The sequence below is a fragment of the Caballeronia sp. dw_276 genome, assembly GCF_018449635.1.
GTDB lineage: Bacteria > Pseudomonadota > Gammaproteobacteria > Burkholderiales > Burkholderiaceae > Caballeronia.
The window spans coordinates 1-56,178 of record NZ_JAAVUV010000004.1 but is presented as its reverse complement, the minus strand read 5'-3'; the positions used below and the strand labels follow the sequence as shown (position 1 = coordinate 56,178).

The following is a 56,178-nucleotide window of genomic DNA, read 5'->3' as shown; positions in this document are numbered from 1 at the left end:
ACATGGTCTCCGGCATGAAGCAGTTTGGAGAGTCGGCTGACGAAGCCAAGGTGTTTGATTTCATCGACATCCTGGTGACGCGCATGCCGAACAAGGCAAATGCGTCGATCGTAAGAGACTGGGTCATCACCACCTACGGAGAACGCGTTCTTCCGGTGGAGATTCCGGAAACGGATCTTGCACGTACGACCACGAACGATTTTTCCACGGTCTACGACTTCCCGAACTATGACGGAAACGCGGCGACACTGCGGCGCATCCGGGTGCCGTACGACCAAGTTGTGGATTTGATCGACAGCAAGGTCTGTTACCTCTGGGACAAGGAGTAAGCATGTCTACAGCAGCGAAACAAAAGGCGAAGGCTGCGGGTATTCGTCTCGACGACGACTCCGCCGATACACCTTCAGAACCGCTTGCGCCGCGAACTGCGCCGGGGCAACTAATCGGCTTGCAGGGTCGCGTCCACAGTCAGCAAGCCGAGATCGAAAAGCTAAAACGTGCGCTTGAACAGCGCGCGCCAGGCAAAATTCCGCTCGACAAGCTTCATGAAATACCAGGTCGCCGGCGCCGGCTTACGGCCGCGGAATACGCTGAGCTCAAAGCCAACCTGACGGCTTACCCGCTCGCGCAGCCCATTACGGTTCGTGAACGGCCCGATGGTGAATACGACATCGTGGCCGGTCATAACCGCGCTTCGGTTTATCGGGAATTGGGACGAACGGAAATCGACGGCATCGTCCTTGACATCGATGTGTCGATGGTCGAGTACGCCGCATTCTTCTCGAACCTTCTTTCGCCGACGCTATCGGATTTTGAGAAATTTTGGGGATTCAAATCTCTCCAGGATTCCACCGGAATTACAAAGGAGGAACTGGCAAGAGCGGCTGGCATCAGCGATTCGCACGTTGGCCGGATCATGAAGTTCGATCTTCTGCCCGACGAAAGTAAGGACTTGTTGGCGACCCGCCCCGAGCGCCTCGGAAGTAACGCTGCCGAACAACTGGCGAAAGCGGTCGCGGAAGGTCGTGAAGATAAAGTCAAGGCCGCTATCGAACGCTTGATAAGCGACGATGCCTTCACGCAAGCGCAAGCAGTCGCCGCCACTAAAGCCGACCGGGCGCCTCGCGAACGCAACGAGCCGTTGATAGTTCGTCGCGGCAGCAAAAAGGTATGCCAGATTTCGGCGCGCAATGGCGTGGTCGGCGTGTCGTTTTCAGGCAGCGCTGCAAACGAAGCCGATCAGTGGGCCGAAAAAATTCGGACATTTATCGAATCTGAACTCGAGAAACAATGATCCCTAGTAGGGAACTCATTGAAATCAACAACTTAGATTTGAAGATGGCATACCCCTAGAGTATTCGAGCGGAAACTCAAATACTCCCTACTAGGGAAGCCTTATAAATCATGGGTTTATCTCACCAACCGAGAACAATGATGAACTGATCCGACGCAGAAAGACAAAAGCCTTCGGCGGGAACCGAAGGCTTTTGATTTAACCGGGCTTCGCTGTCGCTTGCCCACTGCTGCACTTCTCCGACGGGAATCGGATAAAGGCCCAACACCTCGAAGTGTAGCGGATAGCGATCGGCAGTCAAGCGTTTCCCTTCCATTTTTCAGAAATGGACGTGTGACATGCTTATCGCGCAACATTCCGTTGCTGGCGAGGGGGAATTGCACCCTCTTCCACTTCACGACGAGTCCGTCGATATCGATCAAACCGCAATGGATCATTTCCTCGCGGGTCAATCGAATTTGCCCTGGGTCGTATTCCGGGCAGCACATCGCGCGGCAAATTTTCCGACGCTTCCAGCACGAGCACGAGCCGTATTGGCTGCGCTCGCACGCACCGTTGATGCCAAGAATCCCTACGCTTCCATATTCGCCCGACGCGAGCTTCTCACCGGTCGCGCCATGCAATCGATGCGTACCTTCTACAGAAGTCTCGACGACCTTGAAGCGGCTGGCCTGATCGAGCGCGCTCCCCAAAAACGTTACGGTACCGCCGGATTGTTTGGACGCGCCTATCTCCACTTAACAGAGCGCTCGGCAATGGTCTTGGGATATATCGATACGGATGACGCGCAAGAACTGAACGAGGCTGTCCAATCGAGCGATATCGGTCATAGCGCCGTAGATCCAACTTTTGACACTCCGTGTGCCAGCGTGGCAGACGGAGCTATATATAAGGATCTATCCCCTAAGAATCAAAAGAGACAACCGGGACGCCTCCCTGCCGACCTCGAGCGCTTGCTGAGTCTGGGTTTTCGTGATTTTTTGATTTTCAAACTCATGCGTGAAGCGAAGGCACATGCGAAGTTGCTTTCCGATGTGGTTGAAGCAACCTGGGAGCACCTGAGACAGGCCAAGCGTCCGATAAGTTACTTGCGCGCACTGCTACGTTCGCCTGTCGATTTTGGTCATCAGATTCGCGCGAAGCGTACCGCGCATGAACGCGAGGCACGCGAGGTCGCGCGTCTTGCGCAGATCGAGACCACCGCACGAGAATGCGTTGGTCAAACCTTTATCGATATCGACGAAACCAGACTCATTGCCGTATCGAGCGATGGGCAATCAATTTCCATTCAAAACTATCAGGAAATATCGCCGCGTATCGCGGCAGGGCAGTGGGCAGAACCGTTCGTAGCCGCACTCAAAGCGAAAACGTTAGGGCGGGCAACCCAACAACAGATCGACGACTTCCGCGACAAATGCGCGAAGCACGTAGTTCGCCCTACCGTTGGACATGCCGAGAAACCCACGTTGAACCAACCACGGACGCGGACACCCGATATCGGAAGCCGACTTAGCGAGATGAAACGTACCCTAAGGGCGGCGTGCGCCGGGGTCTCGCGCGTGAGCAAAACAGCAAATGCGGATGATGGTTCATCGCAAGATTGCGCTCCATCGTACTCAATCCGATGATCACCGACTTCAGCGATGAGTCACGCAAACAAATCCGAACGCTCCCTGAACTCAAGCTTGACCGCCAGTTCGCCGAGGTCGTTCACCGGTTCGTGACAAGCGGGAATGCAAAGGAGATTGAAGCCCCGCAATACGCGATTCGAGCGCGATGCGAGATTCTGCATAGCTCAATGAGGTTTCCGCTAAAAGGACAATAGAAAGCACGAGAGAACAGCCGCCACACAAACCTCATCGCAACTAACGGTCTCACAACCTCAATCCTCGGAAGCCCACGCTCAGCACACGTGTCGAATCCTGAAAGCGGCATCAAGAGACCCTTGCCGACCGATGGAAAACCCGGACCAGCAAATGCTTGACTGATTGTATGACAGTCATATAATCCTAAGCATCGGAACTGGGCAGGCAACCGCCTTCGACACCGCAAAGCAGGGCAACCGGAGAACAACGTGGATCCCCGCCGACGCCGACGCGGACCGGTCAAGCAAAATTACGAACGCACTTGACGCTCGGAGACTCGACCGCGAGAACGCATCAGCGCTCGACGTCCTGATCACGATGCTCCCCAATTCCGACATTGTTGAGGCAGTCTTTCTAGGTTCGCACGGCGATGGCCAGACCAACGGTTGGGTTGCCGCGCTCGCGAAAAGTGCAGTTGTCATCGACATGAGTTCCTCCGAACCCGCTCGTTCTCGTGCTTTGGCAACGACCCTGGAAAGCAAGAACTCAAATACCTCGACGCCCCAGTTTCCGGCGGCGTAAAACGTGCGAAAGACGGCACACTTGCAATTCTTGTTGGCGGAAACGAAGGCGTACTCGATCGATGCAAACCCGTACTCGATGCGATGGGGAAAAGTGTTCTGCACATCGGCGCCGCCGGCGCAGGACACGCGGCCAAAGCACTCAACAACTACGTCTCCGCGACGGGTTTGATGGCGACCATCGAGGCACTACATATTGCAAAACGATTCGGCATTGAACGCGAAGTGATGACTGACGTCCTCAATGCATCGACGGGGCGCAGCAACACATCCGAGAACAAGGTAAAGCAATTCATGCTCAGCAGCACGTTCGCCTCGGGCTTCGCAATGCAGTTGATGAACAAGGACCTCAAGATCGCACGGGCATTGTCCGACGGCGTTGGCTACCCAATGAAACTCGGTAAGAACGCGACATCCTTGTGGGATGAAATCTCAACGCACGCAACCGCCACAACCGATCATACCGAGATGTACAAGTTGCTTGCGGACGAAGGCAATTAACTTCATTCACCGAATCCCAGGGCGTAGCGATGTCACGAACAGCACAGTTTTACATCGATGGAAAATGGGTTGAGCCGACAGCGCCAACCTGGTTCGACATGATTGACCCTTCATCCGAGCTGACGACCGGACGTCTCGCCATTGGGACTCCAAATGATGTTGATCGCGCGGTTATCGCTGCGCGCCGGGCATTCCCGTCTTACTCGGATACCAAGGTCGCGGATCGCGTCGCGTTGCTGCGCCGGATCGTAAAAATATACGAACGCCGATACGACGAATTCGCCGAGGCAATGCGACTCGAAATGGGCGCCCCGATTGCGTTCGCACGCAAAGGACAAGCAGCGCGCGGGCCCGCGCATCTTAATGCGTTGATCGATGTACTCGAACGCTTCGACTTCGAAGAGCAGCGCGGCACGACGCGTGTGCGCCACGAAGCGATCGGTGTATGCGGACTCATCACACCGTGGAACTGGCCCATCAACCAGATCGTCGTCAAGATCGCGCCAGCGTTGGCGGCGGGATGCACCATGGTTCTAAAACCGAGCGAATATTCGCCGCTTAGCGCATTGATGTTCGCAGAGGTACTTGATGAAGCCGGTGTGCCGCCAGGCGTTTTCAACTTGATCAATGGGGATGGCCCGGGCGTTGGCGCCGCAATCGCGAGTCACCCGGGCATTGACATGGTGTCGTTCACCGGGTCGACTCGGGCCGGCATCCAGGTCGCGCTCGGTGGCGCATAGCGCTTGAGCACTTCAGGATCGTGACCCGGAACGATATGGTCATCGGAATCAGCCAGTTCCGCCAGCTTGCGATATCCCTCGACCATCTCGCCGACATTGAAGACGGTCGGAAATGGCCGCTCCTCGTGCATGTTCCGATAATAATGACTCGCGTCTGACGCGAGCACGACCCAGCCGCGCTGCGTGTGAACGCGTACGACCTGAAGGCCGCGCGTATGGCCGCCCACGTGATGTGTCGAGAGCCCCGGCGCTATATGTCCAACGCCGTCGTAGAATTTCACGCGGCCTTTGTAGACTTCCTGAACGAGCGCAAGCACATCGCGCAGGTTGAAGCCCTCCTGGAAGCAGTGGTGTGTCATGTAGCGCCCAGTCGCGTATTCCATCTCGCGATCCTGCAAATGAAACGTGGCGTTCGGAAACGCGTCGAGATTGCCAACGTGGTCGTAATGCATGTGCGTGATGAGCAGGTGCGGAACCTTGGCTGCATCGACATCGAGAAGCTTCAACGCGTCCGGCAACGCATGCACCAGGTTTCTGCCGCGCGCAGTTGCGGTCTCCGCGTTGAAGCCGGCATCGACCACCCACACTTTCGAGCCATCGCGGATCAACCACACGAAATAGTCCATGGGCATAGGACCATTGTGAGGGTCGCCGCCGAGAAAATTGACGCTCGCGGTGCGTTGATGGTCCGCATATTTGATTGCGTACACCTCATAATTTGGAAGCATTGCAAGTCTCCTCCGGATATTGATGTGAGCCAAACGCTGTCGAATATCGATCAAGCAATAGTGCAGACTGTATGACAATCAGTCAATTAGATGATTTTCTTATTGTGCTCGGTGACCGTCTTAACAGCCGCTTTTTTAACCCGGCTTCTAGCGGCACACATCAAGTATCATGGGGGAATGAACTTTGTCAGACGGGAATACAATAATGTCAACTGAGATAGGTTTGGTGCGACCGGAAACGTTGCGTCACCAGGTCGAGAACGTGATTCGACAGGCCATCATGTCGGGACGCTTTGCGCCCGGTGCCCGGCTTATTGAACGTGAGTTGTGCGAGACCCTTGGCGTCAGCCGAACTTCAGTCAGGGAGGCGTTGCGTCGGCTTGAAGCCGAGAAGCTCGTGCGCAGCGTGCCGCATAAGGGACCTGTGGTTGCGATCATGTCGAAGCAGGAAGCGGCGGAGCTTTACGCCATTCGCGGTTTGCTGGAAGGTTTTGCGGCAGGCGAGTTTGCGCGTATTGCGGACGACGCAGCGATTGCGCAATTCGGCGAAAAAGCCAAGGCGTTGCGTGTGCAGGCGCTGGCTCAAGACCAAGCCGGCGTGCTCAAGGCGAAAACCGAACTCTACGATGTGTTGCTGGACAATTGCGGCAACGGTCTTGTAAAGGAAATTCTGACGAGCCTTTATTCGCGCGTGAACCTTTTGCGGGCGACTTCGTTGATGCACCCGGATCGCTTACCGACCAGTCTTCGCGAAATCGATAAATTGTTCAAGGCTTTGAAAGCGCGCGATGCAGGCGCGGCGGAAGCGGCAGCGCGTTTGCATGTATCAAATGCGGAGAAGGCTGCAATGCGCATGCTTGAGGAAGCAGACAGCGAAGACGAATAGCGCTTCACTGCCAGTAGAAAATATCAGGGCGTTTGCTTGACAGCAAACGCCCTGTTTTTGTTCGTCGGTCTGAAATCCGGCTTAATGACCGAAGTAGATTGTGTGATTGCTGTCCGACGGACCTGTTTGCGCGCGTATGCCTGATGCCGACGTACCGCTTATGGAAGGACCGTAAGAAGTCGCCGCTACACCGCGCTCGTCTTGTACGCGCTGTTCTGCAGCCTGCGTCTTGGCGGGATACGTCGTGCGATCTTCGCCTGGGTTGTAACCCGCTTGTTCCATTTGCTGCAAGTCGCTTTTCACTGCGGAACGCGTGACTTGCGTGTTGTCCTGAGCCAATGCGAGTGCCGGTGCAGCCAGGGCCGAAGCAATCACAACGGCAGGAATCAATGACTTGATCATGATCGAACCTCCTTTGAATGGTGTTAAGGAGGTGTATGCAAACAGCAGGCCAGCTCAGCGTTCACTTAAACAGCTTGGCGATTTGAACTTGCATCGCAACAATCGCCCTGAAAATAACTGATTCACGCGCTTGCTGTTGCAAACATGGCAAGCTCGCATTTTTGTCTAGCCGGCGTAATGGCCCGTGTTTTACACGGGCGCTGCAAAATCGCAGTCAGCCGCTGAGCTTCCCACGATATATCCCTACGCCACATCTTTATTTCAATAACTTGTTTTTGAAAGTGCCCGCAAGCGCCTACGATGATTTCTTGAACGCATCAATCCGATGCCGTGAGCAGCTCACAAGCCGATGGTCCTAGATGGTTATGTCCTACGACGCACCTGAAATCCGCGTGCCCACTCCGGTAGTCGCGCCCGAATCTGCTCCGCCGATCGCTCGCGGCGACGACGCCTATGAACGCATTCGCCGAGATGTACTCTCCTGCAAGCTGATGCCCGGCTCCACAGTCACCGAAAGCCAGCTGATGTCGGAGTATCAGATCGGCAAGACGAGTTGCCGTATCGCGCTCGTGCGTCTCGCACATGAAGGATTCGTACGCTCGTTGCCACGGCAGGGTTACCGTATTGCGCCAATCACGTTGAAAGACGTCGAGGAAGTGTTTGCATTACGCGTTCAGCTCGAGCCGCTGGCGGCACGACTCGCGTGCGGCCGTGTAGATGTGGATTTGCTCAGACGCCTGGAAGCCGCGTGCCGCGTGCCCCACCCGGAGCGCGCGCTGTCCGCTCAGATCGACACATTCCTTGACGCCAACCGCGAGTTTCACCTTGCAATCGCAGCGGCGAGCGGCAATGAGCGTCTGCATAGGACGCTGGCAAGCCTGCTCGATGAAATGTCGCGTCTCGTGGCTTTGGGCTTCGGCGTGCAAGGCACGAAACCCGAGATCAAGCACGACCATAACGCAATGATCGATGCATTCGTCGCCGGCGATGAACGCCGTGCCGAGACCATCGCGCGCCGTCACATCGAGACGTTCCAGAGCATGACAATGGAGAAGGTCTACGCAAGCCTCTCGAGCGCCGGGGCATCGCTGCCGCTCTACACCGTCGCGGAGTTGCGCCGATGAGCGCTGCGATTTCCCTTCGCGGCGTCGGCAAGCATTTTGGGTCGCTGCAAGTGCTGGACGGGGTTTCCTTCGATGTCGGCCAGGGCGAGATCGTAGCGCTGCTCGGCACATCGGGATGCGGGAAAAGCACGCTGCTCAATATTATCGCTGGTTTGATCGAACCGAGCGCGGGCGAGTTGCGCATCGATGGTAAGGAAACCGAAGGGACGAAAGATCGCAACGCACTTTCTTATATGTTCCAGGAAGACCGCTTGCTGCCATGGCGCACGGCTCGCGCGAACGCGGAGTTCGGCCTTGAAGCCGCCGTCCCCTCCATATCCGCGCGGGAACGCCACGCGCGTGCGGAAGCGGTCCTCGATCTCGTCGGCCTGCAAGGTTTCGCCGATGCCCATCCGCACCAGTTATCGGGCGGCATGCGCAGCCGTGTCGCATTGGCCCGCAGTCTGGTCACGAGTCCGCGCATCCTGTTGATGGACGAACCGTTTTCGAAGCTCGATCCGCAAATGCGCACGCAGATGCACGAGGAACTGCTGCGCATTCACGCGATGCGAAACATGACCGTGCTTTTCGTCACGCACGATGTGGAGGAAGCGATTGTGCTTGCTGATCGCGTGGTGGTGCTCGCGCCGCGTCCCGGGCGCGTGCGCGAGATCGTCAACGTCGACTTGCCGCGCCCGCGTAGCGCTACAGAACCCGCCGTCGCCGAAGCGATCCGCCAATTGCGTCTCCTGATCTGACCTATGTCCACTGTCCCACGAAGTTCGTTTGCCTCGACTGTGGCGCAACGCGTCGCACTTGTCGTGCTGCTGCTGGCGGCGTGGTGGCTTGCGTCTCTGCGCATGCCGCAATTCGTGCTGCCCGGGCCGCAAAGAGTCGCGCGCGCGTTTGTCGCGCTCGTGCAAAGCGGTACCTTTTTTGATGACCTTGGAGTCACGCTGTATCGAGTGGTCGGGGGATTCCTGCTGGCGGCAGTCGTCGGCGCGCCGCTAGGGATTGCGCTCGGATCGAATCCGCGCGTGGCGCATTTCTTCGAGCCGCTGCTCTCGATCGTGAATACGGTTTCGTCGGCGATCTGGGCGGTGTTCGCAATCATCTGGTTCGGCATCTCGAACGCAACGACCATCTTCGTCGTGTTCATGACGGCCATGCCACTGATCCTCACCAATGTATGGCAAGGCGCGCTGACGGTAGATGGCAACCTGGTCGAGCTTGCCCGCAGCTTCCGTATGTCCCAGACGCAGATCATGCGCAAGATTTTCCTGCCGACCATCCTGCCGCATTTCTTCGCCGGCGCACGGCTCGCGTTCGGGTTCGGCTGGCGCGTGTCGCTGGTCGCGGAGACCATTGGGTCATCGAACGGGATTGGGTATCGCTTGCGGCAGGCGGCGGATCTCGTGCAGACCGATCAAGTCTTCGCGTGGACCGTGACCCTGGTCGTCCTGATGCTCGTACTCGAAGCCGGCGTACTGAAGCCGCTCGAACGGCGTTTGTTTCGATGGAAAAAAACCGACTGAACCAACGGGGAATGCAAAAATGAAACGTCATGATTTATTCAGGAGAGCGGCGCTTTTTGCGGCCATTGCCGCAAGCGCAACGTTAGGCGCTGTACAGACGGCGCACGCAGAACCGATGCGCATCGGCTACTGGACAAGCGGCGTGAGCCTGGGTTTTGGCGCCGTTCTGGAAGCGCAGAAATTTCTGCAGCAGCGCGGCCTGGATGTGACCTTCGTGCATTTCTCCGATGTCAACGCGCCCAATCGGGCGCTCGCGGCGAACGCGATCGACTTTGCATTTGCAGCGCCGGCATCGGCAGTTTTCAGCACTGCGGCGGAAGGCGTGCCGCTCAAGATCGTGCTCGCAACCCAGCCCGCGGACGTCGAGTTCGTCGCGCCTGAAGACTCGCCCATCAAGTCGCTCGCCGACCTGCGCGGCAAGAAAGTCGGCATGTCGCCGCCGGGCAGTTCGGTTGCATCGATAGCAACCGCCGTCTTGCAGGGCAACTACGGCATCAAGCCGGCTGACTTTTCCATCGTGCCTGGAAACGAAGGACGCCTTGCGCAGTTCCTCGTGCAAAAACAGGTCGATGCCGCCGCGTTGCGCTCCGTGACCATTGCGCAATTGAAGGAGCTGAAGGTGAAGCGCCTTGGTAGTTTCGGCGGCGAATGGAAGAAGCTCACCAAGTCGGACGCCACGCCGTACATCGGCGTGAGTGCGATCCGTGCGGACTATCTTGCGAAGCATCCGCAAGACGTGGCGAAGCTGATTGCCGGCATGCGTACCGCGTTGCAATGGGGCGCCGCGCATCAGAACGATGTCGCCGCGATCCTGCAGAAGAGTGCGAACTTGCCGGCCGATGACGCGCAAGCGTACGCCGCGCGCTGGTCGGACATCAATCGTGTGACGTTCGAGCCGATCGATCTGGAAACGCTCAAACGTGAGCATCAAATTTTCGTGGACGGTGGCGTGATCAAAGGTGCATTACCCGCCGACCTCTTCGATACGGCGCCGTACGCCGCATCGAAATCAATTCAATAACGTGGAGAAGACACTGTGACAACCGCCATACCATCGACCATGAAAGCGCTCGTGTTGAACGAGCATGGCGATCTCGATCAACTGCACGTGGTCACTGACAAACCCGTACCTAAAGCAACGCCCGGGCACGTTGTGATCCGTGTGCGCGCATCGTCATTCAATTATCACGATGTATTCACGGTGAAGGGCATGCCAGGAATCAAGGTCCCGTTTCCGGTCGTGATCGGTCTGGACATGGCCGGCGACATCGCAGAGGTGGGCGAGGGTGTTGAAGTCTGGAAGGCGGGAGATCGTGTGCTCGTGAATCCGCTTTATCCCGAGAAGGGCCTGATGGGCGAAATGCTCGATGGCGGCATGGCGCAATATTGCCTCGTGTCGGTCGGGCAGTTGATCGCGTTGCCCGATGCCGTGAGCTACGACGCCGCGTCCGCGTTGCCGGTCGCTTACGGTACGGCGCACCGGATGCTGGTTACGCACAAGACCGTGAAAGCCGGCGACCGCGTGCTGATTCTCGGCGCAAGCGGCGGCGTGGGTACGGCGTGCATCTTGATCGCGAAGCAGTTGGGTGCGGAAGTGATCGCGTGCGCCGGCAGCGACGAAAAATGCGAGCAGCTCAAAGCGCTCGGCGCCGATCAAACCGTGAACTACAAGACCACGGATTTTTCGAAGTGGGCGATCGGACAGTACGGCAAGCCGCAGCGCCGGACTTATGACGGCGGTGTTGATGTCGTCGTGAACTTCACCGGCGGCGACACATGGGTGCCATCTTTGAAGTGCCTGAAACGCGGTGGCACGCTGCTGGTTTGCGGCGCGACGGCCGGACATGCGCCGGCGGAAGACCTTCGATACATCTGGAGCTTCGAGCTGAAGATCATCGGCTCGAACAGCTTCTACGATGAAAACCTGCGCGCGCTGCTCGACCAGATCGCGACGGGCGAACTCGTGCCTGCCATCGACCGGACGTTGCCGCTCGAAGAAGCCGCAGAAGGACTGCGGCTGATTCGCGATCGGGAAGTGCTGGGCAAGGTCGTCGTCAATCCGTAATTCAATGCTGAAAGGAACATCATGAGTGAAGCAACTTTGCCGAGTGCGCAGGATATCGAGGCACGCCTGCGGCGTGGTCCCTTCCACGAATGGCTCGGGTTGAGAGTGGTATCGGTGGGTGAGGGCGAGATCGAGCTCACCGCGACGTGGCGCGAAGAATGGGTCGTGAATCCGGACAAGGGATACACGCATGGCGGCGTTCTCGCGGCGCTCGTGGATCTCGCGGCGGATTGGGCGCTGGTCTCGAAGACAGGGCGCGGCGTACCGACCATCGACTTGCGCGTGGATTATCATCGCGCCGCGTTCAAGGGCGATCTGACGGTGAAGGGCAAGGTGATCAAGTTTGGATCGCAAGTGTCCGTGGCCGAAGCGCAAGTCTTCGATAAGGATGGCAAGCTCGTAGCAAGCGGACGCGGCGCGTATTCAACGGTGACGGCGACGCAGGCAACGTGATGCTTGCGCTCGATCATCTGGTCATCAACACGCGCTTCGACACCGACGCCGCTCAGGCCGTCTTCGAGCAACTCGGTTTCACGGTCGCGCCGCGCGGGTATCACACGCTCGGCTCGATCAACCACGCAATCGTCTTCGGCGACCACTATCTTGAACTTATCGGCTTGCCCGCCGATGGCAAGACCGTGCGGGAGGAAATCCTGAACAGTCCGCTCGGCGCTGACGGCCTCGTGTTCCGCACGAGTGATCCTGACGCAACCTTCACGGACTTGCAGCAGGCCGGCTTCGATGCCACACCGCCGCAAACATTTTCGCGGCCGGTCGAGCCCCTTGGCGATGCACGCTTCACGACAGTGCGCCTGAAGCCCGGTCAACTCGATGGCGGTCGCGTCTATTTTTGCCAGCACCTGACTCCGGAACTCGTGTTCCGCGATGAATGGCAGCAGCATCCAAATGGCGTAATGAGCTTGAGCGCGCTGCATCTGATCGACGTAGCGCCCGAACCGTACGTGCAGCTCGGCGAGATCGCGCCGGGATTCGAGTTGGTGTACTGGACGTGTGAAACCTTCGACCAGCATTTCGGCGCAATGGCCGCGCACGTTGCGGCGCGCGGACCGCGTTATGCCGCGATCACCGCGCGTACGCCGGCGTGGCGATCCTTGGGACAGAAAGCGAATGCCGCTGGCTTGCCCGTTCAAGTCGACGCGGATCGCGCGCTCGTCGCCTTGCCGCGCTTCGATACCTTGCTGGAATTCAAGTCATGACGTTCCCCACCAATCTCGGGGCGTTGATTTCCCGGGACGCCACCGACAAGGACGCCGTTGCGATCATCGGCCTTGACGAAACGTTCAACGCGCGTCTGTACACGTTCGCGGAACTCGATGCCATTGCTGACGCTGTCGCTCATACGCTTCGCCGGCAGTACGCGCGTGGTGATCGCATCGCGGTCCTTGCGGCCAATTCCGCTGAATACGTCGCGACGATGCTCGGCATCATGCGTGCGGGGCTGGTCGCCGTGCCGGTCAACTACAAGTTCCCTCGGGCGTTGATCGCGGAAGTCATCGCCGATAGCGGGGCTCGGCTGGTATTCAGTGATCCAAAACGTTTTCCCGATGCACCGAGTGCGTTACCGCGAGTTGTATTCAATAGCGCGGATAGCGAGCACGGTTTTGATGCTTTTATCGCCGATGCGAAGACGCATGGCGGTCGCTTTGATCCGGTCGTTCCGCACGAAAACCAAGCCGCGCTGTTCCTCTATACATCAGGTTCCACAGGCCGGCCCAAAGGCGTCGTGCTCTCGCACGCGAGTCATCGCTGGGTTGTCGAGACGCGCCTTGCGGCGCTGCCTCTAAAGAGCGAACGCGTGTTGATCGCCGCGCCGCTTTATCATATGAACGCGCTCGCGCTCGCGTTCCTGGCGCTTGCCGCGCGCGCCACGACCGTATTGATGCCTGCCTTCAACGCGCGCAATTACATTCGCGCTGTCGACACATATCGCTGCACCTGGCTTACTTCTGTCCCTCCGATGATTGCGATGATGATGCAGGAGCGCGATCTGCTTTCGCAGACGGATCTGTCATCGGTGCGTTACGTGCGCATGGGTTCGGCACCGGTCAGCGGCGCGTTGCTCGACCAGATCCACGCCTTGTTGCCGAACGCCAAAGTGATCAACGCGTACGGTACGACCGAGGGCGGGCCGGTCGTGTTCGGACCGCATCCCGGCGGTGTTCCGACGCCGCCGCTTGCCATCGGCGTGGCTCATCCGCTGGTGCAGCTTCGTCTTGTCGATACAAACGGGCAAGTGGCCGACGAGGGCGAACTTGAGATGCGTAGCCCCGGACTCATGAATGGTTATCACAATCGCGCGGACCTGGCGCCGCCGATTACGCCGGACGGCTTTTATCGCACGGGCGATGTGTTTCGCCGCGATGAAAACGGCTTCTATACGTTCATCGGGCGACGGGACGACATGTTTGTTTCGGGTGGTGAAAACATCTTTCCCGGTGACGTGGAGAAGATGCTGGAGCGGCATCCGCTGATTCAGCAAGCGAGCGTGATTCCTGTCGACGATGCCATCAAGGGCACCAAGCCCGTTGCGTTTATCGTGCGCAAACCGGGCGCGGAACTGAGCGCAGAGGCGGTGAAAAAGTTTGCACTGGAACACGCGCCTGCGTACCAGCATCCGCGCCAGGTATGGTTCGTCGATGCGTTTCCGCTTGCTTCAACAAACAAGATCGATCGGGCGGCGCTCAAGCGGGACGCGGCGAAGCGGCTCGCGCAAGAAGGCTAGGGCGATGGCTTATCAAGTTATATCATCGGTTTTGATATATTTAAAATCCGATGATAAAGCGGTCGTTTCCCTGCCTGAACCCCGCCGCATCCTCAAAACGAGTGGTTAATCCCCACATAAACGCCTGACTGGTTGCCACCCGGCGTGGGGTTGTCGGCGCTCGTCTGGCTGTTCGCTTCCAGCGAAAAGTTCGCACCGTTGCTGTTGCGTACGGTCGCTGCCGTCGCATACAGGAAGGTGCGCTTCGAGAAATTGTATGTGGTGCCGATCTCGAACATGGTCGCGCGCCCGCCGCCCTGCAACGCGTCGCCATTGGTATTGATATGGAACACGGCGGCCGTCGTCGCGAACACAGGCGTCCATTGATAGGTCACGCCGCCCCATTCGTGATCGCCGGAAGTCGGCGCGCCCGCCACGGTGGCGTCCGCGTGCATGTGCGTGTATGCCGCCTGCAATTTGAACTTGCCCACGTACGCGTTCACCATCGCGATGTATTCCCTCGAGTACAGGAACAGGTCGGAGAACCGGCCATTCGCGTCGCGCATTTCATCGAAGATGCCGCGGATCTGGAAGTATTGCCGCGTGTAGGTGAGCTGGATGCCATCGGAGCGGCCGTAGTCGGCAAAGGTGCCGTCGGCGTTCTTTTGTCCCTGGTTGAAACTGGTGGTATTGCCAAGCGAGTACTGGCCGAGAACATCAATGCCATACCAGTTCGGTGATTGATACTGGATGTTGTTGCTCGTCTTGTTCCAGTTGCGGCTGCGCACGAGTGACGCCGATGACCACGCCTGCTGCACGAACGGATCGAAGTCCCACACACCGTTAGATATGGCAAGCATGCGGCCAAGCGTAAACGTGCCGTAGGTATCGTTGGCAAGACCCACGAACGCGTAGCGTTGATACAGGCGGCCATTGGTGTCGCCGGCGGTGCCGTCGCTCGTGTTGATGCCGGATTCCAGCTTGAAGATTGCCTTGTTGCCGCCGCCGAGATCTTCGGAGCCTTTCAGGCCGAACAATCCCGTGCCCCATTCGCCGCTCGCGAGCCGCCAGCGGCTATGACCGCCGACGTTGCTCATGTACTCAACGCCGTTGTCGATACGTCCGTACAGCGTGACACTCGACTGCGCTTGCACGCCACTGACGCCGGCGCAACCGACAGCGGCCGCGATCCACAGTTTTTTCATCGTCTCCTCCGAATTTCGGAAGCGCTCGCCGTCCATGAAATCACTTTGTAGCGACCGCTTCAAACGGATCGAAGGATACACGCGCAAACAAAAACCTGCATTTTCGGCCGGCTATGGATGGCGAGGAAGAGCTCAGACGCGGCGTCTGAACCACCCTGTAAGCGATAAGCGGTCGCGTGTCGCGGGCAAAACTTCGTGCAGCATGTCGGCGGACAAGAACATGGCAATCCGGCCGGCGACGGGCAAGATGTCCCTGGCGCCCATTGCATCCGCAGTGTCGTCGAGATGCAGCCGCAGCGCCCCGCCGTGCTGAGGCAGCCAGTCCGCATTCAAATAGACGATGACCGATACAACGCGGCTGTCGTCATCGCGGAAACGGTCGCGATGCTGCTTGTACGACGCCCCCGGCGGGTAGAACGCGAAGTGACTTTCGTATTCATCGAGTCCGAGGAAGAGTTCACGATTCAGCCCGACCCGCAGCGTTTCCATGATCGCCAGATATTGGTCGCATGCATCGGATTGACCCGCTTGCAGCCACTGGATCTGATCGCCGCGAATCTCGGGTTGCAGCGTGCGCGCCGCACCTTGGCCCACACCCGCGCGCGTCAGGGAGCCCGCCGCCGCCAGCGCCGCGCATTCCCGCGCGAGCGTCACCACGAGTTCAGGTGGCAAAAAGGCGTCGTGCTCCGCCCAGCCATGTTTATGAACCGCGTCCGCAATCTGTCGGTGCAAGTCATCTGCGCGCGTTTCGGACTGCGCCGGCAAGAGCATACGGGTCACTACTTGTTCCATAGAACGAGGGTGCGGGTGGAAGGTCGGACGTCTGGTCCGGAGCGGGAAAAACGGCGGGGTGGGGCTTGAATCCGAGCGAGAGATATTAACACCGGGCCTTATTTCCCAGCGCGCAATGCATAGAAGAAAAAAGTAAAAGCGCTTCGTTGACCCGCGCCCGCCGCGCCACGCATCATGCCCCGACACTTTCCATTTCGGTTTCAAATGTCCGCGAATATTCCCCGCTTCGGCATCTGGGCGCTCGTCCACGGCAGCCGTGCAGCGCTTCAAGATCCCGACGAACCTTACGATGCTTCCTGGACCCGCAATCGCGACCTGATCCTGGAAGCGGAACGGCTCGGCTTCGACGCCACGCTGATTGCGCAGCACACGATCAATCCCCACGATGAAAAGCTCGACCAGCTCGAAGCGTGGACTGCATCGGCGGCGATCGCGGCGCTGACCACGCGCATCGAGATCATCACGGCGATCAAGCCCTATCTTTATCATCCGGTCGTGCTCGCGAAAATGGCGCTGCAGATCGAGGAGATCAGCGGCGGGCGTTTCGCACTTAATCTGGTCAACGCATGGAACCGGCCGGAACTGGCGAAGGCGGGTATCGGCTTCGCGGAACACGATGAACGTTACGCCTACGGCCACGAGTGGATCAGCGTGGTGAGCGCGCTTTTGCGCGGCGAACGCACGACCTTCAAAGGCCGTCATTTCGATGTCGAAGACTATCTGCTGCTGCCGGCGAGCGCGTATCGCGAGCGTCCGCGCATCTATGTAGGCGGCGAATCCGAACCGGCGCGCGCGCTGGTCGCGGACAAAGGCGATGTCTGGTTCATCAACGGTCAGCCGCTGGACGACGTGAAGCATCTGATCACCGATGTCGCGGCTCGCCATCGTGAAGGCGTTGCGCTACGGTTCGGGTTATCCGCATTCGTGATTGCGCGCGAGACCGATGCACAAGCGCAGGATCATCTCGACCACCTCTTCGAACTCGCTGCGAAAGATGCGCCGCTGCGCGCCATCGTGAAGCAGAACAGCGATCCGAAGACGGTCATGCATCAGACCTTCAGCAAGTCGGCGCGCGTGGGAACGAACGGCGGCACGGCGGCGGGCCTGGTCGGAAGTTATGCGACGGTCGCTGAGCGCATCGTGGAATTTCATCGGGCAGGGATCGAACTGTTCATGCTGCAGTTCCAGCCTTTCGAAACCGATATGCGCCGCTTCGCCGAAGAAGTCATTCCGCGCGTGCGCGAGCTTGCAGCAGCTCGGGAAGCTCAGTAAAGGTCGGTCTTCAGACGGCCGGGGAGCGCGCGATCGTAGGCATCGGCGTCGAAGCTGCTGTCGCTCACGTTCTTGAGCATTGCGCCGGCGCTTGGCAAGCTCGCGCGATCCACGTGCTTCTCTGCGTTCCACAAGTCCGATCGCACGACCGCCTTCGAGCAATGGAAATAAACCGACTCCACATGCACCAGGATCACCGTGCGCGGCGGCTTGCCGTTCACGTTGAATGACGCGAGCAGGTCGCTGTCGTCGGCAATCGATGCACGCCCGTTCACCCGCATCATTTCTCCCGCTCCCGGCACCAAAAACAGCAACGCAATGCGCGGGTCATGCACGAGATTCCTCAAAGTGTCGATGCGGTTATTGCCCGGGCGATCCGGAATGGCGAGCGTGTGTGCATCGAGAATACGCACGAACCCCATGGCATCGCCTTTGGGCGAACAATCGAGTCCGTCTTCCCCCGCTGACGCCAGCATGACGAACGGCGATGCAAGAATGAACGCGGCGTAGTCTTCGCTGATGTACGAGATTTCCTTGCGCACCGACCGCTCGTTCGGTTTTCCGTAGATGCTTTCGAGTTCTTCGACGTTAGTCAGCATGGCCGTGGTCCTTGAATGCTTGGCCGCGTAGATTAGCACTCGAACGCGGCATCAATGCGACGCCACCGGGTCAAGTCCCGTCTGCTTCACCACAGGCAGCGCCGCGGGCGACGCCAGGTATTGCAACAGCGCCTTCGCCTCGACCGGATGCTGCGAGCCGACGGGAATACCGGCCGCGAAGCGCGTGACCGATTGCACCGAGTCGGGAATCTTGCCGACGAACGTCACGCCCGGCACCGGCAGCAATTCGCTCACTTGCTGAAAGCCGAGCTCGTAGTCGCCTGTCGCGATCACCGACGCCACCGGAATCTTCGGCACCATCGTCGCCTTGGGCCTGACCTGATCCTCGATGCCGAGCCGCTTGAACAACTCGTTCTGTATGTACACGCCGCTGGCGCTATCGGAGTAGGCAACGGACTTTGCATGCAACAGCGTGTCCTTCAACGCGTCGATCGTGCCGATGTCCGGCTTTGGCGAACCTGCCCGCACGACCATTCCTATGGGCGAATCTGCAAGCTCCACGCGCGATCCCGGGATGACCTTGCCTTGCTTGATCAGATCGTCGAGGGCGTAGCCGACCATGATGACGACATCGGCGGGTTCACCGCGCGCGAGCCGGTTCGGGATAGCTTCGGGCGCCTTGCCCATCGAGGGACCAAGCGCCGTATCGAGCGTATTGCCGCTGGTCGCCGCGAATTGCGGGCCGAGGATCTTGTAGGCCGCCGTGAAGCCGCCTGAACTCATTACGTGCAGTTCCGCGGCTTGAACTGCGGACGCGGCTGCTGCGGCGCCGATGAAAGTACACGCTGACAGCTTCAACAAGAACGATTTCATGAAATATGCGAGTAGGTGAGGAAGTCGATGAAAGCAGCAAACCGTAGCCGCGAAAGTTTAATCGGCATGTGCCGTCAGGTCGCTAGGGGACACCCCGGGATGGACAGGCTTCAGCCGGACCATCAATCGTCCCGCGAACTGTTAAATAGTGAAAACTGGGCATAAACAGAGAGTGAACAGCGGTAGAGTGGCGTATCGAAAACAGCAATTGGAATTCAGGTTGCATTTTCGGGGAACCGTTTAATCGAGCGCTTGGGGAGACCATTCATGGCGCGATCAAAACGTTGGCTCGGGGACATCAGTGAAAAGGAAAGCGCTTTATCAGGGGAATCACGCGTCGAGTATTATCGATGCGGAAATAACGCATATTCGGACCGTGATGTTTCGCTGTGTCCGCTCGGACGCGGACGGCGCGATTTTTCACGCCAGATACTGGAGAAACCGCTTGATGATGTTAAGGGATTCCGGCCTGAGCCACATGCAACGCGACGCGGTGCAATCCCTTTTGAGCGGACTCGCAAAAACGGATTAAGCACGGGTTGAGCAAATAAAGGCCGGGGGGCTGATGATGTTGAGTAAATCCAGTGGAGGTCCGGTTGCCTTGAAGTCAACAATCCGGCCGGGGCAAGCTGCCAGTGGCTTGCGCCGGATCACGCTGGATCTTGAAAAGGACCGCCACGCACGGGCGGCAATTGAAGCGTATGCAGATTCTTGTGCGGATGAATTGCCGTGGCTCGCCGATATTTTGCGCAAAAGGCTTGTCGCATTGAATCGATCGGTGGAGCGCAGCGGAGATCAATTCGACGGTTTGATTAGCGATCACGAAGGGCCGGTTCCGCTCACGCATTGCGAACAAACGGCACGACGGCTGATAACGTTTGCGCGCATGTGCGCAAACGCACGAGAAGATTATTCTGCCGCCGCTTGGGATCACGTGATGAAAAGTATCGATAGAATGCTGATTCAAATGCGGTAACAACTATCGAAAAAGTATAATAAACGCCACGGACTGGTTTGAAACCGCCGAGCAAAAAATAAAATCACGCATTTAGCAAGAAAAAACGAACGATAAGTAAAAGGACTGTCTGGATTATTCAACGGGGAATCAGGCAATGCGGATTTGCGTGTTGGACGACGACCTGAGTCAGACGGCATACGTGGCTCAGACGCTGACCTCGGCGGGGCATGAGTGTCGGGTGTTTACGGACGGCAAAAGCCTGATCCACGAACTCAGGCGCCAGCCATTCGACCTCTTGCTGCTCGACTGGAACATGCCGGAAATGCCCGGCGACATCGTGCTGAAATGGGTTCGCCAAAATCTCGCAACGAACTTGCCGGTCCTGTTCCTGACAAGTCGCAGCGTGGAAACGGACATTGTCCAGATGCTCAATGCGGGCGCGGACGACTACATCCTGAAGCCGGTGTCGCCGCCGGTGCTGCTCGCGCGCGTCGAGGCGCTTCTTCGCCGGATCTACGCGCAGCAGCAGAAACACGTGCCGCATGAGAACTACGGTATCTATAGATTCGATATCCCGGCGCAGCTCGCCATGATCAATGGCGAACCCGTCGCGCTGACGCAAAAGGAATTCGAGCTGGCGCTGCTGCTCTTTCGCAACCTGTCGAGGCCGTTATCGCGTACGCATATTCGCGAATCGGTGTGGCGGCAGGATGTCGACATTCCGTCGCGCACCATCGATACACACGTGTCGCAGATCCGCTCCAAGCTGGTGTTGCGGCCTCAAAACGGATACCGCATCACGCCGATTTACAGCTACGGCTATCGGCTTGAGAAAGTGGGGGAATGATTCGTCGTGAATGGGTTTAGTCAAACTGGGCATGGCGTGCTGGCGGTTGCATTGTTTCTTTCCATGCAAGCCGCGCACGCGAAAAGTCTGCCGCCGCGCGATATCACGCAATACGTGGTGAAGTCCGGCGATTCGCTTTACACGCTCGCCGGTCAATACATGGAAAGTTCCGACGACTGGCGGCTCGTGCGCGACCTGAATCACGTCGCAAATCCGCGTCGTTTGCAGATAAACTCGCGCCTTGCCATGCCGACCGGGCGGCTCAAGCAGAAATTGCTGGCGGCGCGCGTGGTCGCGGTGCGTGGCGGTGTCGAAAAAAGCACGGCGCCGGGCGTGCCGTTCATCCCTGTGAGCGCCGGCGCGTTGCTGCAGGAAGGTGACGAAGTACGCACGGGTCGCGACGCATTTGTATCGATGACCTTGCCCGATGGCTCGCACATCGTGCTGCCATCGAGCAGCCGCATCCAGATCGTGCGCCTGCGCACGACGTTGCTCACGGGCGCGATCGAACGCCGTTTCGACCTCAAACAAGGCGAAGTCACGACCGATGTCACTCCGCTCAGGAACCCGCGCGATTCGTTCCGGGTCACGTCGCCGTCGGTGGTTGCGGGCGTGCGCGGCACGCGTTTTCGCGTGAATTATCTGGCGCAACAGGACGCGACGACGGTCGAAGTCCTTGCGGGCAAGATCGGCGTGGACAGCTCGCCGGATGGATCGGCCAGGCCGCAACCATTTCCGGGCGATGCCGAAACGCTGGTTCTGGCCGGCTACGGCAACGTCACGCGCACGGGCGCAACCGCGGGCACGCCTGTCGCGCTGCTGGACGCGCCGGGGATCACGGAGCCCGACAAACTGCAGCGCCTGAAACAAGTCGAATTCGATCTCACACCGGTCGATGCCGCCAGCGCCTATCGCACGGAAATCGCCACCGATGCCGGTTTCCTCGACCTCCTGCGCGACCAGCGTTCGAGCGGCCTGCACGTAGCATTCGACGACATCCCTGACGGCAACTACTTCGTGCGTGTTTCGGCCACGGACCCAAAAGGCATAGATGGCTTGCCTCAAGTGTTCACCTTCGTCCGCCACCTCGATACCACCAACCTTACCGCCGCGCCGACCGAAAGCGGCGGCTACGCGTTCAAATGGCACGTGGATGGAGAGGCAGCGCGGTATCGGTTCATTCTGTCAACGAACGATGACTTGAGCGCGCCGCTTATCGATCTGCTCGATGTGACCGGCGGCGCCATGTCGGTCGCGCATCTGGCGCCGGGCAAGTACTACTGGAGCGTCGTCGTCGATGTCTTCGAGAACGGCCGGCTGCTTTCCGTGCCGGGCGAAATCCGCTCGTTCACGCAAACCCGGTAGGCGCGACGCATGCCGTGGCGCTTTTCTTTTCGCAGCCGGCGGGACCCGCGACCGTCGCTGGGCAAGCGGTTCCTGATCGAGTGGACGCTGATTGGCGCAATCGGAATTGCGGCGGTCGTGTATGGCGTCTTCAGTCCGCTGAGCGAACGCGCGAGCTTTCTGTTCTACGATCAACTGCTGCTGCATTCGAAGCATCGGATGGCATCGGACATTGTGATCGTCGCCATCGACGATGAAAGCATTGCCGAGCTCGGACGCTGGCCGTGGCCGCGCGACACGCACGCCGCGCTGCTCGAGCAGATCGCGCAAGCGAAGCCCCGCGCCGTGGCTTACGACGTGCTGTTCACGGAATCGTCGCCGGGCGATGCGGCGTTCGCCAGCGCGATGAAACGCGTGCCCACCTATTTGCCGTTGCTGGTCGACCGGCAGCCGGTCAACCAGAGCGCGCCCGCGGCCATCGAACCGGTTGCTGTTCTACGCAATGCCGCTGCGGGCATCGGACATATCGATCTCGATGTAGACCGCGACGGCATTGCGCGCAGCGTCTCGCTGTTCGAGGGCAGCGGCCACGACTGGTGGCCGGGATTGATGGTGCCGGTGTACCGGGCGTTGCGGGGTGCAGATGCGTTGTTGCCGGGTGCATCGCGGATCGAAGCGCGGACTGACGAGGACGTAAAACGCGCACATCGCATGATGATTCCGTTCTCGCGCGCATCGGTGGAATACCCGCGCGTTTCGTTTGCGTCCGCAATGCTCGGCCAGGTGCCGCCCGAATTCTTCGCGGGCAAGATCGTGCTCGTCGGCGCGACGGCGGCAGGCTTGCGCGACCGCTTCGCCACGCCGATATCCGGCGCGATCGGCGAGTTGCCGGGCGTCGATATCCACGCGACGATTCTCGACGCGCTGCTCGAAGGGCAGGCCATCGAACCCGTCGATGATCAAACGGGCGCATGGGCGAGCGTCGTTCCTGTTTTGCTGCTGCTCGGTGGCTTGTTGGTGATGTCGCCGTTCCAGTCGCTGATCCTGACTGTCGGGCTCGCATTTGCGAGCCTCATCGCGAGCGCTGCACTGATGTACGTGCGTTCGCGCTGGCTCTCGCCTGTTCCCGCGCTTGGCGGACTCGCGCTCATTTATCTGCTGTGGAGCTGGCGGCGTCTCGAAGTCGCGATGTCGTATCTCGGCCAGGAATTGCGGCTGCTTGCCGCCGAACCCAACCTTCTGCCCGGCGCCGATATAAAACCACAAGGCGCGGCGGGCGATATGCTCGAACGGCTTATCGGGCTCACGCGCCAGGCCGTGCAACGTCAGCGCAACATGCGGCAATTCATCTGGGATAGCCTGAACAGCTTGCCGGAGCCCATCGTGGTCTGCGATCACGACGGACGGATCCTGTTGGTCAACGACCCCGCGCACCTGCACCTCGGGCCCATGCGTTTCACCGACATGTCCATCACGGACGTCTTCAGCACGTTCCACTTCGTGCGCCTCGTCGATGAAACCAGCCGCGAGATCTCGTGGCCCGCTGTGCTCGATCCACGCGTGAGCGCGCACGCGGACGTGATGACGCGCGGCATCGAAGTACGCGACCGCCACGGCCGCGACCACATGCTGCGCTACGCGCCGTGCACGACGAGCGCGGGCGAAGCGCCGGGATGGATCGCAAGCTGGGTCGACATCACCGCGCTGCACGCGTCCGAGCGTCAGCGTGACGACATGCTGCATCTCCTCTCACACGACATGCGCTCGCCGCAGGCATCCATATTGGCGCTGCTCGACACCGAGCGGCCGCATCTCGATTCGCCTCGCGCGCTTGATTTGATGGCGCGCATTGAACGCTACGCGCGCCGATCGCTCGCTCTGGCCGATGACTTCGTGCAACTCGCGCGCGCCGAGTCGCAGCACTATCAGCTTGAGCTTTTGAATCTGCACGAACTCGCCATCGACGCCAGCGACGAGATCTGGCCGCAGGCCAACGCGAAACAGATCGATGTCCGATGCCTGTCCGAAGGCGATCATTTCTGGGTGCTGGCCGACCGTTCCCTCATGACGCGCGCGCTGATCAACCTGCTCAGCAACGCGGTCAAGTACAGCCCGCCCGCGACACGCGTGGATTGCATCGTCAGTGCGATGCCCGATGCCGTGACCTGCGTGGTCCGCGATCAAGGCTATGGCATTGCTATCGAACAGCAAACGCATCTCTTTGAGCGCTTTCGCCGCTTTCACGCCGATGGCCAGCCGGCAAGCGACGGAACGGGTCTAGGCATGGCGTTCGTCAAGACCGTGATCAACCGCCACGCCGGCGAGATCGCGATTGAAAGCGCGCTGAACATGGGAACGTCCGTGACGATCGCGCTGCCTGCGCACGGCGTCGAACCATAAAGAGGGGAATGAAGTGAGACCAGGAACAATAGCCGCCGCACTCTGTCTTGCGATCCTAAGCGCTTGCGCGAGTGAACAACCGGTTCGCATCAGCGCATATCGCGATGGCGCTTTTACGACAAGCGGCGTCAAGACGTATGCGCTCGACTCGGCGCAAGCGGCTGCAGATGACGCCACCACGCGAACACTCGATGAAGCGCTCGCCGCCCAGGGCCTGCGCTCCGCGTCGGCAAACCGCGCGGACTACTTGATCAAGCTAGGCTACGCGACCCGCCCGGGGAACGTCCGCGTTCAGGCAACGTGTTCAGCCGCGCCGGAAAGCGCCTGCGATGACATCGAAGCACCGAAAGGGTTGTTCGAACGAAAGCGCTATGTGCACGCGCTGACGGTCCAGTTCATCGGAAAAGCGACCGGCGCGATCGTGTATCAGGTCAGCGTCACGCATGCCGACCGCGATCCGGTGGGAAACGCGGCCTTGCCGGCGCTGATGAAATGCGCGTTCAACAGATTCCCGTTGCAGAACGCCGATCGGCGCGAGCTTGTCGACCCGGCGCGTTGCGATTGAAAACGCCGTCAATCCAGCGCCTTGTCGGACGTTTCATCCATGCACGCAACCGCGATCAAACCGAGCGCGCCGCAGCCGATCACATACCACGCCGGCGCGAGCACGCTGCCCGTCACGATGATCAACGACGTCACGAAGAACTGCGCGAAGCCGCCAAAAATCGCGACGCCGAAGCTATACACCACGGCGCCGCCCGTCGCGCGAACGGAGCGTGGAAAAAGCTCGCCGAGCATGGCCCCAACGCCGCCGATGTTGATCGCGTGCACCGCCGACAGCAGCGCCACCACCGTGATCAGCGTGCTGGTCGCCGGCCACTTGTTCAGCGCGACAAACGCCGGATAGATCGCCAGCATCAGGATGACCCGGGTGATTTGCGCAAGCGGCTTGCGTCCGAAGCGGTCGGTCAGATAACCGCCGACCGGCGCGAGCACGAAGATGATCGCACCCGACAAACATCCTGAAAGCATGGCCGTTGCCGGCGGCAGCCCGAGCGTCTTTACGCCATAAATCGACAGATAAAACACGATGATGAAATGTGCGGCCGTGCCGGCGATCGTCAGGCCGAGCCCCGTCAAGAGCGCGCGTTGATGGTTTCGGATCACATCGAGCAGAGGTAGTTTTGGCGGCTTGGTCAAGAGCGTACGCGGCGGTTCTTCTTCGAGCGTGCGGCGCAGCCACCAGCCGACCGGCACAATCAACGTGCCGATGATGAACGGCACGCGCCATCCCCAGTTTTCGAGTTGCGCGGGCGTGAGGCTTGCCGTCAGCGCGACGCCGGTCAGCGCGCCCGCAAGCGCGGCCAGGCCCTGGCTCGCGAACTGCCACGCTGCATAGAAGCCGCGCCGGTTCGGCGGCGCCTGCTCGATCAACAACGTAGTCGACGCCCCCACTTCGCCGCCCGCCGAAAATCCCTGGATCAGCCGCGCGATCACTAGAATCAACGGCCCGGCGACGCCGGCCTGCGCATAGGTTGGCGCGACTGCGATCATCGCCGTGCCCAGGGCCATCAGGCCGAGGGTTAGGACCATCGCTTTCTTGCGTCCCGCGCGGTCCGCATAAATGCCGATCAACAATCCGCCGACCGGCCGCGTGAAGAAGCCGACGCCGAAGCTCGCGACGGCGAGCAGCAATTGCCCCACCGGATCCTGCACCGGGAAAAACAGCTTGCCGATCACGAGCGCGAAGAATCCGTAGACGGTGAAGTCGTAGAATTCCAGCGCGTTGCCTACGGCCGCCGCCGTGACGAGTCGAGCGCGGCTCTGCTTGCGCGCCGGAACGGCGCCCGTTGCCACGTCGATATCGCGTAATGAAGGAATGCCCATGTTTTCTCTCGATGCGCGGTGCTTAGGGATATTGGAAGCGTTCAGTCAGCCACTCAGTCGGCTAAATACGCTTCGGCCAGTCGCACCCAGTAGCTCGCGCCAATCGCCAGCACGTCGTCGTTGAAGTCGTAGCCTGGGTTATGGACCATGCAACTGCCTTTGCCCTCGATTCCGTTGCCAATCCACGCATACGAACCCGGCACGACCTGCAGCATGTAGGCGAAATCCTCGCTGCCCATCAGCGGCTTCGCGTTGGTATCGACGCGTTGTGCGCCGAGCATTTTCGTGGCGACATCGGCGGAAAATGCCGTCGGGTCCGCGTGATTGAAAAGCACCGGATAACCCCATTCGTAATCGATATCCGCCTCCACGCCGAACGCCGCCGCCTGAGCGTGCACGAGCGTAGCGATGCGATCGCGCAAGAGTTCGCGCACAGCGGGATCGAGCGCGCGGATCGAGAGTTTCATTTCGGCGGTTTGCGGAATCACGTTGAAGGTGTCGCCCGCCTTCACGCTGCCGACCGAGATCACCGCCGACTTCTGTGAATCCACTTCCCGCGCGACGATGCTCTGCAACGCCAGGATGATCGCGCCCACCGCCGGCATGGGATCGCGCGAAAGATGCGGCAGCGCGCCGTGGCCGCCAAGACCGCGCAACACGATGGTCGCGCGATCCGCCGACGCCATCGCGGGTCCGGCGCAGAAGTTCATGCCGCCCGCTTCAAAGCCCGGCATGTTGTGGAGGCCAAAGATGGCATCGCAGGGAAATCGCTCGAAAAGCCCGTCTTCGATCATCACGCGCGCGCCGCCGTAGCTTTCCTCGGCGGGCTGGAAGATCACCGTGAGTGTTCCCGAGAATTGCCGGCTCTCCGCCAGATATCGTGCCGCGCACAGCAGCATGGCCGTGTGGCCGTCGTGACCGCACGCGTGCATGGTCTTCGGCACGGCGCTTGTGTAGCTCAGGCCGGTCGCTTCCTCGATAGGCAGCGCGTCCATGTCGGCGCGCAAGCCGATGCGCTTCTTGCCGGCCCCGTGTTTCAGCACGCCGACCACGCCGGTCTTGCCCACAGCACGCGTTACCTCGTAACCCCACTGCTCAAGCAAACCGGCAACGAGATCGCTCGTCGCCCGTTCCTCGAATGCAAGTTCGGGATGTGCGTGAATCTTCCTGCGCACGGCGATGAACTCCGGTGCAATGGCGGCAATACCGGGAATGACGGGATCGACTGACAACATGACAAGCTCCTTGAAGACGGGTGACTAACACCGGTCAAGCATATAAAGTCCGGGAGCAAACCAGAAGACAGCTAATTAAATTTGCGACTACCGTGGGTTGTCGGTAGAAACCCGTATTTGTCGCTGGCGAATCGAGACAAGAGAGATCGATGTAGATGAAATACCATCAATTGCGAGCATTCCTGACGGTCGCCGAGCAGGGCAGCATTCGCGCGGCGGCGCGCAGCCTGCATCTCTCGCAAGCCGCGTTGACGAAGGCATTGAAGGAGCTCGAACAGGACCTCGGCGTGCCGCTCGTGCTGCGCACGGCGCGTGGTGTGCAACTCACCGCTTTCGGGCAGCAGTTGCGAATTCGCGGGCAGATGGTGACGAGCGAAATGCGCCGCGCGGAAGACGACATCGCACACATGAAAGGCGAACTGACCGGAAGCGTTGCCGCGGCCATTACGCCGAGCGCGGCGTTATCGATACTGCCGAAAGCGTTCCAGATCTTCCGTGAAAAGATGCCCAACGCGCGCGTGAGTTTTATCGAAGGATTTCCGGGCGTGGCGCTGCCGCGTCTGCGCGACGGCTCGCTGGACTTTGTCGTGGCCGTCGTCAAGCCGGAACGTCTTGGTCCGGAGTTCGATTACATCGAGTTGTACGAGAGCCCGTCGGTGATAGTCGGCCGCGAGGGTCATCCGCTCGCGCGCTGCACGACGCTCGCCGGACTCGTCGATGCCGAATGGCTGCTCAATCCGTCGCCTGAAAGCTCGACGCGTGAATTGCTCGATTTTTTTGCCCAGCGCGGCTTGCCGGAGCCGAAGCGGGTGATCGAATGTCCGAGCTTCGTGATCGCGCACGGCTTGTTGCGCGGCTCGGACACCATCGCGGCCTTGCCCGCGCCGCTGCTCGATCATCTTTGGGTCGGCGATGGCCTTGCCGTGCTGCCTATAACGGATCTGCCGCCGGCCATCGCGATCGGCGTGGTGACGCGCCGCGACAGTCCGCTCACGCCGGCGGCGTCCCTGCTGGTCGAATGCCTGCAGGACGTGGTTGCATCACGCCGCACGCCTACTTCACGAGATGCAGGCCCTTCGCCAGCACGACACCTTTCTCGCGATTGATCAACCAGACATCGCCGATATTCGCGTGCAGCGTCGCGGTGCGCGTGGTGATGTCGGTGGGTTCTTCGTTGGTCGGGTCGCTATGTTCGACGGTTTCGGTCAGGTAAGGCGGCACCACGCGGCAGATCAGCACCAGCGCGAGATCGCCATCGCCCGCGGCCTCGAACGCCGCCTCCGATAACCCGAACCGCCCGCGCACGCTGGTCTTGTTATGTTTGCGGGTGGTTGTATCGAGTTCGATCACATCGATATTCTGGATATAGCCCTTCGCCCTCGCTTCCGCCGCGACGACGAGCTTGCGCCCGCGCGGGCCCATGATCGTCTTCTTCAGCACGACGGCGTCCGGGTGATCGCTGTCAGAAAGGTCCACGTCTACGGTCATGACGTGGATCTTCGAGCGATACCTGATGCCATACGGCGCCGGGACCACGAATGCGAGGTCGCGGCTGAGCTTCGCGTCGGTTATCGCGGGATCGTGAAGCGTCTTGGGCAGCGCCGTGCCAATCAGGTCTTCCACGCGATGAGCAAACGTGCGCGTTTTTCCGGGCGTGAGCTTGTGTGCGAGCGCGTCCCTGACGGACACGGGATCGTCGCCGGTAAAGCCTGGCGTGATGGTCAATTCGACGGCCGCCGCCGAGGTCGAGCTTGCGCCGCTGGCCGGCTGAGCCCGCACTCCCGCCGATAAACACAAAAGCACGCAAGCGGCGCACAAGCTCGCGTGCCTGAATGGCTGAAGACGCATTAGCAGACTCCCATGGACATGATCGCGGACCGCTGGCTGGTCTTCGTGCTGCAAGAGCAGCACATAAGGTTTCAATTCTATTCGATGGTGCGTGGCGCAAATAAATCGGCTGCTCGCGGTGTAGAGTTTATTCAATTGCCGCGCGAGTCCGCCGGACGCTCAAGGATAAATCGATATGAAATCGCTAGTCATTTACGTGCTGGTCTGCGGATCCGGCAAATGAGCGGCCCGCTTAAGGGAATTCGGATCGTCGAAATGGTGGGTCTCGGACCGTGCCCGTTCGCCGCGATGATGCTCGCCGACATGGGCGCTGAAGTGATCCGCATCGACCGGAAGCCGACGGGCGGCGCGACACCTTATCCCATGCAAGGCACCCGGTTCGATGTCATGGCGCGCGGCCGCCGTTCCCTGGCGCTCGATCTGAAGCAACCAGAAGGGCGCGAGCTGGCGCTGCATCTGATCGATCAAGCCGATGGGTTGATCGAAGGCTTTCGCCCCGGCGTGATGGAGCGGCTCGGGCTTGGACCGGATGTCTGTGCAGCACGAAATCCGAAGCTGGTTTTTGGCCGCGTGACCGGCTGGGGACAGGATGGACCGCTTGCGAACGCCGCCGGCCACGACCTGAACTACATCGCGATGAGTGGCATGTTGCACGAGATCGGCAGGGGCGACGCGCCTCCCGTGCCACCGCTGAATCTTGTAGGCGACTTTGGCGGCGGCGGGATGATGCTCGCGTTCGGCGTGGTGTGCGCGCTGCTGGAAGCACGCGGGTCGGGCAAGGGGCAGGTCATCGACGCCGCCATGGTCGAAGGCTCGGCGCTCCTCGGCGCGATGATCTACGGCTACAAGGCGTTCGGCGCGTGGACGGGCGAACGCGGCTCGAACATGCTTTCCGGCGGCGCGCACTTCTACAACACGTACGCGTGCGCGGATGGCAGGTTTGTATCGGTTGGATCGATCGAGCCGCAGTTCTACGCGTTGCTGCTCAAGCTGTGCGACATCCACGATCCCGGCTTCGATAACCATATGGACCGCAGCAAATGGCCGGAGCTGAAAGCGAAGATTGCGGCGGTTTTCGCAACGAAACCGCGGCAGGCATGGTGCGAGTTGATGGAGGGTACAGATGCCTGTTTCGCGCCCGTTCTCGACATGGACGAGGCGCCGTTGCACGCGCATAACCGGGCGCGCGAGACTTTCATACAAGTCGATGGTGTGACGCAACCGGCGCCAGCGCCGCGTTTCAGCCAGACGGCGCCGGAGGTGAGCGCGGCGCCAGCAAGTCCCGGGCAGCATACCGACGAGATTCTTCGCGACTGGAATGTGCCGGATGAGATGATTGAGGCGCTTAGGCGGAAGACGATTATCTAGCGCTTGCCAAACCGCGCTCTACTCCACCACCGCCTCCTTAACCACCTTGCGCCGTCCCACGACGGACTCGAAGAACTGCTCATAACGCCGGCGGCATGCGCGCCAGCCGAATTCATCGGTGGCGAGCGTGTTGGCCGAACTCGCCGCTGCCGCCGGCCACGATTCGCTGATCGAACGCACGATAGCCGGAAGCTCGCTGATGTCATCGAAAAGATGGACGTTGTCGAACTTGTTCGCCGCCCATTTCATGAACGGCGTGGAGCGCGAGATCACCAGCGGCACGCGTCCGATTGCCTCGAAGAACGCGCCGCTCACCAGCATGGAATCGGCGGCGTGCGGCAGGATGATCACGTCTGTATTCACCACGTTTTGCGCGAACTCGGCGTCCGAAAGGAATTTGGCGTCCAGGTTCACCGCGCCCCGCAGCTTCCGCCGGTCGAGTATCTCGTTGAGCGTCGCAAGATAGGCCTCGGTGCCGAGACCCGCAATCTGCAGATTGCATTCGCTCGGCCAGTTTTCGAGAACGGCGTCGATCTGCTTGTATGGGCGGATCACACCAAGCAGCGAGAACAAGGGCTTGCCGCTTTCCTTCTTCGGCACGGTCGGCGATTGCCCCGGCGAATCCCAATACAGCGGATGGGGCAGATACGTGGCGTTGTACTTTTCCTCGAAGTTCGGCGCGTGGACCACACGGAAATCGGCCAGACCGCGAATGAACGACATCACGCGTTTGGCGAGTCCCCGGTTGAAGCCGGTTGTATCGTGAACGATATGGTCGTGCACGAAGTACACGGTCTTCGCTCTGGCAATCATGATCAGCGTGCAATAGAAAGCGAAAAGCAGGCTGCCTGAAATGCTGAACTGAGCGCGGCCTTTCTCGCGCTTGAATGGCCGATACTCGAGCCAGTGGAATACGAGGACGTTGTTCGGCTTGAATAGCTCGACAAATCCGCCTTGCAGCAAACCTTTTATGGAAAGGGGCATCACGTCGTAACCAATCTCGGTAAATAGATTCTTCTGAATCTCGATATAGCGATTGGTGTAATTGGTGAAAGGACACATCAGGATTTTTGTCCGCGATTCACCTGACGGCTTGCTTTCCTGGGTACTGATCTCTGGCATATGCACGTATCCGGTTGGACTGATTCGAAGGGGATTGTCGCGAGTGAGCACGCAACGGTAAGACGCGCCGTTCGGGCTGCGGATCGGTAAAACAATCTTCTTGGGAAGGCGCAACGGCGACGCAACGATTGATTCGCTTTAGCTTAACACCCGGAAAAACGGCGCGCTGTATCAGTTTGTATGTCTGATTGAATCGAAAGAATTGATGGCCGATTATGGTGGCCGATTATGTTTAGTAAGACCGAATTATTAAATCAGGGCGCTCCTGTAAATCGCCCTGATTAACGACCTGGCTTCAGCCCGCCGCGAATCTCACCACGATCCGGCTATAAGGCACGTTGCGATCGACCGTCACCGACCCGATGCCTTTGCCCGCATAAGTCGTCACCAGCCGCATGCCGAGGCCGGTGCCTTGCGGTTTCGGAAAGTCGTTCGGGAAACCGTCGCCTTCGTCCTCGACCGCCAGCAATAACGCATCGCTTGCTCGTTCCAGCCTGACGCGCACCTTGCCGCGGCCGTATTTAAGCGCATTGGTTACGAGTTCCGCGGTGACAAGCCCGAGCGGCGCGAGCCGCGCGGCGGGCAGTACGATGGATTCTCCTTCCAGTGTGACTTCGCGATCCGCAGCAAGCTCGGCCAGGTCGGCGGTCAGGCCGCGCAGGTAACTTGTCGCGTCGGTGGCTTCGGCGCCGTCGTCCTGATAAAGCCGGTGATGCACCGATCCGACCGTCCGAACGCGCGTGGCGGCGGCTTGCAAATGGGTGGCTACAGATTTGTCGCCGGCAAGATTCGCCTGGAGCGCGAGCAGCGTCTGCACGAGTTGCAGGCTGTTGCGCACGCGGTGATGCACCTCCTTCATCATCAGCGCGGAGTTGCCCAACTGGATTTCCTGGCTCGATACCAGCGCGGCAAGTTTCTCTTCGTTCTCATGTCGCTCGGTCACGTCGCGCATGGTGAGCACGACGCGCTTGACGTGGTCGTCGGCATCGCGAATGGGTGCGACCGATACATCCCACCAGCGTGCATCGCCGGCGCAGGTCGGGCAAGGGCCCTCGAAACGCGTCGGCTCGCCGTTCACCGCCGTCTCCAGCGCGTGCAGGACCTTCGTCCGCTGATCGCCGGGCCATAACTCGACGCACTGCGTGCCGCCGATTTCCGAGAAGTCATCGATTTTCAGCGCGGCGAGCCCGTTGTCGTTCATGAACTCGATACCGCCTTCCAGCGACAACACCTGAATGCAATCCACGCTCGCGTTCAGCACGCTGGTTGAGAACAGCTCGTCGGCATCTGTCTGCGATTCCGCCATGAGCCGCTCGCGGCTCATCGAAATCACGTTTGCAATGCCTTCCAGGAAAACGATATCGGTTTCGCTGAAGTCTTCGTCGTCGGAACTGTCGGCCTCCAGTACGCCGAAGGTTTCCGGAATGCCGCGAATGGGCACGTTGATCGCGCGCTTGATGCCGTGGCGCGTCAGCAGTTCCGGCGTGCGGAAGCGGTGTTCAGCGCCCAGATGATTCGACAACACCGGCTGGCCGCTCGTAAACGCGTGGCCGGCGGGACTGGCGTCGTCGGCGCCGAGTTCTGTCGTGCCGATATCCGCCGGGTCCCAGCCCACGCCCGCTTCCAGCACGAAGGTCTGACTTTCCGGCTGGTAGCGCAGCACTTTGACAAAACGCGAATGCAATCCCGCCGATACCGCTTTGCACGCTTCGTCGAGCAGCGCGTCGGCGTTATGCAAGCGCAGGACCGAGGTCGCGAACTGCACGGCAATCTCGTGCTGCAGGCGCAACCGGCTCACCGAGCGGTCGACGGCGCTGCGGATGGTCTCTTCGGGTGGCAATGCGTCCATCAACTTCTCCTCGGCGGCAGCGGCGCGATTGTCGTGTGCATCAACTTATGACAATTCCGGCTTAGTACGCGATTCTAACCGCGAGATTAATTTTGAAGGATTTTGGCCGATTTTAGAGGACGGCTGGCGTGCAATGCTGAACTGCCTGGTCACGGAATTCAGGTTCCTAGGCGTATTCCCCGATGTTACGATCGTAACAAGAGAATGTTAGAATGATGTATCGATTAACCGGAAAATGTTGTGCATTGCACAACCGGCCCTACTCATGCTCGATGTCGCTTCTCAATCTGTTGTTCCCTTGCGCGGCAAACCGCCCGCTGTTCACGCCGAACGCAATCCTGGCGTGCCGCTGGATCTTTCGTGGATCGACGGCTTGCGCGTCAATCAATCGGCGGTGGGCCGTCGCGTCGGCACGCTCGGCACCCGCCGCGCTGTAAAGAAGGACGCGCAGGCCGCCTGGCTGCTGAAGGCGATCACCTGCATCGACCTGACCACGCTCAATGGTGACGATACCGCAGCGCGCGTCGAACGTCTGTGCGCGAAAGCGCGCCGTCCGGTGCGCGACGACTTGCTCGAATCGCTCGGCATGCCGCCGGGTTCGATCAAGACCGGCGCGGTCTGTGTGTATCACCGTTTCGTTGCGACCGCGGTCGCGGCGCTTGCTGGCAGCGGCATTCCGGTCGCGGCGGTATCGACGGGATTCCCCGCCGGGCTGATCCCGCACCCGCTGAAGCTGAAGGAAATCGAGGCGTCCGTCAAAGACGGCGCGGCGGAAATCGATATTGTCGTCACCCGCGAACACGTGCTGACCGGCAACTGGCAAGCGCTCTACGATGAAATGCGCGACTTCCGCGCGGCATGCGGCCCGGCGCATATCAAGGCGATTCTTGCGACGGGCGACATCCGCACGTTGTCGAATATCGCCAAGGCGTCGATGGTCTGCATGATGGCCGGCGCCGACTTCATCAAGACATCGACGGGCAAGGAAGGCGTGAATGCCACGCTCGACGTTTCACTCGTAATGGTTCGCATGATCCGTGAATACCTCGAACGCACGGGCGTCATGATCGGCTTCAAGCCGGCGGGCGGTGTGTCCACGGCCAAGTCGGTGCTCGAATACCAAATTCTGATGAAAGAGGAACTCGGGCGCGAATGGCTCGAGCCGGAGCTGTTTCGCATCGGCGCATCGAGTTTGCTCGCCGATATCGAGCGGCAACTCGAACATCACGTCACCGGCCGTTACTCCGCTTTTCATCGGCATCCTGTTGCCTGAATTCTTCGCATCACTCTCTTACACGAGCTCCCAATGAGCGTAGCCGACTACTTCTCCTCGATGGATTACGGACCTGCACCGGAAGACGACGGCGCCGCGCGCGCCTGGCTGGACAATCACACGAACGGTTTTGGTCATTTCATCGATGGCGCTTATCGCGAGCCGTCAGCCGGCGAGCGTTTCGATTCCTCGGAACCCGCGACCGGGCGCGTGCTTGCGAGCATCGCGCAAGGCGATCAGGCGGATGTGGACGCAGCAGTCGACGCCGCGCATCGAGCGTTGCCCGCGTGGCAAGCGCTCGGCGGCGCCGGTCGCGCGCGCCACTTGTATGCATTGTCGCGGATGGTCCAGCGCAACGCGCGTCTCTTTTCCGTGCTCGAATCGCTCGATAACGGCAAGCCGATCCGCGAGTCGCGCGACATCGATATCCCTCTTGTAGCAAGGCATTTCCTGCATCACGCGGGTTGGGCGCAATTGCAGGATCGCGAGTTCGCCGACTGGGCGCCGCTGGGCGTGATCGGGCAGATCGTGCCGTGGAATTTTCCGCTGCTGATGCTCTCGTGGAAGATCGCGCCGGCGCTCGCGCTCGGCAATTGCGTGGTGCTGAAGCCGGCCGAATATACGCCGCTGACCGCGTTGTTGTTTGCCGAATTGGCGGCGCGCGCCGGATTGCCGGCGGGCGTGCTGAACGTCGTCACAGGCGATGGCCGTACCGGCGCGGCGCTGGTCGATCATCCGCGTATCGCCAAGATTGCGTTCACGGGTTCAACGGAAGTCGGCAAGCAGATTCGCGTGGCGACCGCTGGTTCGGGCAAGTCGTTGACGCTGGAGTTGGGCGGCAAGTCGCCGTTCATCGTCTTCGATGACGCCGATCTCGACAGCGCGGTCGAAGGCGTTGTCGATGCCATCTGGTTCAACCAGGGCCAAGTGTGCTGCGCGGGTTCGCGATTGCTCGTGCAGGAAGGCGTGGAGAAGCGTTTCATCGATAAACTGAAGCGGCGCATGGACACCCTGCGCGTCGGGCCGTCGCTGGACAAGGGCATCGACATGGGCGCGATCGTCGATACGGTGCAGCTCGAACGCATCCAGTCGCTGGTTGCGCGCGGCGTTGAAGAGGGTTGCGTGATTCATCAGCCCAAAGCACTGCAGATGCCGGAGCAGGGCGCGTTTTATCCGCCGACGCTGGTGACGAATGTCGCGCCTGCATCCACACTCGCGCAAGACGAAATCTTCGGACCCGTGCTCGTGACCATGAGCTTTCGCACGCCCGATGAAGCCGTCGCGCTCGCGAATCATTCGCGCTATGGGCTCGCTGCGAGCGTGTGGAGCGAGACCATTGGCCGTGCGCTTGATATCGCGCCGCGACTGGAATGTGGCGTGGTCTGGATCAACGCGACCAATCTTTTCGATGCCGGCGTCGGCTTCGGCGGATATCGCGAATCGGGCTTCGGCCGCGAAGGCGGACGCGAGGGGATTTACGAGTATCTGAAGCCACGCGCGTGGTCTAAGCTGGCCGTTCGTTCTGCGGCTTCTGTTGCGCCTGCGGCTTCCACTTCAGTGGCCGAATCCAACGTCAGCGCGCTCGATCGCACCGCGAAATTGTTTATTGGCGGGAAGCAGGTTCGGCCTGATAGCGGTTATACGCGGCTCGTGCATGCGCCGTCGGGGAACATAGTCGGCGAAGTGGGCGAAGGCAGCCGCAAGGATGTGCGCAATGCGGTTGCGGCGGCGCGTGGCGCTGGCAAGTGGTCGCAAGCCAGCACGCACAATCGCGCGCAAGTGCTGTATTACCTCGCGGAAAACCTGTCGGCCCGCGCGGATGAATTCGCACGGCAACTCGTTGCGCGGACCGGCGTTTCTTCGGCACAAGCCGAACGTGAAGTCGAAGCATCGATCACGCGTTTGTTCACCTACGGCGCGTGGGCCGACAAATTCGACGGCGCCGTCCATTCGCCGCCGCTCAAAGGCGTGGCGCTCGCGATGCACGAACCGCTTGGCGTGATCGGCGTGGTGTGCCCGGACGAAGCACCGCTGCTTGGACTCGTTTCGTTGATCGCGCCAGCGCTCGCATTGGGCAATCGCGTGGTCGCGGTGCCGAGCGAAACCTGCCCGCTGATGGCGACGGACTTCTATCAGGTCGTCGAGACGTCGGACGTGCCGGCGGGCGCGCTGAACATCATCACGGGCGAGCGCAAGCCCCTGGCATCGACGCTTGCAAAACACGACGATGTCGATGCAATCTGGTCCTTCGGCGGCGCGGATTTATCGGCGATGGTGGAACGTGAATCCATCGGTAATTTGAAGCGCACGTTTGTGGACCACGGCCGCGTGTTCGACTGGTTCGACGCGAACGTGTGCGAAGGCCTGCCATTCCTGCGGCAAGCCGTGCAAGTGAAGAACATCTGGATTCCGTACGGGGATTAAGACGTAGCCGATGCAGAAGAAATAGAATCTGAGCGCTTGACCCCGCACGACAGCGGGGCCGCTCAACTGAAGGAGACACAATGCTCAAGAACCTCGATCCGCTGCTGAACGCCGACATCCTGCACGCGCTGTGCGCCATGGGCCACGGCGATGAAGTCGTGATCTGCGATGCCAATTTCCCCGCTGATTCCGTCGCGCGGCAAACGGTCCTCGGCCATGTGCTGCGGCTCGACGGCGTGGACGCGCCGCGTGCGATCCGCGCGGTGTTGTCAGTGTTTCCGCTGGATAGTTTTGTCGATCATCCGGCCGAACGCATGGAAGTCGTCGGCGACGCAAACACGCTTCCCGCCGTGCAACGCGAAGCACAAACAGAAGTCGATGCCGCTGAAGGAAAGGCGACACCGTTTGCTTCCGTCGAACGGTTTGCGTTCTATGAACGCGCGAAAAAAGCGTATTGCGTGATCGCGACCGGCGAAGGACGCGGTTATGGCTGCTTCATCTTCAAGAAAGGCGTGAACCTCGCGCCCGATGTGCCTTCGGGGAATGACAAATGAGCCGCAGCGTTGTCATCCTCGGCATTTATGTGACGGACCTGACGTTTCGCGCCGCGCGCATGCCGCTGCTGGGCGAGACCATCGCGGGAACGGCTTTCGCGATGGGACCGGGCGGCAAGGGCTCGAATCAGGCGGTGGCGGCTGCGCGCGCCGGTGCCGACGTGATTTTCTGCACCCGGCTCGGCGCAGATGCGTTCGGCGAAATCGCACGCTCGACGTGGGCCGCGGAAGGCATCACGGCGCGCGCGACATCAACTGACGGCGTGGCGACCGGCGCGGCGCACATCTTCGTGGACGACGTCACCGGCGGCAACGCGATCATCGTGGCGTCGGGCGCGGCCGGGCATTTGTGCCCGGAAGACGTGGATGCTATCGAAGCGGATATTGCGTCGGCTGCGGTCTTCGTCACGCAGCTCGAACAACCCGTTGCGGCCGCGAAGCGCGGACTTGAAATCGCGCATCGTCATGGCGTAACGACCGTGTTCAATCCGGCGCCTGCCTTTCCGCTCGATGACGACATTTTCCCGCTGTGCGACTACATCACGCCGAATGAAACCGAAGCGACGGCGCTGACGGGCGTAGCAATCTCTTCAGTGGACGACGCACGTAAAGCCGCCGATGTATTGCTCGGCAAGGGCGTGAAAGCGGTGATCGTGACGCTGGGCGAGGCGGGTGCGTTGCTGCATACGCCGACGGAATCGGTGTTGGTGCCGGCGTTCAATTGCGGTCGTGTAGTCGAAACCGCCGGCGCCGGCGATGGCTTCACAGGCGGTTTTGCCGCGGCGCTCGCACGCGGCGATAGCGCGCTCGACGCCGTACGTTTTGGTTGCGCGCTTGCAAGCTTGTCAGTGACGCGCGCGGGCACCGCGCCGTCCATGCCGAAGCTCGCCGAGATCCACGCCGTGCTCGGCGAACCAGCTCAACATTCCTGAACAGAGGAGCGCCTGGATGTTTGCATCGAAATTGCTCGCTGACCGGCAGCTCAACTTTCTGGTCGCGGTGAACCTGCTGGTCGTGATCGTCGCGACGGTTTTATCGCACGGACAGTTCGTCGATATCGACAACCTCCAGTCGATGGGAAGCCAGTTGCCCGAACTCGGCCTGCTCGCGCTCGGCATCATGCTTTCGATGGTATCGGGCAATGGCGGCATCGATTTGTCGGGCGTTGCGCTCGCCAATCTGTCGGGCATGGTTGCGGCGCTGTTGCTGCCCACGTTCATTTCCGCCGACGACTCGCCCGTGCTGTACACGGCGGTGTTCTGTGTGATCACTGTGACGCTTGGCTTGATCGGCGGCTTGATGAACGGCGTGATCATCGCGCGGCTGAAACTCACGCCGATTCTGTGTACGCTGGGTACGTCCTTGTTGTTCACCGGTATTGCCGTGGTGCTGAGCAATGGTGCATCGGTGCGTGTCGAATATCTCGATGCACTTTCGGCCATCGGCAACGGCACCTTTCTGCAAGTGCCCATCTCGCTCTGGATTTTTATCGCGACGGTGTTGCTGCTCGGCTGGTTGCTCAAGCGCACGCCGTTTGGCCTCCGGCTTTACCTGATGGGCACGAATCCGAAAGCCGCGTTCTATGCGGGCATTCCGCGCGACCGCATGTTGATCCTCACGTATGGCATGTGCGGTGTCCTGGCGTCGCTCGCGGGATTGATCAGCGCGACGCATACGTCGAGCGCGAAGTGGGATTACGGCAACTCGTATTTGCTGATCGCGATCCTGATTGCGGTGATGGGCGGCGTGAATCCGGCGGGTGGTTACGGCCGGATCGTGTGCGTGTTTTTGGCCGCGACCGTGCTGCAGTTTTTATCGAGCCTGTTTAACTTGCTGGGTGTGTCGCAGTTCTTTGGCGATTGCGCCTGGGGCTTTTTGCTACTGGCGTCGCTTGCATTGGCCGGTGGTGAACGCGTTCGCGCAATCTTCGGACTGGGTGGCGCAACGCCCGTTATCAAGGCGCCGAAACCGCCTGCTGCATAAATTTTTGATTCATCTCATGTGCTGTACATACAAACCATAACGGAGACAAACGCATGAAACTCAATCGGATTGCCATCGCACTCGCCGCGCTCACGCTGACGGGCGGAATCATTGCCGCCGCGCAAGCCGCGACGAACGAAACCATCGTTACGGTCGTGAAGGTCACGGGCATCAACTGGTTCAACCGCATGGACGACGGCGTGAAGGAATTCGCCAAGGACAACCCCGGCGTGAACGCGTATCAAACGGGTCCGGGACGCGCGGACGCGGCGCAGCAACTGAAGATCATCGAAGACTTGATCGCGAAGAAAGTGACGGCGATCGCGGTCGTTCCCTACGATCCGCCGACGCTCGAACCAGCGCTGAAAAAAGCGATGGATCGCGGCATCAAGGTCGTCACGCATGAAGCCGACAACGCCAAGAACACGATGGTCGATATCGAAGCATTCGACAATACGGCGTACGGCGCGGGCCTGAACGAACGTCTCGCGAAGTGCATGGGTTCGCAAGGCAAATGGGCGGTGCTGGTCGGTTCTCTCGGCAGCCGTTCGCAAGTTCAGTGGGCGGATGGCGGTATCGGCAATGCGAAGCAGAAGTACCCGAAGATGGATCTGGTGGAGCCGAAGCTCGAGACCAATAACGATGGCGAACGCGCTTATCAGGTCGCGAAGGAAGTGCTGCGGAAACATCCGGATCTGACGGGCTTTCAAGGATCGTCGTCGCTGGATGTGATCGGCATAGGCCGTGCGGTGGAAGAGGCCGGCAAGGTCGGCAAGATCTGCGTGTACGGCACGGGCCTGCCGACAGAAGCCGGCAAGTTCCTCGAAAGCGGCGCGGTCAACGGCATTGCGTTCTGGGACCCGAAGCTTGCGGGTATCGCGATGAACAAGGTTGCGAAGATGCTCGTGGACGGCAAGACGGTCGAGAGCGGCGCGGACCTGGGTATCGTCGGCTATAACAAGGTCACGGTCAGCAAGGGTCCGGGCAAGGGCATCATCGTGCGCGGCACGGGCTGGGTTGACGTCGACAAGACCAACTACAAGCAGTATCCGTTCTGATCTTGGCTGGCAGGACAGAAGGCGTGCATGGCGTCCCGAAGGGAACCATGCGCGCTGTCATCAGGAAGCTTGAAAGGGTTGAAGGTTCAGTGATGAGTACAGTGCCGCTTCTCGAAGTCGTCGATATCCATAAACGCTTTACGGGCGTCTATGCGCTGCGTGGCGTGAGCCTGTCGTTCGAACGCGGGCAGATCTATCATTTGCTCGGCGAGAACGGCTGCGGCAAGAGCACGTTGATCAAGATAATCTCGGGCGCGCAACCGCCCGATCAGGGCGAGCTTGTTATAGAAGGCGTGCGGCATGCGCGGCTTGCACCGCTGGAGGCGTTGTCGGCGGGTATCGAGACCGTGTATCAGGATCTTTCGTTGTTGCCGAACATGAGCGTGGCGGAGAACGTAGGGCTGACTTCAGAGCTCGCTGAACATGGCGGGCGGCTCGCGCGGACGTTTGACCGCAAGGCCCTGGCGCGCACGGCTTCGCGCGCGCTGGAAGCCGTGGGTCTTCCCGGCGATGCCGATTTTCAGGCGACGCTCGTCGAGCAGTTGCCACTGGCGACGCGCCAACTGGTGGCCATCGCGCGTGCGATTGCGAGCGAGGCGAAGTTCGTCATCATGGATGAACCCACCACGTCCCTTACGCAAAAGGAAGTCGATAACCTCATCGCGGTTCTCGCGAAACTGCGTGCCGATGGCGTCGCAGTGCTGTTCGTGAGTCACAAGCTCGACGAGTGTTATGCAATCGGCGGCGAAGTGATCGTGCTGCGCGATGGTCAGAAGATGGCGCAGGGTCCTATCGAAAATTATACGAAGGCGCAGATCGGCGAATTGATGACCGGCAAGCAGTTGTCGAACGAACGGTACAGGAAGGCCGAGGTCATGGAAGGGCGCGAGATCGTGCTCGACGTGAAGGGCTTGTCGCGTTTGCGCCAGTTCGCCGATGTGACCTTCTCGCTGCATCGCGGAGAAATTCTCGGCGTGACCGGTCTGCTCGACTCGGGGCGCAACGAACTCGCGCGCGCGCTTGCCGGCGTCGCGCCTGCGGATAGCGGGACGGTGACGCTGGATGGTTCCATCGTGCGGCTCAAAACACCGTCCGATGCCAAGTGGCAACGCATCGGCTACGTGCCCGAAGACCGCCTGAATGAAGGCCTTTTCCTCGATAAATCCATCCGCGACAACGTCATCACCGCGTTGATTTCAAGTTTGCGCGACCGCTTTGGACAAGTCGATAAAAAACGCGCACGCGAACTTGCCGAGCGCACCGTGAAGGACTTGCAGATCGCAACGCCCGACGTCGATAAACCCGTGCAATCGCTTTCGGGCGGCAACCAGCAACGCGTGTTGATCGGCCGGTGGCTGGCCATCGACCCGCGCGTGTTGATCCTGCACGGACCGACCGTTGGCGTGGATGTGGGCTCGAAGGACATCATTTATCGCATCATGCAGCGGTTGGCGGAGCAGGGCATTGGCATCATCCTGATCAGCGATGACTTGCCCGAATTGCTGCAGAATTCCGACCGCATATTGATGATGAAGAAAGGCCGTGTATCGGATGAATACAGAGCCGAAGACTTGACCGAAGCCGATCTTTATCACGCACTACTTTCAGAGGCAGCATGAGCGAGTCAATTCATCGCGTTGCTCAGACATCGCAGGTCAAGACGCCGTTGGCCGAAGTCGCGCCGCAAGTGCGGAAATTGGGCTTTACCGCACGCCTGGTGCGCAATCCGGAGTGGTTCACGCTCGGGCTGATCATCGTGACGTGTCTTGTGGTCGGTACGCTGAACCCGCGCTTTTTCCAGTTCGCGACGATCTTCGATTTGCTGCATTCGGGCACGACGGTGTCGTTATTTGCACTGGGAACGTTGGTGGTGCTGGCATCGGGGGGGATCGATGTATCGTTCACCGCGATCGCCGCTTTCACCATGTATTCGATCACCAAGGCCGTGTTCGCGTGGTGGCCGGATGCGCCGTTTGCTTTGATTTTGTTATGTGGCGCACTGGGCGGCGTGTTGCTGGGATTGGTCAATGGCGTGCTGGTGCATCGATTGAAAGCGCCTTCGCTGATCGTGACGATCGGCACGCAGTACTTGTATCGCGGGCTGTTGCTGACGTTCGTGGGGACGCAGTTTTTCATGAACATTCCGCACAGCATGGATAGCTTCGGGCGCTTACCGCTCTTCTTCTATCACACGAACGACGGCCTTCGAGCGGTGCTGCCGGTGTCGGTGATTGCGCTGTTTCTGGCGGCAGGTGTGACCTGGTGGCTGCTGAATCGAACGATGATGGGACGCGGCGTCTACGCCATGGGCGGAAGCCTGCCGATCGCCGAGCGGCTCGGCTACAACTTGCGCTCGATTCATCTGTTCGTGTTCGGGTACACCGGGATGCTTGCAGGGATTGCGGGGATTCTGCATGTATCGACGAATCGATTGGCGAATCCGTTTGATCTGGTCGGGACCGAATTGGATGTGATTGCGGCGGTGATTCTGGGTGGCGCCAGGATCACCGGCGGGACCGGGACGGTTGTCGGGACGTTGCTGGGCGTGGTGCTGGTTACGCTCATCAACAGCGTGCTGATACTGGTCGGTGTACCGAGCACGTGGCAGAAGGTGATCATCGGCGCGTTTATTCTGGTCGCCGGGACCTTGTTTGCGTTGGGGAGAAGGGCGAGGTAAGACCTCGCCCTCCTCAGTAACCCTTCATTACTCGACCTTGGTCAGGTCCTGAAAAATCAGATGCCCCCAGGTGCGGCCTCGTGCCTGGATGAGCAGGCCGCCTTCGGCGATCTTTCCAAGCTCGACCGGTGCGAACCCAAGCCGGTTGACCAGTGCCGCTACTGAGGCACTGGCCGCGTCGTCATCGCTGGAAACGAACACGACTCGCCGTCCGCCTCGAGGCGTTGTCGTTCCTTGCGCGAGGACACTCGCTGGCAGATGGTTGAACGCCTTCACCAGCTTCGCGCCCGGAAACGACTTCGCAACTGCCGCGGTCGAAGGCAGTCCGCCAAGCTCTTCGGGCGGGACATCGTATGCATTGGTTGCATCGATCACGATCTTTCCCTCCCAGCTTTTCGCCATCTGCCCGATGTCCCGATGCGTCGCAAAAGGCACGGCCAGAATGACGACGTCGGCCTTTACCGCGTCTTCGATCGACTGCGCGACGAGCGACGTTCCAATCTTTGCTGCGAACGCGTCGAGCGGCCGCCTGCCTGCCACGGCTACTTCGATGCCTTTACCGGCAAATGCCTGGGCGATGGCCGTCCCGATCTTGCCAAGCCCGATGATCGCGTAGTTCATGTACCTCTCCTTTAATAGTTGAACGGATCTCAGACCTGGCCGACACCACCGTCGTCCATCAGGTCCGCGCCGGTCATGTATGAACTCTGATCCGACGCGAGGAACAGCGCCGCGCTGGCCATTTCCTCGGCGCGCGCAAGCCGTCCAAGCGGGATCATGTTCAGGTACATCTTCACCAGCGCCTCGCGCTCCTCGGGCGACTTTGCTTGGGAATCGAGGATTGGCGTATCGGTGACGCCTGGGCTCAGCGTGTTGACGCGAATGCCGCGATCTTTGAATTCCGCGGCCCAGGTGCGGGCGTAGGAACGCAGTGCCGCCTTGGTCGCGGCATACGTGGTGTGTCCCGGGATGCCCATGCCGTGCATCGCCGATGAAACCAGCACGATCGAGCCACCACCCGTCATCAGCGGCAGCAGCTTCTGCACGAGAAAAACCGGCGCGCGGGCGTTGAGGTTGAAGGTCTTGTCAAAATGTTCGGGCGTGAGGGTATCGAGGGAAGCCTGCTCGGTTAAGCCTGCGTTCGACACGACAATATCGACCACCCCTTTTTCTTTCTTTACCAATGCAGCAACGCGGTCGAGGTCATCGACATCTGTGACATCGGCCTGAATGGCGGTGACGTTGCGCCCGATGAGTTTGGCGGCTTCGTCGAGCTGCGCCTGCCGTCGGCCGAAGATAAATACGTGAGCGCCTTCCGCGGCAAACCGCTGGGCGATAGCTAATCCGATACCGGTCGTTCCGCCGCTGATGACGGCGATCTTGCCTTCGAGATTGGACATTGAAACCTCTTGTTCTGTGCGTGATCGACAGAACCAGCATAATTCCCTTCTCGGCGAATGATAATCCGCTGATTTTTCATAATATCTATTCTTGAAACGAATGGGTCACGCGAGGGGAATGCAATGGACCGGTTTCACGAAGTGAATGCGTTTATCGCTGTAGTGGAAGCGGGCGGGTTTTCCGCCGCGGCGCGCAGAACCGGCGATTCACAGTCAGGTGTCAGCAAAGCGGTCGGTGCGCTGGAGAAGCGTCTCGGCGTGATGCTGTTCAACCGCAGCACGCGCAGCGTCACACTGACCGATCAAGGCCAGCGATACTACGACCGGACGAAACCGCTCGTTGAAGAGATGGATGAAGCCGATAGCGAACTGAAAAGCAGCACGCTCAACGTCTCGGGCATGATCAGGATCGCGACGTCATCGACCTTCGGACGGCTTCACATTCTTCCGCTGATACCCGAATTGTTGGCGCTCAATCCCGGCCTTCAGGTCGATCTCGTTCTGTCAGACTTCGTGCGGGACATGGTGGAGGACCGGATCGACCTGGCGATCCGCGTAGGTCCCGTCAATGAACCTGAGGCGGTTGTGAAGCGCGTGACCACTACGCCGCTCGTGTGCGTCGGATCGCGGCGATACTTCGAGCAGCGCGGAATACCAAAAACCCCGGCTGAACTGGTCGATCACAATTGCCTGTTATACGGCGGCCTGATGGAATCGTCGAACTGGCCGTTCGTTGGACCGGAAGGCCGCTTCAACGTGGCCGTTCGCGGCAATCTTTCGTCGAATAGCGTCGAGACAATCCGCTCCGGTGTGCTGGACGGCGTTGGAATTGGTTTGTTCGCGAAGGTCTCTCTAGCCGATGAACTCGACCATCCGGACGTGATCACGATTCTCGAAGAATTTATAGGCGACGCGAGAGACATAAGCCTTATCTGGCCAAAACGCCGGTTCGTACCTGCACGCGTGCGCCGCGCGACTGACTTTTTTGCTGCGGCTTTACTGCAGCGTATTTAGTCTGCGCCGCGGCTCATGCCCTTCTCCGTAATTACGGAATCGAACTTGTCGAGTTGGGAAAATCGCAGAGCTTTGACTTTTCCCAGCTTGCTGGCATCGACGACCAGGTGACGTTCAACGGCGCTTTCCATAGCGGCCTGTTTGATCGCGACTTCGTGGAAATTCCAGCATGTCACGCCACGCGTTTCATCCACTCCGCCGGCGGATATGAACGCCTTGTTGATTCCCATCCGCTTCAGCGTTTCGATGCTTTCATCGCTGGAAAATGAATCCGATGACGGCGCATAAACCCCGCCCAGCAAAATCATTCGCACGTTGGGCTTGCGCCGCAAAATCTCGGCCACGTTCAGCGAATAACACACGACCGTCAGGTGCATGTCGGCGGGAACGAGCCGCGCCAGCGTGGTCAGGGTCGTGCCGCAATCGATGAAAACCGTCTCGCTGTCCACGAGCAAACGCGCAGCAATCGCCGACGCCTCCGCCTTGGCCTGCGCGAAGTGATCCTTCTCTTCGTCGATGGTATAGCCCGAACCGTTGGGGACGTCCGACGCGCGAACGATGTAGCCGCCCAGGTAAGTGAAGGTTCCGGGATTCGACGAGATGTCGCGGCGAACCGTCATCTCCGATACGTCGAGCAACGTCGCGGCATCGCGAAGACGCATGACGCTTTGCTCGCGCAAAGCTTCGGCAAGGACACGCAGACGATCGTTTTTGGTCATGGGGAGAGCAGGGGCGCAGATGTGGTTCTTGTTAGTTTTTGTTCGCCTGATGAGACGATTATAACAAGCGGGCGCGCCGTGCTGGTCCCGTTCAATCTGCGGCGCGCGCCTTGATCAACGCGGCAGCGGATGTGATCGACGTCTGTTCGACCGCAACTTTTGCAATGCCGGGCAACGCTTCGTCGGCAAGCTGGGTCAGCGTGCGCCCCGGCGGCATTTCCACGAAAACCTGCACGCCGAGTTCGCTCAGCACGACGGTCGAGTCGTGCCATCGGACGGGATAGCGAAGGTTTGTCGCGAGGTCCAGGCGTACCGCGTCGGCCTGACGCAACGGCCGCGCTCCGCGATTGCCGATGTACGGAATCGTTAGCGTCCTGAACTCGACCTTCGATGCGGCTTCGGTGAGTTCGCGGGCGGCATCGTCAAGGAGGGCGCAATGGGAAGGCACGCTCACCGCAAGTCGTTCGGCTTTGCGTGCGCCCGCTTGCAGCGCGTGTTGACGCACGAGGTCGAGATCGGCGTCGGCGCCCGCCACCACGATCTGCCGCGGCGCATTCAGGTTCGCGATGAACGCGGCCTTTGCATTTGTACTGGCGATGACGGCATCGACCTCACGTTCGCTGAAGCCCGAAACCGCAAGCATGCCGTAGCCGTGGGGATAAGCGCGTTCCATGAGTTGCGCGCGTAGTTGCAGGAGTTTCAGCGCGTCATCGAAATTGATTGCGTCGGCCGCGACCGCCGCGCCATATGCGCCCACCGATAATCCCGCGACCGCATCGGGCACGATGCCTTCATCGCGCAACGCACGCATGATCGCAACGCCCGCGATAAACAAGCCGAGCTGAACGGCAACGGTCGATTTCAAGGCATCGGCGTGATCGAGATCGAGGACGTTCATGTGCAATACGTCAGATGCTTCTTCGAAAGTCGAGACGATCCGCGCATGGGGCGATGCGCCGCCGAGCGTATGCAGAAAGCCCGCGAATTGCGAGCCTTGGCCAGGGAAAAGGAACGCGATCATGCGGCGCAACTCGTTTGCCACGGATCGGCGACCAGCTTCGGGCCATCGGCGGATCGAAGCATGACGCGCGCGCCGGGATGAGCGAATTCCGCAAGCGAGAACACGCCTTCGTGCGTTTCGATTTGGACGTCGATGCGTATGGCGTGTTCGAAAGCGGAGGCCGAAAGGGCATCGAACAAGGTCCTTGCTTCAGAGCGATCGAGAGGCTGCGGCGCGCGCATCAGAAGGTCGAGATCGCTTTTGTCAGTCACGGTCGCGCAGTCGCTCGCCAGCTCGAAACCCACGCTGCCCGTAGGTCCCCATGCAAGTCCTGACGCATCGCAGATGGGCGTTATGGCTCGGAGCAACAACTTGAACGGCGGTAAATCGGCGCGGGTCTGATGAGGCTTTGCGGACTTCAGCATCTCCGGCGGAAGCACGGCTTCAACATGCTGCAAGTCCATCCACGAACCAAAACGTTCGCCGCGTACCGCGCCGCGAATTCCAACGGCAACGCGTCCGTCCAACGCGCGCGCACGGCGAACCACCACAAACGGCGCGCGTTCCAAAGAAGCTGCAACCCACGCAGGCGCATTCGAAAAGGCAGGCGCGCCGTGCCCGAGCCGCAACAAGTCGTGCGGATTCACGACGCGTCCCATTGCTCCGCCATGCGCTTGCGTACTTCTATTGATGCAGCGCGATTGCGCTTCGCATCCGCCGATTGCAGGCGCGACGAGAGATCGTTCGGACCTTGACGCGCGTCTTCAACAGCCGCGATCAGCGAAGCCTTTACACGCTCCACGTCTTCACGTCCGGGTGTATCGGCGTTGATCCCTTCAATGAGCTCGTGCAGCAGCCCGAGCTTCGCGTAGGAACTCATCTTGTAGGACATGGGCAGGACGCGATCGCCGAGTTCATCGAGCCCTTCCACGCTGCGCCGCGTGACGCGCGCGGCCGCTTCCTTGCCCATTGCGTGCACGCTGATGCCGCTCGCGTCGAGCGCGACAATGCGGTTCGCCTGATACCCATGCGCGAGAAACGCGCCGGACATGGCCGGGCCAACAATCAGCGCGATCACCGGATGCCCGGCGAGGCGCGCGCTTGCGTAGGCGTCGACGCCCGCAGCGCAGGCGAGATGAACGCCGAGCAATTCCTCGCAACGGCCATACGCCTGACTCTTTACATCGACGATGGCAACAATCGGGCGCTTCACTGCTGCATCGCGGTCCGCGTCCAACGCTTCGCGTACTGCGCGTGCAAGCAGCCATCCTTGTTCGAGTCCGACGACGTTATCGGTGGCGCGGGGGAAGCGGTTTTGCGGGTCCGGGACGACGGTGATAAAGCGCGCGGTTGTATCGCCGAGCGGGGCGTCGGCGCTGCGGATCGGTCCTTCGCCGTTTACCTCATGCGAGGTCAGCGCGTCGATCCAGATCTGTCCACGTGTAGCGTTCATCATGCGTCTCCTTGCCAAAGCGTGCGCAAAACTGCGGGGTCGATCGCCGCTGGATCGACGCGCGAAAGCCGTTCGAGTTGTTTATCGATTTGTTCTGTCCTGTGACTCGTCGGCACGCCACATTTGAACGCGTCGAGCACGGCGTTCAGGACCTGATCCGTGTCGTCTTCAACGAGTGAATCGACAAGGCCGACCGCCGCGCGTTCCTCGCCACCGATCATCGACCAGATGAGCTTGCGGTCGCGCGAATCGAGTTCTTCGACGCCCGCTTCCTGTTCGATCACTTCCGGTCCGTTCATGCCGAGCCGCGCCTGACGCGTCATCACCAGATAGCTGCATAAGGCCGCAGCCAGCGACATTCCGCCGAAGCATCCAACCATCCCGCCGATAACACCGACCACCGGCACATATCGACGCAACGCGACAATTCCGGCCTGGATCTCCGCGATAACGGCCAGTCCGAGATTCGCTTCCTGAAGTCGTACGCCACCGGTCTCGAACAGGATCACGGGACGTATCGTGCGGCCCGCTTCGAACTCGCGCAGCGCAAATTCAAGCGATGCCGCGATCTTCGCGCCCGACACTTCGCCAATGCTTCCGCCCTGGAACGCGGGCTCGATTGCAGCGATCACAGCGGGCTCGCCGCCGAGCGTGCCGCGCGCGATCACCGCGCCGTCGTCGGATTGGCAGACCACGTTTTGCATTGCGAGCCACGGGGATTCGAGCCGGTCGAACGGTCCGAGCAATTCGCGGAACGTGCTCGGATCGAGTAACGCGCGAGCGCGTTCGCGCGCCGTCAATTCGATAAAGCTATGCTGCGCGATAAAGCTGTCATGAGCGTTCATGGTGTGTCTCCTTCGCTGGCTTCCACGGCTTCGGCAAGCCGTAACATCACGACGCCCGGCGTCGCGCCGAAGTCGTTCAGCTCGAGCTTCGCGGCGCCGTCGTATCGGGAGAAGAACCGGTCGAGCACGCTTTTCCAGACGGTTTCGTAACCATCTACGCTCGTGCGGATCACGACTTCCGCGTGATCTTTCTCCGATGGCGACAGCAGTATTTCCAGATCTCCCGAGCCGACGACGCCCACATGGGCGCGTTGCGGCACGGGGCGGGTGGCGGGGTATTCGTAGCGCAGGTTTTCCATGGCGGATCTCAGAGCGTCAGCCGACGCAGGGCAGGGTATCGAGAAAGAGCGCTGCGGCGAGCAGGTCCGCTGCGCCGCCGGGCGATGCGTTCAATTGCAGTAGCTTTTGGTCAAGACGCAAGAGGGCGGCATAACCTTCGGGTTGCGATGCGCCGCCTGCTCGCAGCGCTTCACGTGCGCCGGATTGCGCGGCATCCAACGCGATGCGGCCGCCGCGATGCAGGAGACAGGTGTCATCGAGCGTGGCGATGATCGCGAGTAATGCGTCAAGACGCGCCGCGTTTTCCGGCGCGCCTTTTGCGCGAGACTCACGCAATGCGGGCAAGCCGATTTGAAGCACATGAGGAAAGCCTTCGGCCGCCTGACCACGCGCACCGGCGACGCCGAATCGCTGTGTCACACGAGCACCGTGCGTTTGCGTCACCGCAGAAGGTGCAAACCGATCTTCAAAACGCGAAATGGCAGCGGCCTGCGAACAGAGCATTGCCAAGTCATCAGAAGGATTCATCGCGGCGCTCGAAACGAGCAAGCCGACAATCCATATCGCCCCGCGATGCGCATTGCTTCCGCCGGTCGCGCGCATCATTGCGACTTCCCCTTCGCGGCCGATGCGCGCGAGCTGCTCGCGCAAGCGCTGCGAAGGCTGGGCGTTTGAGGACGCGCGAGCCAAAGCAACGAATGTAGGTTGCAGCGAATGCGCGGAGCGCAGCATGATATCCAGGTCGAGATCACGATGTGCACCGCTGCCGCGCCGATCCACCAACGCGGGTTTCGGCGTGAGGCACGCTTCATCGATCAACGCGTTTACCGCGCGATCAGCGAGCGCCAACGGATCGCATATAACGTTTTTGAGAACAGCCTGAGCGCAAGCCATGGCGCTCACCAGCCGCGGAATTTTGCTGGCGGCTGATACAAGCCGCCGGACCAAGCAACCAGATCATCGATGCTGCGCGCCGCAAGCAACGACCGCTTCGCTTCGCCGCGTCGAATGCCGAGATCTTCCGGGTACGCGACCACGCCACGACGACGCAACTCGGCGGTCTTGGCCGGATCCGCGCGCATGCCGATGGGCGTCACGCCCGCAACCGCGCGCAACGCCGCGCGGCGCTCCTCAACGCCCTCTGCCGCATGCAGATAAGCAATGCCTTCCTCGGTGACGACATGGCTGACGTCGTCGCCGTAGATCATCACGGGCGCGATGGGCATATTGCTTTGCTTGCCGACGGCGATGGCGTCGAGTGCATCGACAATGGTCGGCTCGCCGCCTTTCTTGAACGTCTCGGCGGTTTGCACAACGAGCTTGTGGCCGCGGCTGATCGCGCTATTGGGTCCATCGTTTTTCATCAACGATAACCACGCCTCGCTCGAATGCCGCCGTCCGCGCGGATCGTGTCCCATGTTCGGCGCGCCACCAAAACCGGCGAGGCGTCCGAGCGTCACCGTCGATGAATTCGCATCAACGTCCATCTGCAACGTCGAACCTATGAAGAGATCGACGCCATATTGCCCCGCAAGCTGACACAGCACGCGGTTGGAACGCAGGCTGCCATCGCGTCCGGTGAAGAACACGTCCGAGCGCGCTTCAATGTAGTCCTCCATCCCGACTTCGCTGCCGAAGCAATGCACGCTTTCAACCCAGCCGCTTTCTATTGCGGGAATCAAGGTGGGATGGGGGTTGAGCGCCCAGTGCGTGCAGATCTTGCCCTTCAGGCCGTGCGCTGCACCGTAGGTGGGTAAGAGCAATTCGATGGCGGCGGTGTCGAAGCCGATACCGTGATTCAACGCCCGCACGCCATAACGCTCGTAGATGCCGCGAATGGTCATCATCGCCATGAGGATCTGCAACTCGCCGATATGACGCGGATCGCGCGTGAACAGCGGCTCGACCGCAAACGGCCGGTCCGCCTGCACGACGACATCGACCCATGAGCCGGGGATATCGACGCGCGGAAGTTCATCGACGATCTCGTTCACTTGCGCGACCACGATGCCATGACGGAACGCCGTTGCTTCGACAATGGTCGGCGTATCTTCCGTATTCGGACCCGTGTAGAGGTTGCCGTGCCGGTCGGCTTGCACCGCGCAGACGAGCGCCACTTGCGGCGTCAGGTCGATGAACATGCGCGCATATAGTTCGATGTACGTATAAATAGCACCGATTTCGAGCTGTCCGTCCTCGAGCAGTTGCGCGACCCGCAGGCTCTGCGGTCCGGCAAACGAGAAGTCCACCTTCCGCGCGATCCCGCGTTCGAACAACGTCAAATGTTCAGGCCGGCTGATGCTGGAGATCAGCAAATGCACGTCATGCACGCGCGACGGATCGAGCTTCGCGAACGCACGCGAAAGAAAGTCCGCCTGCTTCTGATTATTGCCTTCGAGCGCGACGCGGTCGCCGGATTGGATCAGCGTTTCCAGTGCATCGACAATGCGCTCTGATTTGAGTACGCCATTATCGAGCCAGCCTTCGATTGCTTTGAGTCGCCGCGCTTTTTCCAGCGCCCGCGTGTTCCATTGGCGCGGTTCTGGAGCGGTATCGGCTTGTGCGGGAGGATTCATAGGATGGCCTCGGTGTCTGTCTCTCGAAGATCCGCGCTCAAGCGGATTTCGAAGCGGTTGAAGAGCGGCGGCGTTTCTTCGGCTGCGAGGCCTGTGCCTGCATTTGCGCGTCGTGAAGGAAACGATAAACCAGTTCGCCGGTCGCGAGCAGATGACGTGCGACGAGCGTTTGCGCCGCCTCGGTATCGCGGGCGTGCAGGGCCTGAAGGATGGCCTCATGCTCGGCGTCGGACCGGCCTTTGAACGTCGGCATGCCGAATTTCAGGCGCAGATAACGCTCCCCGCGGCGGTGCATGGTGCCGATCAGTTCCATCAAGTGCGGTCGGTCGGCCGGCGCATACAAGCTCATATGGAACTGTTCGTTACGCACTACATACAGCGCGGGGTCCGGCTCGTTCGCGGCGGCTTCGAGCAATTCGCGGGCTTCCGCAAGCGTTGCATCGGTATGGCGTTCAATCGCGATGCCAATCGCCAGGCTCTCCAGCGATGCGCGAATCTCATAGATTTCGCGCGCTTCGTCAGGAGATTGAAGGCTAACCGATGCCCCACGGTTTTGTTCGATTGTGACCCAGCCCTCGGTGTCCAGTTGCCGGAATGCTTCGCGCACAGGAATGGCGCTCACCGAGAACTGCTTGGCAATGGCGTCCTGGCGCAGCGGCTCGCCCGGCAACAGCGTCCCTTCGACAATGGCCGAACGTAGCGCGTCCGCAATATAGCGGGAGGTGCTTTGGCGCGGTTCGAACTGCGCCTCACGAAAAGCCTGATTCAACTCATTTTTCATACGCTTGATTCGCCGATGCTAGGTAGAAGTGCGGAGTGGTCAACCGCGTAATTTCAAATATTATATATGAAATTGCACCTTTGAGGATTTTGAAGAAGACCCGGTGCTTACCCGCAGACGCTCGATCCACTGAACAGAGCGCGTCGCTTTTAACCAGGAAGACATTCATGCCACGCACGCTGGAACCATCGATAGCCGCCGCCCGGCGGACACGAACGCCTCTGAACCGGACACAGATAGTTGGTTTCTGGGGCGCCTGGGCAGGGTGGACGCTCGACGGAATGGACTCATTCATCTACGCGTTGGTGCTGGCTCCGGCGCTGACCGAACTGCTGCCCCGTTCCGGTTATGCGGCTACGCCCGCGAACGTGGGTCTTGCGGGATCGATCCTGTTCGCGCTGTTCCTGGTGGGTTGGGGGCTGTCGTTCATCTGGGGACCGCTGGCCGACCGCTTCGGACGCACCAAAGTGCTCGCCGCGACCATCTTCACGTTCGCGATTTTCACCGGGCTCGCAGCGACATCGCATACGGTTTGGGAACTGGGGATTTACCGGTTTCTCGCGGGCGTTGGCATTGGTGGGGAATGGGCCTTGGCTGGTACGTACGTGGCCGAGGCGTGGCCGGAAGATCGCCGCAAGATGGGCGCGGGATATTTGCAGACCGGGTATTACGCGGGATTCTTTATTGCGGCGGCGCTGAATTACACCATTGGCGCAACCTTTGGATGGCGCGCGATGTTCCTTGTCGGCGTGGTGCCGGTGGTGGTATCGATCATTGTGTTGCTGCGCGTGAAGGAAACTGAAAAGTGGCAGAAGGTCGAGGCAACGGCCGTCAAGCAGGTGAGTTCTCTGCGATCGATATTCTCGGCCCAATACCGGCAGCGTACGATTGTTGCGACCGTGTTGCTGACGGTGGCGATCATTGGCTTGTGGGCTGGCGCGGTCTATGAACCTTCGGCCGTGATTCAACTCGCGACGAAGGCAGGCATGACGAAGCCGGAGGCGGCGCGGATGGCATCGATTGCGACGGGATTGTTGTCCATCGGCACGATTGTCGGATGTCTTGCTTTACCGCCGATGGCCGAGAAGATCGGGCGCAGGCTGACGCTGGCGGTTTATTTCATCGGAATGGCTGTGTCGATTGTGCTGGCGTTTGGTTGGGCGTTTTATCTTGAGAACGGGCTTGTGCCGTTTATTGCGTTGTTGGTCGTGCTGGGGTTCTTTGGCGGTAACTTTGCGCTTTTCAGCCTGTGGCTGCCGGAGCAGTTTGAAACTCGGGTACGGGCGACGGCGTTTGCGTTCTGTACGTCAATAGGGCGCTTTTTTGGGGCTATCGTGAATTTTGGCATCGGCGCGATGGTGCTGCATATGAAGACGCTTGGTGTGCCGATTGCGCTGACGGCTATTGCGTTTGTGATCGGGTTGGCGGTGATTCCGTTTGCGCCTGAAACTAAGGGGCAGGATTTACCGCACTAGGGCGCTGGCGCTTGGGCGGGGTTGAGGCTGGGTGGCTGCTTTTTGGGTCTTCGCGCGTTCCGTCTTGGCTGTTCTCTTTAGCACTATTAGCCACTGTCCGTGGCGGGACTTCATTTCTTTGTCCAACGGCGACAAAGAAACGAAGCAAAGAAAACGCCTCTCCACAATCGGCTCATAAGTGTCCCCAGCGTGCAGTGACAACTATTTGGTACCCCAAAAGCACGCTCGGCGCATAAAAACGAACAGTTGAAACCCTCCCCCTCCGTTAAAGGCAACCCACACGCTTCGCCACCAGTGTGGGAATCCGTTAATACGGAAACCTCGCCTACGCATAACGATGGAATAGCCCATAACGGATTCAAAGCATTTTGAACCCGAGACTTCTTCACCGGTACGGCCGACCCCTCGGTTTGGGCGCCAGCGCGCGCAGCGCGGAAGCCTGGTTGATGGATACCCACACTGGTGGCGAAGCGTGTGGGTATCTGTTGACGGAGGGGGAGGGTTTCAACAGGACGAGGTTATTCGCTGAGCGTGCTTTTGGGGTACCAAACAGTTGTCATTGCACGCTGTGGACACTTAAGAATTAGCGGTTGAGAGGCGTTTTCTTTGCTTCGTTTCTTTGTCGCCGTTGTGTTTAGACCGGAGACATAGTTGACACTTGTACGAGGACATAGCTGACACATTTCATAGTGAGATCAGGGGCTGGTTCAGGTCAAGTTCCATCACCCGATGTTGATAAAAAAAG

General features: G+C 60.0%; 55 protein-coding genes and 2 pseudogenes (1 of these 57 only partly in view). 33 read left to right on the top strand and 24 right to left on the bottom strand.

Going from position 1 to position 56,178, the window contains the following annotated elements; all coding sequences use genetic code 11:
• From HB633_RS09045 to HB633_RS30810, 3 genes and pseudogenes are all read left to right on the top strand, one after another.
• On the top strand, positions 1-329 hold the final stretch of the coding sequence (locus HB633_RS09045; RefSeq protein ID WP_213777769.1) for an AAA family ATPase. It extends 868 nt beyond the left edge of the window; only the last 329 of its 1,197 coding nucleotides appear in the window; its start codon lies beyond the left edge, outside the window; the stop codon is at positions 327-329.
• Positions 330-331: 2 nt separating this feature from the next.
• Positions 332-697, top strand: a pseudogene (locus HB633_RS30815) (ParB/RepB/Spo0J family partition protein); the annotation flags it as partial.
• 60 nt (positions 698-757) lie between these two features.
• Positions 758-1,294: a hypothetical protein gene (locus tag HB633_RS30810; protein ID WP_255580884.1), complete on the top strand. Its 537-nt coding sequence runs from the start codon at positions 758-760 to the stop codon at positions 1,292-1,294.
• 121 nt (positions 1,295-1,415) lie between these two features.
• Here HB633_RS30810 and HB633_RS09035 read toward each other — a convergent pair whose 3' ends face one another.
• Positions 1,416-1,595, bottom strand: coding sequence for a hypothetical protein (locus HB633_RS09035; RefSeq protein WP_213777768.1), 180 nt, complete (start codon positions 1,593-1,595; stop codon positions 1,416-1,418).
• Between the two features lie 37 nt (positions 1,596-1,632).
• On the opposite strand from HB633_RS09035, the gene HB633_RS09030 reads away from it, so the two are divergent.
• A complete protein-coding gene (locus HB633_RS09030; protein ID WP_213777767.1) occupies positions 1,633-2,922 on the top strand; it encodes a replication protein O in 1,290 nt (429 codons plus the stop codon).
• Positions 2,923-2,942: 20 nt separating this feature from the next.
• On the opposite strand, the gene HB633_RS09025 is transcribed toward HB633_RS09030, so the two are convergent.
• Positions 2,943-3,086, bottom strand: coding sequence for a hypothetical protein (locus HB633_RS09025; protein ID WP_213777766.1), 144 nt, complete (start codon positions 3,084-3,086; stop codon positions 2,943-2,945).
• Positions 3,087-3,282: 196 nt separating this feature from the next.
• Here HB633_RS09025 and HB633_RS30805 point away from each other — a divergent pair, with 196 nt between their 5' ends.
• The 3 genes and pseudogenes from HB633_RS30805 to HB633_RS09015 form a co-directional block, all read left to right on the top strand.
• Positions 3,283-3,681 carry an NAD(P)-binding domain-containing protein gene (locus tag HB633_RS30805; protein WP_255580828.1) on the top strand — a complete coding sequence of 133 codons (399 nt, stop codon included), beginning with the start codon at positions 3,283-3,285 and terminating at the stop codon, positions 3,679-3,681.
• Positions 3,682-3,764: 83 nt separating this feature from the next.
• Positions 3,765-4,181 carry an NAD-binding protein gene (locus HB633_RS30800; protein WP_255580868.1) on the top strand — a complete coding sequence of 139 codons (417 nt, stop codon included), beginning with the start codon at positions 3,765-3,767 and terminating at the stop codon, positions 4,179-4,181.
• A gap of 29 nt (positions 4,182-4,210) precedes the next feature.
• Positions 4,211-4,906: pseudogene (locus HB633_RS09015) on the top strand (aldehyde dehydrogenase family protein); the annotation flags it as partial.
• Here HB633_RS09015 and HB633_RS09010 read toward each other — a convergent pair.
• Positions 4,846-5,649: an N-acyl homoserine lactonase family protein gene (locus tag HB633_RS09010; RefSeq protein ID WP_213777765.1), complete on the bottom strand. Its 804-nt coding sequence runs from the start codon at positions 5,647-5,649 to the stop codon at positions 4,846-4,848. The pseudogene HB633_RS09015 and the gene HB633_RS09010 sit on opposite strands and share 61 nt — an antisense overlap.
• A gap of 205 nt (positions 5,650-5,854) precedes the next feature.
• Between HB633_RS09010 and HB633_RS09005 the strand changes: the two genes are divergently transcribed.
• The gene (locus tag HB633_RS09005) at positions 5,855-6,535 is read left to right on the top strand and encodes a GntR family transcriptional regulator (RefSeq protein ID WP_213777764.1); all 681 of its coding nucleotides are present in this window, start codon (positions 5,855-5,857) and stop codon (positions 6,533-6,535) included.
• Between the two features lie 81 nt (positions 6,536-6,616).
• On the opposite strand, the gene HB633_RS09000 is transcribed toward HB633_RS09005, so the two are convergent.
• Positions 6,617-6,937 carry a DUF4148 domain-containing protein gene (locus HB633_RS09000; RefSeq protein ID WP_218626710.1) on the bottom strand — a complete coding sequence of 107 codons (321 nt, stop codon included), beginning with the start codon at positions 6,935-6,937 and terminating at the stop codon, positions 6,617-6,619.
• A gap of 365 nt (positions 6,938-7,302) precedes the next feature.
• Here HB633_RS09000 and HB633_RS08995 point away from each other — a divergent pair, with 365 nt between their 5' ends.
• From HB633_RS08995 to HB633_RS08960, 8 genes are read left to right on the top strand one after another with little or no spacing between them, the layout of a single operon-like run.
• The gene (locus HB633_RS08995; RefSeq protein ID WP_213777763.1) at positions 7,303-8,061 is read left to right on the top strand and encodes a GntR family transcriptional regulator; all 759 of its coding nucleotides are present in this window, start codon (positions 7,303-7,305) and stop codon (positions 8,059-8,061) included.
• Complete coding sequence (locus tag HB633_RS08990) at positions 8,058-8,798, top strand: ABC transporter ATP-binding protein (protein WP_213777762.1); 741 nt, start codon at positions 8,058-8,060, stop codon at positions 8,796-8,798. The genes HB633_RS08995 and HB633_RS08990 overlap by 4 nt, the downstream gene beginning before the upstream one ends.
• Positions 8,799-8,801: 3 nt before the next feature.
• Positions 8,802-9,575: an ABC transporter permease gene (locus HB633_RS08985; protein WP_213777761.1), complete on the top strand. Its 774-nt coding sequence runs from the start codon at positions 8,802-8,804 to the stop codon at positions 9,573-9,575.
• A 19-nt stretch (positions 9,576-9,594) separates the two neighbouring features.
• Entirely contained in the window at positions 9,595-10,596 is a 1,002-nt protein-coding gene (locus tag HB633_RS08980) for an ABC transporter substrate-binding protein (RefSeq protein ID WP_213777760.1), read from the top strand.
• Between the two features lie 39 nt (positions 10,597-10,635).
• Positions 10,636-11,640, top strand: coding sequence for a zinc-binding dehydrogenase (locus tag HB633_RS08975; protein ID WP_213778197.1), 1,005 nt, complete (start codon positions 10,636-10,638; stop codon positions 11,638-11,640).
• Positions 11,641-11,661: 21 nt separating this feature from the next.
• On the top strand, positions 11,662-12,093 hold the full coding sequence (locus tag HB633_RS08970) for a PaaI family thioesterase (RefSeq protein ID WP_213777759.1): 432 nt from the start codon (positions 11,662-11,664) through the stop codon (positions 12,091-12,093).
• Positions 12,093-12,857, top strand: coding sequence for a VOC family protein (locus HB633_RS08965; protein ID WP_213777758.1), 765 nt, complete (start codon positions 12,093-12,095; stop codon positions 12,855-12,857). Before HB633_RS08970 ends, HB633_RS08965 begins: the two co-directional genes overlap by 1 nt.
• Positions 12,854-14,383, top strand: a complete 1,530-nt coding sequence (locus tag HB633_RS08960) for a class I adenylate-forming enzyme family protein (RefSeq protein WP_213777757.1) — start codon at positions 12,854-12,856, stop codon at positions 14,381-14,383. Before HB633_RS08965 ends, HB633_RS08960 begins: the two co-directional genes overlap by 4 nt.
• A gap of 92 nt (positions 14,384-14,475) precedes the next feature.
• Here HB633_RS08960 and HB633_RS08955 read toward each other — a convergent pair whose 3' ends face one another.
• Together HB633_RS08955 and HB633_RS08950 are read right to left on the bottom strand one after the other, a co-directional pair.
• Entirely contained in the window at positions 14,476-15,567 is a 1,092-nt protein-coding gene (locus HB633_RS08955; protein ID WP_213777756.1) for a porin, read from the bottom strand.
• A gap of 132 nt (positions 15,568-15,699) precedes the next feature.
• Positions 15,700-16,338 carry a 2OG-Fe(II) oxygenase gene (locus HB633_RS08950; RefSeq protein ID WP_213778196.1) on the bottom strand — a complete coding sequence of 213 codons (639 nt, stop codon included), beginning with the start codon at positions 16,336-16,338 and terminating at the stop codon, positions 15,700-15,702.
• Positions 16,339-16,563: 225 nt separating this feature from the next.
• On the opposite strand from HB633_RS08950, the gene HB633_RS08945 reads away from it, so the two are divergent.
• A complete protein-coding gene (locus HB633_RS08945) occupies positions 16,564-17,631 on the top strand; it encodes an LLM class flavin-dependent oxidoreductase (RefSeq protein ID WP_213777755.1) in 1,068 nt (355 codons plus the stop codon).
• Here the strand turns inward: HB633_RS08945 and HB633_RS08940 are convergent.
• Positions 17,625-18,230, bottom strand: coding sequence for a pyridoxamine 5'-phosphate oxidase family protein (locus tag HB633_RS08940; protein WP_213777754.1), 606 nt, complete (start codon positions 18,228-18,230; stop codon positions 17,625-17,627). The two genes, HB633_RS08945 and HB633_RS08940, sit on opposite strands and share 7 nt — an antisense overlap.
• A gap of 51 nt (positions 18,231-18,281) precedes the next feature.
• The gene (locus HB633_RS08935; protein ID WP_213777753.1) at positions 18,282-19,064 is read right to left on the bottom strand and encodes a substrate-binding domain-containing protein; all 783 of its coding nucleotides are present in this window, start codon (positions 19,062-19,064) and stop codon (positions 18,282-18,284) included.
• Positions 19,065-20,176: 1,112 nt separating this feature from the next.
• On the opposite strand from HB633_RS08935, the gene HB633_RS08930 reads away from it, so the two are divergent.
• Genes HB633_RS08930 through HB633_RS08915 form a run of 4 tightly spaced genes read left to right on the top strand, consistent with a single transcriptional unit; the run spans position 20,177 to position 25,178 of the window.
• Positions 20,177-20,869: a response regulator transcription factor gene (locus HB633_RS08930; protein ID WP_213777752.1), complete on the top strand. Its 693-nt coding sequence runs from the start codon at positions 20,177-20,179 to the stop codon at positions 20,867-20,869.
• Between the two features lie 6 nt (positions 20,870-20,875).
• On the top strand, positions 20,876-22,234 hold the full coding sequence (locus HB633_RS08925; RefSeq protein ID WP_213777751.1) for a FecR domain-containing protein: 1,359 nt from the start codon (positions 20,876-20,878) through the stop codon (positions 22,232-22,234).
• A 9-nt stretch (positions 22,235-22,243) separates the two neighbouring features.
• Positions 22,244-24,613 (top strand): CHASE2 domain-containing protein, encoded by a 2,370-nt coding sequence (locus HB633_RS08920; RefSeq protein ID WP_213777750.1) that lies wholly within the window; start codon positions 22,244-22,246, stop codon positions 24,611-24,613.
• A 13-nt stretch (positions 24,614-24,626) separates the two neighbouring features.
• The gene (locus tag HB633_RS08915) at positions 24,627-25,178 is read left to right on the top strand and encodes a DUF4136 domain-containing protein (RefSeq protein ID WP_213777749.1); all 552 of its coding nucleotides are present in this window, start codon (positions 24,627-24,629) and stop codon (positions 25,176-25,178) included.
• 8 nt (positions 25,179-25,186) lie between these two features.
• On the opposite strand, the gene HB633_RS08910 is transcribed toward HB633_RS08915, so the two are convergent.
• Both HB633_RS08910 and HB633_RS08905 read right to left on the bottom strand, forming a co-directional pair.
• Positions 25,187-26,500 carry an MFS transporter gene (locus HB633_RS08910; protein ID WP_213777748.1) on the bottom strand — a complete coding sequence of 438 codons (1,314 nt, stop codon included), beginning with the start codon at positions 26,498-26,500 and terminating at the stop codon, positions 25,187-25,189.
• Between the two features lie 53 nt (positions 26,501-26,553).
• Entirely contained in the window at positions 26,554-27,735 is a 1,182-nt protein-coding gene (locus HB633_RS08905; protein ID WP_213777747.1) for a M20 aminoacylase family protein, read from the bottom strand.
• A 155-nt stretch (positions 27,736-27,890) separates the two neighbouring features.
• On the opposite strand from HB633_RS08905, the gene HB633_RS08900 reads away from it, so the two are divergent.
• A complete protein-coding gene (locus HB633_RS08900; protein WP_213777746.1) occupies positions 27,891-28,841 on the top strand; it encodes a LysR substrate-binding domain-containing protein in 951 nt (316 codons plus the stop codon).
• On the opposite strand, the gene HB633_RS08895 is transcribed toward HB633_RS08900, so the two are convergent.
• On the bottom strand, positions 28,789-29,583 hold the full coding sequence (locus tag HB633_RS08895) for a hypothetical protein (RefSeq protein ID WP_213777745.1): 795 nt from the start codon (positions 29,581-29,583) through the stop codon (positions 28,789-28,791). The genes HB633_RS08900 and HB633_RS08895 overlap by 53 nt on opposite strands.
• 219 nt (positions 29,584-29,802) lie before the next feature.
• On the opposite strand from HB633_RS08895, the gene HB633_RS08890 reads away from it, so the two are divergent.
• Complete coding sequence (locus HB633_RS08890; RefSeq protein WP_213777744.1) at positions 29,803-30,951, top strand: CaiB/BaiF CoA-transferase family protein; 1,149 nt, start codon at positions 29,803-29,805, stop codon at positions 30,949-30,951.
• An 18-nt stretch (positions 30,952-30,969) separates the two neighbouring features.
• On the opposite strand, the gene HB633_RS08885 is transcribed toward HB633_RS08890, so the two are convergent.
• A complete protein-coding gene (locus HB633_RS08885; protein ID WP_213777743.1) occupies positions 30,970-32,073 on the bottom strand; it encodes a hypothetical protein in 1,104 nt (367 codons plus the stop codon).
• 295 nt (positions 32,074-32,368) lie between these two features.
• Entirely contained in the window at positions 32,369-33,922 is a 1,554-nt protein-coding gene (locus HB633_RS08880) for a histidine kinase dimerization/phosphoacceptor domain -containing protein (RefSeq protein ID WP_213777742.1), read from the bottom strand.
• A gap of 265 nt (positions 33,923-34,187) precedes the next feature.
• Between HB633_RS08880 and deoC the strand changes: the two genes are divergently transcribed.
• From deoC to HB633_RS08840, 8 genes are all read left to right on the top strand, one after another.
• Complete coding sequence (gene deoC, locus HB633_RS08875) at positions 34,188-35,195, top strand: deoxyribose-phosphate aldolase (RefSeq protein WP_213777741.1); 1,008 nt, start codon at positions 34,188-34,190, stop codon at positions 35,193-35,195.
• A gap of 33 nt (positions 35,196-35,228) precedes the next feature.
• Complete coding sequence (locus tag HB633_RS08870) at positions 35,229-37,619, top strand: aldehyde dehydrogenase family protein (protein ID WP_213777740.1); 2,391 nt, start codon at positions 35,229-35,231, stop codon at positions 37,617-37,619.
• Positions 37,620-37,699: 80 nt separating this feature from the next.
• Complete coding sequence (locus HB633_RS08865; protein ID WP_213777739.1) at positions 37,700-38,173, top strand: RbsD/FucU family protein; 474 nt, start codon at positions 37,700-37,702, stop codon at positions 38,171-38,173.
• On the top strand, positions 38,170-39,105 hold the full coding sequence (rbsK, locus tag HB633_RS08860) for a ribokinase (protein WP_213777738.1): 936 nt from the start codon (positions 38,170-38,172) through the stop codon (positions 39,103-39,105). Before HB633_RS08865 ends, rbsK begins: the two co-directional genes overlap by 4 nt.
• Positions 39,106-39,121: 16 nt before the next feature.
• Complete coding sequence (locus tag HB633_RS08855; protein WP_213777737.1) at positions 39,122-40,156, top strand: ABC transporter permease; 1,035 nt, start codon at positions 39,122-39,124, stop codon at positions 40,154-40,156.
• Positions 40,157-40,209: 53 nt separating this feature from the next.
• Positions 40,210-41,214 (top strand): autoinducer 2 ABC transporter substrate-binding protein, encoded by a 1,005-nt coding sequence (locus HB633_RS08850; RefSeq protein WP_213777736.1) that lies wholly within the window; start codon positions 40,210-40,212, stop codon positions 41,212-41,214.
• A 92-nt stretch (positions 41,215-41,306) separates the two neighbouring features.
• Positions 41,307-42,833, top strand: coding sequence for a sugar ABC transporter ATP-binding protein (locus HB633_RS08845; RefSeq protein ID WP_213777735.1), 1,527 nt, complete (start codon positions 41,307-41,309; stop codon positions 42,831-42,833).
• Positions 42,830-43,891, top strand: coding sequence for an ABC transporter permease (locus HB633_RS08840; RefSeq protein ID WP_213777734.1), 1,062 nt, complete (start codon positions 42,830-42,832; stop codon positions 43,889-43,891). Before HB633_RS08845 ends, HB633_RS08840 begins: the two co-directional genes overlap by 4 nt.
• 27 nt (positions 43,892-43,918) lie before the next feature.
• Here HB633_RS08840 and HB633_RS08835 read toward each other — a convergent pair whose 3' ends face one another.
• Positions 43,919-44,512 (bottom strand): NAD(P)-binding domain-containing protein, encoded by a 594-nt coding sequence (locus HB633_RS08835; protein WP_213777733.1) that lies wholly within the window; start codon positions 44,510-44,512, stop codon positions 43,919-43,921.
• A 29-nt stretch (positions 44,513-44,541) separates the two neighbouring features.
• Positions 44,542-45,291 (bottom strand): SDR family oxidoreductase, encoded by a 750-nt coding sequence (locus HB633_RS08830; protein WP_213777732.1) that lies wholly within the window; start codon positions 45,289-45,291, stop codon positions 44,542-44,544.
• A 123-nt stretch (positions 45,292-45,414) separates the two neighbouring features.
• Between HB633_RS08830 and HB633_RS08825 the strand changes: the two genes are divergently transcribed.
• On the top strand, positions 45,415-46,305 hold the full coding sequence (locus tag HB633_RS08825) for a LysR family transcriptional regulator (protein ID WP_213777731.1): 891 nt from the start codon (positions 45,415-45,417) through the stop codon (positions 46,303-46,305).
• Here HB633_RS08825 and HB633_RS08820 read toward each other — a convergent pair.
• From HB633_RS08820 to HB633_RS08780, 9 genes are all read right to left on the bottom strand, one after another.
• The gene (locus tag HB633_RS08820; RefSeq protein ID WP_213777730.1) at positions 46,302-47,024 is read right to left on the bottom strand and encodes a DeoR family transcriptional regulator; all 723 of its coding nucleotides are present in this window, start codon (positions 47,022-47,024) and stop codon (positions 46,302-46,304) included. The two genes, HB633_RS08825 and HB633_RS08820, sit on opposite strands and share 4 nt — an antisense overlap.
• 91 nt (positions 47,025-47,115) lie before the next feature.
• Positions 47,116-48,045 carry a malonate decarboxylase subunit epsilon gene (mdcH, locus tag HB633_RS08815; protein WP_213777729.1) on the bottom strand — a complete coding sequence of 310 codons (930 nt, stop codon included), beginning with the start codon at positions 48,043-48,045 and terminating at the stop codon, positions 47,116-47,118.
• Positions 48,042-48,683, bottom strand: coding sequence for a malonate decarboxylase holo-ACP synthase (locus HB633_RS08810; protein ID WP_213777728.1), 642 nt, complete (start codon positions 48,681-48,683; stop codon positions 48,042-48,044). The genes mdcH and HB633_RS08810 overlap by 4 nt, the downstream gene beginning before the upstream one ends.
• A complete protein-coding gene (gene mdcE, locus HB633_RS08805; RefSeq protein WP_255580826.1) occupies positions 48,668-49,480 on the bottom strand; it encodes a biotin-independent malonate decarboxylase subunit gamma in 813 nt (270 codons plus the stop codon). The genes HB633_RS08810 and mdcE overlap by 16 nt, the downstream gene beginning before the upstream one ends.
• Positions 49,477-50,322, bottom strand: coding sequence for a biotin-independent malonate decarboxylase subunit beta (locus HB633_RS08800; RefSeq protein WP_213777727.1), 846 nt, complete (start codon positions 50,320-50,322; stop codon positions 49,477-49,479). The genes mdcE and HB633_RS08800 overlap by 4 nt, the downstream gene beginning before the upstream one ends.
• Entirely contained in the window at positions 50,319-50,621 is a 303-nt protein-coding gene (locus HB633_RS08795) for a malonate decarboxylase subunit delta (RefSeq protein WP_213777726.1), read from the bottom strand. The genes HB633_RS08800 and HB633_RS08795 overlap by 4 nt, the downstream gene beginning before the upstream one ends.
• A 16-nt stretch (positions 50,622-50,637) precedes the next feature.
• Positions 50,638-51,495, bottom strand: coding sequence for a triphosphoribosyl-dephospho-CoA synthase (locus HB633_RS08790; RefSeq protein ID WP_213777725.1), 858 nt, complete (start codon positions 51,493-51,495; stop codon positions 50,638-50,640).
• Positions 51,496-51,500: 5 nt separating this feature from the next.
• Positions 51,501-53,177: a malonate decarboxylase subunit alpha gene (mdcA, locus tag HB633_RS08785; protein WP_213777724.1), complete on the bottom strand. Its 1,677-nt coding sequence runs from the start codon at positions 53,175-53,177 to the stop codon at positions 51,501-51,503.
• Between the two features lie 37 nt (positions 53,178-53,214).
• Complete coding sequence (locus HB633_RS08780) at positions 53,215-53,958, bottom strand: GntR family transcriptional regulator (RefSeq protein ID WP_213777723.1); 744 nt, start codon at positions 53,956-53,958, stop codon at positions 53,215-53,217.
• Between the two features lie 167 nt (positions 53,959-54,125).
• Between HB633_RS08780 and HB633_RS08775 the strand changes: the two genes are divergently transcribed.
• Positions 54,126-55,433, top strand: coding sequence for an MFS transporter (locus HB633_RS08775; RefSeq protein ID WP_213777722.1), 1,308 nt, complete (start codon positions 54,126-54,128; stop codon positions 55,431-55,433).
• The last annotated feature ends 745 nt before the right edge of the window (positions 55,434-56,178 follow it).

Excerpts from the sequence above, each read along its gene's own strand:
- HB633_RS30810 (WP_255580884.1), top strand. The coding sequence starts at position 758 with ATGGTCGAGTACGCCGCATTCTTCTCGAACCTTCTTTCGCCGACGCTA.
- HB633_RS09030 (WP_213777767.1), top strand. The coding sequence starts at position 1,633 with ATGCTTATCGCGCAACATTCCGTTGCTGGCGAGGGGGAATTGCACCCT.
- HB633_RS09025 (WP_213777766.1), bottom strand. The coding sequence starts at position 3,086 with ATGCAGAATCTCGCATCGCGCTCGAATCGCGTATTGCGGGGCTTCAAT.
- HB633_RS30800 (WP_255580868.1), top strand. The coding sequence starts at position 3,765 with ATGGGGAAAAGTGTTCTGCACATCGGCGCCGCCGGCGCAGGACACGCG.
- HB633_RS09010 (WP_213777765.1), bottom strand. The coding sequence starts at position 5,649 with ATGCTTCCAAATTATGAGGTGTACGCAATCAAATATGCGGACCATCAA.
- HB633_RS09005 (WP_213777764.1), top strand. The coding sequence starts at position 5,855 with ATGTCAACTGAGATAGGTTTGGTGCGACCGGAAACGTTGCGTCACCAG.
- HB633_RS09000 (WP_218626710.1), bottom strand. The coding sequence starts at position 6,937 with ATGATCAAGTCATTGATTCCTGCCGTTGTGATTGCTTCGGCCCTGGCT.
- HB633_RS08995 (WP_213777763.1), top strand. The coding sequence starts at position 7,303 with ATGTCCTACGACGCACCTGAAATCCGCGTGCCCACTCCGGTAGTCGCG.
- HB633_RS08990 (WP_213777762.1), top strand. The coding sequence starts at position 8,058 with ATGAGCGCTGCGATTTCCCTTCGCGGCGTCGGCAAGCATTTTGGGTCG.
- HB633_RS08985 (WP_213777761.1), top strand. The coding sequence starts at position 8,802 with ATGTCCACTGTCCCACGAAGTTCGTTTGCCTCGACTGTGGCGCAACGC.
- HB633_RS08980 (WP_213777760.1), top strand. The coding sequence starts at position 9,595 with ATGAAACGTCATGATTTATTCAGGAGAGCGGCGCTTTTTGCGGCCATT.
- HB633_RS08975 (WP_213778197.1), top strand. The coding sequence starts at position 10,636 with ATGAAAGCGCTCGTGTTGAACGAGCATGGCGATCTCGATCAACTGCAC.
- HB633_RS08970 (WP_213777759.1), top strand. The coding sequence starts at position 11,662 with ATGAGTGAAGCAACTTTGCCGAGTGCGCAGGATATCGAGGCACGCCTG.
- HB633_RS08965 (WP_213777758.1), top strand. The coding sequence starts at position 12,093 with ATGCTTGCGCTCGATCATCTGGTCATCAACACGCGCTTCGACACCGAC.
- HB633_RS08960 (WP_213777757.1), top strand. The coding sequence starts at position 12,854 with ATGACGTTCCCCACCAATCTCGGGGCGTTGATTTCCCGGGACGCCACC.
- HB633_RS08955 (WP_213777756.1), bottom strand. The coding sequence starts at position 15,567 with ATGAAAAAACTGTGGATCGCGGCCGCTGTCGGTTGCGCCGGCGTCAGT.
- HB633_RS08950 (WP_213778196.1), bottom strand. The coding sequence starts at position 16,338 with ATGCTCTTGCCGGCGCAGTCCGAAACGCGCGCAGATGACTTGCACCGA.
- HB633_RS08945 (WP_213777755.1), top strand. The coding sequence starts at position 16,564 with ATGTCCGCGAATATTCCCCGCTTCGGCATCTGGGCGCTCGTCCACGGC.
- HB633_RS08940 (WP_213777754.1), bottom strand. The coding sequence starts at position 18,230 with ATGCTGACTAACGTCGAAGAACTCGAAAGCATCTACGGAAAACCGAAC.
- HB633_RS08935 (WP_213777753.1), bottom strand. The coding sequence starts at position 19,064 with ATGAAATCGTTCTTGTTGAAGCTGTCAGCGTGTACTTTCATCGGCGCC.
- HB633_RS08930 (WP_213777752.1), top strand. The coding sequence starts at position 20,177 with ATGCGGATTTGCGTGTTGGACGACGACCTGAGTCAGACGGCATACGTG.
- HB633_RS08920 (WP_213777750.1), top strand. The coding sequence starts at position 22,244 with ATGCCGTGGCGCTTTTCTTTTCGCAGCCGGCGGGACCCGCGACCGTCG.
- HB633_RS08910 (WP_213777748.1), bottom strand. The coding sequence starts at position 26,500 with ATGGGCATTCCTTCATTACGCGATATCGACGTGGCAACGGGCGCCGTT.
- HB633_RS08905 (WP_213777747.1), bottom strand. The coding sequence starts at position 27,735 with ATGTTGTCAGTCGATCCCGTCATTCCCGGTATTGCCGCCATTGCACCG.
- HB633_RS08900 (WP_213777746.1), top strand. The coding sequence starts at position 27,891 with ATGAAATACCATCAATTGCGAGCATTCCTGACGGTCGCCGAGCAGGGC.
- HB633_RS08895 (WP_213777745.1), bottom strand. The coding sequence starts at position 29,583 with ATGCGTCTTCAGCCATTCAGGCACGCGAGCTTGTGCGCCGCTTGCGTG.
- HB633_RS08890 (WP_213777744.1), top strand. The coding sequence starts at position 29,803 with ATGAGCGGCCCGCTTAAGGGAATTCGGATCGTCGAAATGGTGGGTCTC.
- HB633_RS08885 (WP_213777743.1), bottom strand. The coding sequence starts at position 32,073 with ATGCCAGAGATCAGTACCCAGGAAAGCAAGCCGTCAGGTGAATCGCGG.
- HB633_RS08880 (WP_213777742.1), bottom strand. The coding sequence starts at position 33,922 with ATGGACGCATTGCCACCCGAAGAGACCATCCGCAGCGCCGTCGACCGC.
- deoC (WP_213777741.1), top strand. The coding sequence starts at position 34,188 with ATGCTCGATGTCGCTTCTCAATCTGTTGTTCCCTTGCGCGGCAAACCG.
- HB633_RS08870 (WP_213777740.1), top strand. The coding sequence starts at position 35,229 with ATGAGCGTAGCCGACTACTTCTCCTCGATGGATTACGGACCTGCACCG.
- HB633_RS08865 (WP_213777739.1), top strand. The coding sequence starts at position 37,700 with ATGCTCAAGAACCTCGATCCGCTGCTGAACGCCGACATCCTGCACGCG.
- rbsK (WP_213777738.1), top strand. The coding sequence starts at position 38,170 with ATGAGCCGCAGCGTTGTCATCCTCGGCATTTATGTGACGGACCTGACG.
- HB633_RS08855 (WP_213777737.1), top strand. The coding sequence starts at position 39,122 with ATGTTTGCATCGAAATTGCTCGCTGACCGGCAGCTCAACTTTCTGGTC.
- HB633_RS08850 (WP_213777736.1), top strand. The coding sequence starts at position 40,210 with ATGAAACTCAATCGGATTGCCATCGCACTCGCCGCGCTCACGCTGACG.
- HB633_RS08845 (WP_213777735.1), top strand. The coding sequence starts at position 41,307 with ATGAGTACAGTGCCGCTTCTCGAAGTCGTCGATATCCATAAACGCTTT.
- HB633_RS08840 (WP_213777734.1), top strand. The coding sequence starts at position 42,830 with ATGAGCGAGTCAATTCATCGCGTTGCTCAGACATCGCAGGTCAAGACG.
- HB633_RS08835 (WP_213777733.1), bottom strand. The coding sequence starts at position 44,512 with ATGAACTACGCGATCATCGGGCTTGGCAAGATCGGGACGGCCATCGCC.
- HB633_RS08830 (WP_213777732.1), bottom strand. The coding sequence starts at position 45,291 with ATGTCCAATCTCGAAGGCAAGATCGCCGTCATCAGCGGCGGAACGACC.
- HB633_RS08825 (WP_213777731.1), top strand. The coding sequence starts at position 45,415 with ATGGACCGGTTTCACGAAGTGAATGCGTTTATCGCTGTAGTGGAAGCG.
- HB633_RS08820 (WP_213777730.1), bottom strand. The coding sequence starts at position 47,024 with ATGACCAAAAACGATCGTCTGCGTGTCCTTGCCGAAGCTTTGCGCGAG.
- mdcH (WP_213777729.1), bottom strand. The coding sequence starts at position 48,045 with ATGATCGCGTTCCTTTTCCCTGGCCAAGGCTCGCAATTCGCGGGCTTT.
- HB633_RS08810 (WP_213777728.1), bottom strand. The coding sequence starts at position 48,683 with ATGGGACGCGTCGTGAATCCGCACGACTTGTTGCGGCTCGGGCACGGC.
- mdcE (WP_255580826.1), bottom strand. The coding sequence starts at position 49,480 with ATGATGAACGCTACACGTGGACAGATCTGGATCGACGCGCTGACCTCG.
- HB633_RS08800 (WP_213777727.1), bottom strand. The coding sequence starts at position 50,322 with ATGAACGCTCATGACAGCTTTATCGCGCAGCATAGCTTTATCGAATTG.
- HB633_RS08795 (WP_213777726.1), bottom strand. The coding sequence starts at position 50,621 with ATGGAAAACCTGCGCTACGAATACCCCGCCACCCGCCCCGTGCCGCAA.
- HB633_RS08790 (WP_213777725.1), bottom strand. The coding sequence starts at position 51,495 with ATGGCTTGCGCTCAGGCTGTTCTCAAAAACGTTATATGCGATCCGTTG.
- mdcA (WP_213777724.1), bottom strand. The coding sequence starts at position 53,177 with ATGAATCCTCCCGCACAAGCCGATACCGCTCCAGAACCGCGCCAATGG.
- HB633_RS08780 (WP_213777723.1), bottom strand. The coding sequence starts at position 53,958 with ATGAAAAATGAGTTGAATCAGGCTTTTCGTGAGGCGCAGTTCGAACCG.
- HB633_RS08775 (WP_213777722.1), top strand. The coding sequence starts at position 54,126 with ATGCCACGCACGCTGGAACCATCGATAGCCGCCGCCCGGCGGACACGA.